Source organism: Stenotrophomonas sepilia (assembly GCF_003244875.1).
Taxonomy (GTDB): Bacteria; Pseudomonadota; Gammaproteobacteria; order Xanthomonadales; family Xanthomonadaceae; genus Stenotrophomonas; species Stenotrophomonas sepilia.
The window spans coordinates 56,911-111,746 of record NZ_LXXZ01000063.1; the positions used below are offsets into that span (position 1 = coordinate 56,911).

Annotated in this window: 53 protein-coding genes and 4 pseudogenes (3 of these 57 cut by a window edge); 34 read left to right on the top strand and 23 right to left on the bottom strand. The window is 66.3% G+C overall.

All coding sequences use genetic code 11. The features are described from left to right. On the bottom strand, positions 1-4 hold the beginning of the coding sequence (locus A7X97_RS13015) for a thioredoxin-like domain-containing protein (protein WP_111008024.1). It extends 545 nt beyond the left edge of the window; 4 of the gene's 549 nt are visible here — the first part of the coding sequence; its start codon is at positions 2-4; its stop codon lies off the left edge, out of view. Next, positions 1-2,153, bottom strand: the 5' portion of a protein-coding gene (locus tag A7X97_RS13020; RefSeq protein ID WP_088496847.1) for a TonB-dependent receptor plug domain-containing protein. Its footprint begins 7 nt before the window's first position; 2,153 of the gene's 2,160 nt are visible here — the first part of the coding sequence; the start codon lies at positions 2,151-2,153; its stop codon lies beyond the left edge, outside the window. Before A7X97_RS13020 ends, A7X97_RS13015 begins: the two co-directional genes overlap by 11 nt. Positions 2,154-2,430: 277 nt before the next feature. Then, complete coding sequence (gene fabR / locus A7X97_RS13025; RefSeq protein ID WP_005416927.1) at positions 2,431-3,087, bottom strand: HTH-type transcriptional repressor FabR; 657 nt, start codon at positions 3,085-3,087, stop codon at positions 2,431-2,433. A gap of 92 nt (positions 3,088-3,179) precedes the next feature. On the opposite strand from fabR, the gene A7X97_RS13030 reads away from it, so the two are divergent. Together A7X97_RS13030 and A7X97_RS13035 are read left to right on the top strand one after the other, a co-directional pair. Then, on the top strand, positions 3,180-4,250 hold the full coding sequence (locus A7X97_RS13030; RefSeq protein ID WP_172412121.1) for a ferredoxin reductase: 1,071 nt from the start codon (positions 3,180-3,182) through the stop codon (positions 4,248-4,250). 11 nt (positions 4,251-4,261) lie between these two features. Beyond that, positions 4,262-5,410 carry a fatty acid desaturase family protein gene (locus tag A7X97_RS13035; protein WP_072167525.1) on the top strand — a complete coding sequence of 383 codons (1,149 nt, stop codon included), beginning with the start codon at positions 4,262-4,264 and terminating at the stop codon, positions 5,408-5,410. A gap of 5 nt (positions 5,411-5,415) precedes the next feature. Here A7X97_RS13035 and A7X97_RS13040 read toward each other — a convergent pair whose 3' ends face one another. From A7X97_RS13040 to A7X97_RS13060, 5 genes are all read right to left on the bottom strand, one after another. Next, positions 5,416-5,751: a tetratricopeptide repeat protein gene (locus A7X97_RS13040; protein ID WP_072167526.1), complete on the bottom strand. Its 336-nt coding sequence runs from the start codon at positions 5,749-5,751 to the stop codon at positions 5,416-5,418. Then, on the bottom strand, positions 5,748-6,326 hold the full coding sequence (locus tag A7X97_RS13045) for a flavin reductase family protein (RefSeq protein ID WP_088496845.1): 579 nt from the start codon (positions 6,324-6,326) through the stop codon (positions 5,748-5,750). The genes A7X97_RS13040 and A7X97_RS13045 overlap by 4 nt, the downstream gene beginning before the upstream one ends. Then, a complete protein-coding gene (locus A7X97_RS13050; protein ID WP_088496844.1) occupies positions 6,323-6,952 on the bottom strand; it encodes a superoxide dismutase in 630 nt (209 codons plus the stop codon). The genes A7X97_RS13045 and A7X97_RS13050 overlap by 4 nt, the downstream gene beginning before the upstream one ends. A gap of 182 nt (positions 6,953-7,134) precedes the next feature. Next, positions 7,135-8,655 carry a thioredoxin family protein gene (locus tag A7X97_RS13055; RefSeq protein WP_088496090.1) on the bottom strand — a complete coding sequence of 507 codons (1,521 nt, stop codon included), beginning with the start codon at positions 8,653-8,655 and terminating at the stop codon, positions 7,135-7,137. 101 nt (positions 8,656-8,756) lie between these two features. Further along, positions 8,757-9,206, bottom strand: a complete 450-nt coding sequence (locus A7X97_RS13060) for a GNAT family N-acetyltransferase (RefSeq protein WP_088496089.1) — start codon at positions 9,204-9,206, stop codon at positions 8,757-8,759. Positions 9,207-9,272: 66 nt separating this feature from the next. Between A7X97_RS13060 and A7X97_RS13065 the strand changes: the two genes are divergently transcribed. The 10 genes from A7X97_RS13065 to A7X97_RS13110 all read left to right on the top strand — a co-directional run bounded on the left by A7X97_RS13065 (position 9,273) and on the right by A7X97_RS13110 (position 20,972). After that, positions 9,273-10,208: a TIGR03571 family LLM class oxidoreductase gene (locus A7X97_RS13065; protein ID WP_088496088.1), complete on the top strand. Its 936-nt coding sequence runs from the start codon at positions 9,273-9,275 to the stop codon at positions 10,206-10,208. A 177-nt stretch (positions 10,209-10,385) separates the two neighbouring features. Continuing rightward, the gene (locus A7X97_RS13070; protein ID WP_032129991.1) at positions 10,386-10,697 is read left to right on the top strand and encodes a DUF3817 domain-containing protein; all 312 of its coding nucleotides are present in this window, start codon (positions 10,386-10,388) and stop codon (positions 10,695-10,697) included. Between the two features lie 154 nt (positions 10,698-10,851). After that, positions 10,852-12,048 carry an MFS transporter gene (locus A7X97_RS13075; protein WP_072167531.1) on the top strand — a complete coding sequence of 399 codons (1,197 nt, stop codon included), beginning with the start codon at positions 10,852-10,854 and terminating at the stop codon, positions 12,046-12,048. Next, positions 12,045-13,238, top strand: a complete 1,194-nt coding sequence (locus tag A7X97_RS13080; RefSeq protein WP_072167532.1) for an isochorismate synthase — start codon at positions 12,045-12,047, stop codon at positions 13,236-13,238. Before A7X97_RS13075 ends, A7X97_RS13080 begins: the two co-directional genes overlap by 4 nt. Further along, the gene (locus tag A7X97_RS13085; RefSeq protein ID WP_072167533.1) at positions 13,235-14,887 is read left to right on the top strand and encodes a (2,3-dihydroxybenzoyl)adenylate synthase; all 1,653 of its coding nucleotides are present in this window, start codon (positions 13,235-13,237) and stop codon (positions 14,885-14,887) included. The genes A7X97_RS13080 and A7X97_RS13085 overlap by 4 nt, the downstream gene beginning before the upstream one ends. After that, a complete protein-coding gene (locus A7X97_RS13090) occupies positions 14,887-15,519 on the top strand; it encodes an isochorismatase family protein (RefSeq protein ID WP_049465418.1) in 633 nt (210 codons plus the stop codon). The genes A7X97_RS13085 and A7X97_RS13090 overlap by 1 nt, the downstream gene beginning before the upstream one ends. Next, positions 15,519-15,776 carry a phosphopantetheine-binding protein gene (locus tag A7X97_RS13095; RefSeq protein ID WP_019659922.1) on the top strand — a complete coding sequence of 86 codons (258 nt, stop codon included), beginning with the start codon at positions 15,519-15,521 and terminating at the stop codon, positions 15,774-15,776. Before A7X97_RS13090 ends, A7X97_RS13095 begins: the two co-directional genes overlap by 1 nt. Further along, positions 15,773-19,663, top strand: a complete 3,891-nt coding sequence (locus tag A7X97_RS13100; RefSeq protein ID WP_088496087.1) for an enterobactin synthase subunit F — start codon at positions 15,773-15,775, stop codon at positions 19,661-19,663. Before A7X97_RS13095 ends, A7X97_RS13100 begins: the two co-directional genes overlap by 4 nt. After that, complete coding sequence (locus tag A7X97_RS13105) at positions 19,654-20,412, top strand: 2,3-dihydro-2,3-dihydroxybenzoate dehydrogenase (RefSeq protein WP_088496086.1); 759 nt, start codon at positions 19,654-19,656, stop codon at positions 20,410-20,412. The genes A7X97_RS13100 and A7X97_RS13105 overlap by 10 nt, the downstream gene beginning before the upstream one ends. 113 nt (positions 20,413-20,525) lie before the next feature. Then, positions 20,526-20,972, top strand: coding sequence for an REP-associated tyrosine transposase (locus A7X97_RS13110; RefSeq protein ID WP_088496085.1), 447 nt, complete (start codon positions 20,526-20,528; stop codon positions 20,970-20,972). Positions 20,973-21,370: 398 nt separating this feature from the next. On the opposite strand, the gene A7X97_RS13115 is transcribed toward A7X97_RS13110, so the two are convergent. The 4 genes from A7X97_RS13115 to A7X97_RS13130 are packed head-to-tail and all read right to left on the bottom strand — an operon-like array spanning position 21,371 to position 25,292. Next, positions 21,371-21,739: a DUF2894 domain-containing protein gene (locus A7X97_RS13115; protein WP_088496084.1), complete on the bottom strand. Its 369-nt coding sequence runs from the start codon at positions 21,737-21,739 to the stop codon at positions 21,371-21,373. Then, the gene (locus A7X97_RS13120; protein WP_072167539.1) at positions 21,729-22,367 is read right to left on the bottom strand and encodes an OmpA family protein; all 639 of its coding nucleotides are present in this window, start codon (positions 22,365-22,367) and stop codon (positions 21,729-21,731) included. The genes A7X97_RS13115 and A7X97_RS13120 overlap by 11 nt, the downstream gene beginning before the upstream one ends. After that, positions 22,364-24,628 (bottom strand): DUF802 domain-containing protein, encoded by a 2,265-nt coding sequence (locus A7X97_RS13125; protein WP_088496083.1) that lies wholly within the window; start codon positions 24,626-24,628, stop codon positions 22,364-22,366. Before A7X97_RS13125 ends, A7X97_RS13120 begins: the two co-directional genes overlap by 4 nt. A gap of 10 nt (positions 24,629-24,638) precedes the next feature. Beyond that, complete coding sequence (locus A7X97_RS13130) at positions 24,639-25,292, bottom strand: DUF3348 family protein (RefSeq protein ID WP_005416902.1); 654 nt, start codon at positions 25,290-25,292, stop codon at positions 24,639-24,641. Positions 25,293-25,438: 146 nt separating this feature from the next. On the opposite strand from A7X97_RS13130, the gene A7X97_RS13135 reads away from it, so the two are divergent. After that, the gene (locus A7X97_RS13135) at positions 25,439-26,362 is read left to right on the top strand and encodes a M14 family metallopeptidase (protein WP_072167542.1); all 924 of its coding nucleotides are present in this window, start codon (positions 25,439-25,441) and stop codon (positions 26,360-26,362) included. 50 nt (positions 26,363-26,412) lie between these two features. On the opposite strand, the gene A7X97_RS13140 is transcribed toward A7X97_RS13135, so the two are convergent. From A7X97_RS13140 to A7X97_RS22125, 4 genes are all read right to left on the bottom strand, one after another. Next, positions 26,413-26,805, bottom strand: coding sequence for a diacylglycerol kinase (locus A7X97_RS13140; RefSeq protein ID WP_088496082.1), 393 nt, complete (start codon positions 26,803-26,805; stop codon positions 26,413-26,415). A gap of 82 nt (positions 26,806-26,887) precedes the next feature. Further along, entirely contained in the window at positions 26,888-27,514 is a 627-nt protein-coding gene (locus A7X97_RS13145) for a hypothetical protein (protein ID WP_061479990.1), read from the bottom strand. Positions 27,515-27,643: 129 nt separating this feature from the next. Beyond that, positions 27,644-27,937 carry a YbbD-related protein gene (locus tag A7X97_RS13150; RefSeq protein ID WP_227837688.1) on the bottom strand — a complete coding sequence of 98 codons (294 nt, stop codon included), beginning with the start codon at positions 27,935-27,937 and terminating at the stop codon, positions 27,644-27,646. Further along, entirely contained in the window at positions 27,938-28,276 is a 339-nt protein-coding gene (locus tag A7X97_RS22125) for a hypothetical protein (RefSeq protein WP_227837685.1), read from the bottom strand. It lies immediately after the preceding gene. Between the two features lie 348 nt (positions 28,277-28,624). Between A7X97_RS22125 and A7X97_RS13160 the strand changes: the two genes are divergently transcribed. Continuing rightward, positions 28,625-28,942 carry a hypothetical protein gene (locus A7X97_RS13160; RefSeq protein ID WP_088496080.1) on the top strand — a complete coding sequence of 106 codons (318 nt, stop codon included), beginning with the start codon at positions 28,625-28,627 and terminating at the stop codon, positions 28,940-28,942. A 50-nt stretch (positions 28,943-28,992) separates the two neighbouring features. Here the strand turns inward: A7X97_RS13160 and A7X97_RS13165 are convergent, their stop codons facing one another. From A7X97_RS13165 to A7X97_RS13185, 5 genes are all read right to left on the bottom strand, one after another. Then, on the bottom strand, positions 28,993-29,340 hold the full coding sequence (locus A7X97_RS13165; protein ID WP_021204235.1) for an RcnB family protein: 348 nt from the start codon (positions 29,338-29,340) through the stop codon (positions 28,993-28,995). 134 nt (positions 29,341-29,474) lie between these two features. Then, positions 29,475-30,911, bottom strand: a complete 1,437-nt coding sequence (locus A7X97_RS13170) for an efflux transporter outer membrane subunit (protein WP_111008025.1) — start codon at positions 30,909-30,911, stop codon at positions 29,475-29,477. Next, complete coding sequence (locus A7X97_RS13175; RefSeq protein WP_111008026.1) at positions 30,908-31,792, bottom strand: HlyD family secretion protein; 885 nt, start codon at positions 31,790-31,792, stop codon at positions 30,908-30,910. The genes A7X97_RS13170 and A7X97_RS13175 overlap by 4 nt, the downstream gene beginning before the upstream one ends. A 1-nt stretch (position 31,793) precedes the next feature. Beyond that, the gene (locus tag A7X97_RS13180; protein WP_005416886.1) at positions 31,794-32,003 is read right to left on the bottom strand and encodes a DUF1656 domain-containing protein; all 210 of its coding nucleotides are present in this window, start codon (positions 32,001-32,003) and stop codon (positions 31,794-31,796) included. Positions 32,004-32,007: 4 nt separating this feature from the next. Beyond that, complete coding sequence (locus A7X97_RS13185; RefSeq protein ID WP_245885012.1) at positions 32,008-33,978, bottom strand: FUSC family protein; 1,971 nt, start codon at positions 33,976-33,978, stop codon at positions 32,008-32,010. Positions 33,979-34,048: 70 nt separating this feature from the next. Here A7X97_RS13185 and A7X97_RS13190 point away from each other — a divergent pair, with 70 nt between their 5' ends. After that, positions 34,049-34,843 carry an AraC family transcriptional regulator gene (locus A7X97_RS13190; RefSeq protein WP_111008028.1) on the top strand — a complete coding sequence of 265 codons (795 nt, stop codon included), beginning with the start codon at positions 34,049-34,051 and terminating at the stop codon, positions 34,841-34,843. A gap of 35 nt (positions 34,844-34,878) precedes the next feature. Here A7X97_RS13190 and A7X97_RS22130 read toward each other — a convergent pair. Then, positions 34,879-35,007: pseudogene (locus A7X97_RS22130) on the bottom strand (alpha/beta fold hydrolase); the annotation flags it as partial. Positions 35,008-35,285: 278 nt separating this feature from the next. On the opposite strand from A7X97_RS22130, the gene A7X97_RS13200 reads away from it, so the two are divergent. The 9 genes and pseudogenes from A7X97_RS13200 to A7X97_RS13240 all read left to right on the top strand — a co-directional run bounded on the left by A7X97_RS13200 (position 35,286) and on the right by A7X97_RS13240 (position 46,657). Continuing rightward, positions 35,286-40,001 (top strand): RHS repeat-associated core domain-containing protein, encoded by a 4,716-nt coding sequence (locus A7X97_RS13200; RefSeq protein ID WP_111008029.1) that lies wholly within the window; start codon positions 35,286-35,288, stop codon positions 39,999-40,001. 402 nt (positions 40,002-40,403) lie between these two features. Continuing rightward, a pseudogene (locus A7X97_RS13210) lies at positions 40,404-41,126 on the top strand (RHS repeat-associated core domain-containing protein); the annotation flags it as partial. Between the two features lie 480 nt (positions 41,127-41,606). Beyond that, positions 41,607-42,343, top strand: a pseudogene (locus A7X97_RS13215) (RHS repeat-associated core domain-containing protein); the annotation flags it as partial. 452 nt (positions 42,344-42,795) lie between these two features. Beyond that, complete coding sequence (locus tag A7X97_RS13220; protein ID WP_245885013.1) at positions 42,796-43,215, top strand: hypothetical protein; 420 nt, start codon at positions 42,796-42,798, stop codon at positions 43,213-43,215. A gap of 1 nt (position 43,216) precedes the next feature. Next, a complete protein-coding gene (locus A7X97_RS21705) occupies positions 43,217-43,789 on the top strand; it encodes a hypothetical protein (RefSeq protein WP_143592480.1) in 573 nt (190 codons plus the stop codon). 14 nt (positions 43,790-43,803) lie between these two features. After that, a pseudogene (locus A7X97_RS13225) lies at positions 43,804-44,320 on the top strand (RHS repeat-associated core domain-containing protein); the annotation flags it as partial. Positions 44,321-44,507: 187 nt separating this feature from the next. Then, entirely contained in the window at positions 44,508-44,948 is a 441-nt protein-coding gene (locus tag A7X97_RS21710) for a YbbD-related protein (RefSeq protein ID WP_143592479.1), read from the top strand. Positions 44,949-45,260: 312 nt separating this feature from the next. Beyond that, positions 45,261-45,590 (top strand): hypothetical protein, encoded by a 330-nt coding sequence (locus A7X97_RS13230; protein ID WP_111008031.1) that lies wholly within the window; start codon positions 45,261-45,263, stop codon positions 45,588-45,590. A gap of 587 nt (positions 45,591-46,177) precedes the next feature. Further along, positions 46,178-46,657 (top strand): hypothetical protein, encoded by a 480-nt coding sequence (locus A7X97_RS13240; protein WP_227837675.1) that lies wholly within the window; start codon positions 46,178-46,180, stop codon positions 46,655-46,657. A 19-nt stretch (positions 46,658-46,676) separates the two neighbouring features. Here A7X97_RS13240 and A7X97_RS13245 read toward each other — a convergent pair whose 3' ends face one another. Next, positions 46,677-47,051 (bottom strand): hypothetical protein, encoded by a 375-nt coding sequence (locus A7X97_RS13245; protein WP_111008033.1) that lies wholly within the window; start codon positions 47,049-47,051, stop codon positions 46,677-46,679. Between the two features lie 566 nt (positions 47,052-47,617). Between A7X97_RS13245 and moaA the strand changes: the two genes are divergently transcribed. From moaA to modB, 10 genes are all read left to right on the top strand, one after another. Then, the gene (gene moaA, locus A7X97_RS13250) at positions 47,618-48,598 is read left to right on the top strand and encodes a GTP 3',8-cyclase MoaA (RefSeq protein WP_111008034.1); all 981 of its coding nucleotides are present in this window, start codon (positions 47,618-47,620) and stop codon (positions 48,596-48,598) included. Positions 48,599-48,606: 8 nt separating this feature from the next. Next, the gene (moaCB, locus tag A7X97_RS13255) at positions 48,607-49,605 is read left to right on the top strand and encodes a bifunctional molybdenum cofactor biosynthesis protein MoaC/MoaB (RefSeq protein ID WP_111008035.1); all 999 of its coding nucleotides are present in this window, start codon (positions 48,607-48,609) and stop codon (positions 49,603-49,605) included. After that, the gene (locus A7X97_RS13260; RefSeq protein WP_111008036.1) at positions 49,602-50,855 is read left to right on the top strand and encodes a molybdopterin molybdotransferase MoeA; all 1,254 of its coding nucleotides are present in this window, start codon (positions 49,602-49,604) and stop codon (positions 50,853-50,855) included. The genes moaCB and A7X97_RS13260 overlap by 4 nt, the downstream gene beginning before the upstream one ends. Continuing rightward, a complete protein-coding gene (locus A7X97_RS13265; RefSeq protein WP_111008037.1) occupies positions 50,855-51,115 on the top strand; it encodes a MoaD/ThiS family protein in 261 nt (86 codons plus the stop codon). The genes A7X97_RS13260 and A7X97_RS13265 overlap by 1 nt, the downstream gene beginning before the upstream one ends. 3 nt (positions 51,116-51,118) lie before the next feature. Beyond that, positions 51,119-51,619 carry a molybdenum cofactor biosynthesis protein MoaE gene (locus tag A7X97_RS13270; RefSeq protein WP_111008038.1) on the top strand — a complete coding sequence of 167 codons (501 nt, stop codon included), beginning with the start codon at positions 51,119-51,121 and terminating at the stop codon, positions 51,617-51,619. 107 nt (positions 51,620-51,726) lie between these two features. After that, entirely contained in the window at positions 51,727-52,269 is a 543-nt protein-coding gene (mobA, locus tag A7X97_RS13275; RefSeq protein WP_111008039.1) for a molybdenum cofactor guanylyltransferase, read from the top strand. Beyond that, complete coding sequence (locus tag A7X97_RS13280; RefSeq protein ID WP_111008040.1) at positions 52,266-52,631, top strand: hypothetical protein; 366 nt, start codon at positions 52,266-52,268, stop codon at positions 52,629-52,631. Before mobA ends, A7X97_RS13280 begins: the two co-directional genes overlap by 4 nt. Before the next feature lie 68 nt (positions 52,632-52,699). Beyond that, positions 52,700-53,476: a helix-turn-helix domain-containing protein gene (locus tag A7X97_RS13285; RefSeq protein WP_111008041.1), complete on the top strand. Its 777-nt coding sequence runs from the start codon at positions 52,700-52,702 to the stop codon at positions 53,474-53,476. 23 nt (positions 53,477-53,499) lie between these two features. Beyond that, complete coding sequence (modA, locus tag A7X97_RS13290) at positions 53,500-54,243, top strand: molybdate ABC transporter substrate-binding protein (RefSeq protein WP_111008042.1); 744 nt, start codon at positions 53,500-53,502, stop codon at positions 54,241-54,243. A gap of 3 nt (positions 54,244-54,246) precedes the next feature. After that, positions 54,247-54,836, top strand: the 5' portion of a protein-coding gene (gene modB, locus A7X97_RS13295) for a molybdate ABC transporter permease subunit (protein ID WP_065177657.1). 94 nt of this gene lie beyond the right edge of the window; 590 of the gene's 684 nt are visible here — the first part of the coding sequence; the start codon lies at positions 54,247-54,249; its stop codon lies off the right edge, out of view.

Below are 54,836 nucleotides of genomic sequence, written 5' to 3' on the forward strand. Positions count from 1 at the left end.
GCATAGCGCAGGTTGACGTACCACGAACGTGCAAAGCGCGGCCCGTAGACATAGTCGCTGTCACGCAGCGCGCCCACTTCCAGATCTTTCTGGCGCTGATCGAACACGTTCTTGACGCCCGCGGCCACCGACACTTCCTGCTGCGCCTGCGTGCCCAGATGGCGGTGCCAGCGCGCTCCGAGGTCGGTGACCAGGAATGACCGCGTGCGGTGCAGCTCGCCCAGCCGGTTGTTCAGCACCGACATCGGCCCGGTATGGCGCAGCGCGACGAAGGTTTCCCACGGTTCGGCAGGCATCCAGCTGAGCTGCGCCAGGCCGGTCCAGCGTGGTGTCTTCAGGTAGTCGCGGCTTTCGATGATGGTATCGCCACCGTCGCCAGTGTCGTCGAAGATGCGCTGCGGTTCGCGGAAGCGCGAGCGGTACCACGAGGCACCGGCGGTCAGGCGCCATTGCGGCGACGGCTGCCAGCCGAGGTTGGTTTCCGCACCCAGCACGTTCGAGCCGGAGGCGTTGTAGCGCAGCTGGCTCAGCTGGCCGTCATCGCCGCGCTGGATCTCGCCCAGCGCGAAGGTGTCGCGGATGCGTGCATGGGAGGCGGTGGCATCCCAGCTCCACACCGGATTGGCCGGGTCCGAACGCCAGTCGAAGCCGAACAGGGTGGTCAACGCGCGTTCCTCTTTCAGGCCATCGGTGTTGCGCACGCGCACCTGCTCGCCACCGAGGGTATCGACATGTACGTCCTCGACGAAAATCTCCGGTGCACGGAAACCGGTGGCGACGCCCGCCCGCCATTTCAGGTTCGGAGTGGCCTGCCAGGCCAGCGCGATGCGCGGCGAGAACACCGCGCTGTCCAGCTCCGAGCTCTTGTCCACGCGTGCGCCCAGTACCAGGTCGACGTTGTCGCGCAGGCTCCACTCGTCCTGGATGAAGGCGCCCAGGTTGTGGAAGGTCGCATCCTCCAGCACCGCGAGACGCTGCCCGTCACCGGTGCGGTTGTCGTCGCGCAGCGCCTCGTGCTTGTACTGCACACCGAAGGCCAGCGCATGCGCGCCGCGGCGCCAGTTCAACTGGCTGTCGATGTAGTGCAGCGGGTTGTGGGTGCGGCCGTACTGGCGCCACGAACGCGAGGCCGCGCTGCCGGCCACGTTGCGGTCCAGCTGCAACGGGTCATAGCCGGGCGCCGAGGGATCGGTGACCACGTCGCCCAGGCCACCATAGAAGCTGTCGCGGTCGATGTCGGCGAAGGCATAGGCCAGGCGGAAATCGACGTCGGCAGTGATCTCCTGGTCCCACGACACGCTGCCGCGGCGGTATTTCGTATCCAGCGATTCGGCGATGTTGGCCAGGTACTCTGGCTGGTCCAGGCGGTTGCCGCCGCGGCGGGTTTCATCGGTCACCTGCAGGTCCAGGCGCAGCCGCGTGCCCGGCGTGGGCGCGTACCAGGCCTGCAGCCCGCCGACCTTGAGGTTCTTGCGGGTGATCTCGGTGTAGCCGTCACCGTTGTAGTCGATGCCGCTGTTCCAGTTGCGCTGGGCAATCACCGACAGGCCGGCGTCTGCGTTCTTGGCGACCAGGTCCAGTCGAACGTCGGCGTTCTTCTGCGGCGTACCCTTCAGCACATCCACGCCGGCCTGCACGTGGCCACCGCTGCGCGCCGGCAGCGGCGGAATCAGGTTGATCACACCGGCAACCGCGCCCGGTCCGTAAAGCGCCGAGCCGCCGCCCTTGACCACTTCGATGCGGTCGACGAACCCGGCCGGGATCTGCTCCAGACCGTACACGCTGCCCAGCGTGGACAGCAGCGGAATGCCATCGAACAGGAGCTGGTTGTAGGCGCCGGGCAGGCCCAGCAGCTGTACTTCGCTGGTGTTGCAGTTCTGGCAGTTGCTCTCCACGCGCAGGCCGTTGATCAACTCGGCGGCGCGCGAGAAGTCGGCGGCCGCGCGCAGCGCAATGTCTTCCTTGCGCAGCACTTCGGTGCGGATCGGCACGTCCGACAGCAGGCGTTCGCTGCGTGTGGCGGTGCTGACCTTGACCTGCACACGGTCCAGTTCGGTCGGTTTCGGAGTGTCGGCCAGTGCAGGCAGCGGCAGGGTCAGTGCAATGGCGGCGGCCAGCGGCAACCGTCGGAAGCGGTGGGGGATAGAGCGCATGAGGGCGTCGTCCTTGTGGGAAGAAAGGCGGCGAGGGCGACCTGGCTGACGCATATGAAAGCAATGACTTATGAATATAGCAAGTGCTATATAACGAAGCCGCAGCAATTTCGGGTGGAGCGCCGGTCGAGTCAGATCATGCAGGTGTTATAACATTACAACTGGCAGCGACCACCCTGCCGCTGGTCATAGGCGGAGGATGGAATAGTCGTGGGGGCAGTGGGGACGGGGTCAGAGCCCTTTCCTTTGGAAAGGGATCCGCCCCGGGAGCGGATCGTCAGCCGCGGCGGAATGCGGCGGGCGTGCGGGCGCCGACGATGATCATGCGGATCATCGTGGAGATCTGTTCGACCAGCTCCGGATCCTTCTCCGGAGGCAGGTCCATGGCGGTGGCACCCATCGCGAACACCAGCCGGGTGATGGCCTTGGCCACCAGTTCGGGGGCATGCAGTACGGCGCCATCCAGTGCGGCCAGGCGCACCAGGTCGTGCTGCAGCTCTTCCTCGAAATAATGCAGCTCGCGTTCGACTGCGTGCTTGAAGTCGTCCGAGCCGACCGCGCCTTCGCGCAACAGCACGTGCAGCAGCTTGTCGTCGGCGCGCAGCTGTTCCATGAAGGTCTCCACCGAGACCCGCACCACGCTGGTGGCGGTGGAGGTGGCACGCTGGCGCGCCTCGCCGATGATGGTGCGCAGCGAGCGGCCGGCCGCGTCGATCAGCGCTACGGCCAGTTCGTCCATGTCGCGGAACTGCCGGTAGAAGCTGTTCGGCGCGATGCCGGCCTCACGTGCCACTTCGCGCAGGCTGAGCGTGGACAGGCTGCGGTGCGGCCCGATCAGTTTCAGGGCGGCGGCCAGCAGATCCTCGCGGCTCACCGTACGGCGGGCCGGGCTGTTGGCATCTTCAGGCGTCGACAAGACGGTGGCGGCGGCCATGGCGGTTCCGGTGGGGCGAGGCTGAATCATACCCAATCCGGTTCAATATACACATGTATACACAGATGTATGTGCGCCCGTATAGTGCGCGTATGAGCGCTGTCGTCCGTCCATCCCTGTTCTCTCCGTACCGCTGGGTCTCGCCGTCGCTGTTCGATTTCTGGGCGGGCCAGCTCAATCCCCTGTGGACCCTGCGTGAGCCGGTGGCCCGCCTGGTCCGGCGCGAGCCGGCCGGCGAGGGCGCGGCGACCCTGGTCCTGCGCACCAACCGGCACTGGGCCGGCATGCGCGCGGGCCAGCACGTCACCCTGGGCGTGGAGATTGAAGGACGCCTGTGGCAGCGCAGCTACAGCCCCACTGCGCTGGGACCGCGCGAACTGGCGATCACCGTCAAGGCGGTCGAGGGCGGCCGGGTCAGCCAGCATCTGGTCAACCATGCGCAGCCGGGCGAGCTGTTCCGCCTGGAGGCTGCGTTCGGAGAATTCCAGCTGCCGGCCGCGGCTCCGGTATTGCTGCTGGCGGCCGGTAGTGGCATCACGCCGATGCGCAGCCTGCTGCGCGAAGCCTGCCAGCGCCCGCTGGCCGCGCCGGTGGACCTGTTCTACTGGGAGCGCAGTGCCGCCCAGCTGCAGTTCCGCGATGAGCTGCAGGCACTGGCCGCGCGCCAGCCGAACCTGCGTGTGCACCTGCTGACCACCCGCGAAGGTGATGTGCCTGCCGCACGCATCGATACCCACGATCTGCAGGTGGCCGGCGATGACACCCCGTTGGCGCAGCGCCACGTACTGGCCTGTGGCCCGGATGGATTCGTTGCCGCTGCGCGCGAACGCCTGGCGCACCAGGTTGCGGGTTTCCAGGCGGAAGCATTCACTCCGCCGGCGCCGTTGCGTGACGCCAGCAGCGAAGGCGAAGTGTCGCTGACCCTTGCCCGCAGTGGCCGCCAGCTGAGCGTGCCGCGCGGCCGCTCGTTGCTGGAAAGCCTCGAAGCCCATGGCATCAAGCCCAAGCATGGCTGCCGCATGGGCATCTGCAACACCTGCAGCTGTGACCGCGTCAGTGGCGCCACCCGCCACCTGCGCACCGGCGACCTGCAGTCCGAATCGGCACAACCGGTACGGATCTGCGTGAGCGCACCGACCACCGACCTGACCCTGGATCTCTGAGGACGCCTGCCATGACCCGCGCCACCGACCGTGCCCTGAGTACTGCCGAGATGCATGCCTTCGGTGAGGAACTCGACGCGATCCGCGACCGTGTGATCGGCAGCCTCGGCGCGTCCGATACCCGCTACATCCGCCGCGTGGCCGCCGCCGTGCGCTGGTTCGGCGTGGGTGGCCGTGGCCTGCTGTTCCTGGCGGCATTTTCGCCGCTGTTCTGGATGCCGCTGCTGTGGCCGGCCGCGATCACCGGCACGCTGCTGCTGGCGCTGTCGAAGATCCTGGAGAACATGGAGCTGGGCCACAACGTGATGCACGGCCAGTTCGACTGGACCGGTGATCCCAAGCTCAATGGCAACACCTACGAGTGGGACATCGTTGCCACCGCCGACAACTGGCGCAAGACCCACAATTTCCGCCACCACACCTACACCAACGTGCGAGGCATGGACGATGACATCGGCTATGGCCTGCTGCGGATCTTCCCGGAACAGCGCTGGAAGCCGTTCTACCTGCTGCAGCCGATCATCGCGCCGATCTTCGCACTGCTGTTCCAGTGGGGCGTGGCCGCGCAGGACCTGCGCCTGGGCCGGTGGCTGAAGGGCCGCATCAGCGGCCGTGCGATGTGGATGCAGACCCGCCCGGTGGCGCGGAAAATGGCCCGCCAGGTGCTGAAGGACTACGTGTTCTTCCCGCTGCTGGCGGGTCCGTTCTTCCTCACCGTGATGCTGGGCAACCTGGTTGCCAACGGCCTGCGCAACATCTGGACCTACGTGATCATCTTCTGCGGGCACTTCACCGCCGAATCGGAAACCTTCCCCAAGGAGTGCCTGCGCAATGAGTCGCGCGGCCACTGGTACCTGCGCCAGCTGCGCGGTTCGTCCAACATCAGCGGCGGCTTCCTGATCAACGTGCTGTCGGGCAACCTCAGCCACCAGATCGAGCACCATTTCTACCCGGATCTGCCGGCCAACCGCTATGCGGCCATCGCCAAGGAAGTGAAGGACATCTGCCGCCGCTACGGCCAGCACTACAACAACGGCTCGCTGCCGCGCCAGTTCGGCCAGGTGGTCTGGCGCATCCTGCGCCACGCATTCCCGAGCAAGCCGCGCCGCCTGCCGATGCCGGACATCATGTCCGCACCGGCATCGGCCAACGCGGGCTGATCGACTCAGCCCGCCTTCGCCAGGGCGGCCTGCTCGCGGTCCAGGCGTCGCAGGAACACCTGCATTTCCTTGCGCGCCTGCTGGTCGCCCTTGCTGCCGGCCACGCTCAAGCCGCGCTGCCATGCCTCACGGGCCGCCTGTGGCTGGCCACTGGCCAGCCAGGCTTTGCCCAGCAGCTTCCAGGCTGCCGAGTAATGCGGATCAAGCACCACGCAGCGGCCCAGGTGGGTTGCCGCGCGTACCGGGTTGCCGGCATCCAGCCAGCCCTTGCCCAGGCCGAAGCGCAGCAGCGCGCCGTCCTTGCCTGCGGCAAGCATGCATTCCAGAGCTTCGATGTTCATCCGCGCACCTCCACCAGCAGTTCGGCCGGGCCGGGCTGGAAGCGGCCGCGATGGAACAGCAGCGGCGCGCCGCCATTCTCCTGCACTTCGATGATGCGGCCGGCCAGCAGCAGGTGATCGCCTACCGGCCACTGCGCGTGGCGGGTACAGGTGAGATGGGCGACCGCACCGGCGATGCGCGGTGGGGCGTCCTCGTCGTCATCCAGCAATGCCAGGCCGTCGAAGCGGTTGCGCACCTGCGGATCGGCAAAGCGCCGGGCCAGTGCCTCCTGGTCGGCCGCCAGCACGCTGAGCGCAAAGCGTGTGGCACGCTGGAAGGTGGACAGGCTCTGAGCGTGCAACGCCAGGTTCCACAGCACCAAAGGGGGCTGCAGTGAGACCGGTACGAACGAGTTGATGGTCAGGCCGACCGGCTTGCCCTGTGCATCGCGCGCGCAGACGATGACCACGCCGGTCGGGAAATGGCCGAGCAGCCGCCGCAGGGCACGCGGCGGCATCTCGACCGATGGCACCGGGGCCGGGGCGGGGAACACCCCCGCCCACGGCCCGGCGTAGGGCAGTGTCTCGCCGCTCATGAGGCCCGGGCCTGGCGGTAGCGCCGGCCGACCTCGGCCCAGTTGATGATGTTGAAGAACGCGCCAATGTAGTCCGGGCGACGGTTCTGGTAGTGCAGGTAGTAGGCGTGTTCCCAGACATCCAGTGCCAGGATCGGGGTGTTGCCGGACAGGCCGACGGCTGCACCCATCAGCGGGCTGTCCTGGTTGGCGCTGCTTTCCACCTGCAGGCGGCCATCGCGATCGCTGGTCAGCCAGGCCCAGCCACTGCCGAAGCGGGTCTGCGCGGCCTTGCTGAAGGCATCCTTGAACGCATCGAAGCCGCCAAGGTCACGGTCGATGGCGGCGGCCAGTTCATCATCGGGTGCACCACCGCTGGGGCTGAGCACGGTCCAGAACAGGCTGTGGTTGGCGTGGCCACCGCCGTTGTTGCGCACCGCGCCACGCTGCGCCTCGGGCACGGCATCGAGGTTGGCGATCAGCGCCTCGACCGGTTGCTCGGCGATGCCGGCCTGCTCGATGGCGGCATTGAGGTTGTTGACGTAGGTCTGGTGGTGCTTGCTGTGGTGGATCTCCATCGTGCGCGCATCGAAGTGCGGCTCGAGGGCGTCGTAGGCGTAGGGGAGCGGGGGAAGCGAGTACGACATCGAAGCAATCTCCGTGGGGAAGGCCAGAGGGGCTGGCCGTGGGGAGATCGTTATCGCACCTCAACATTGGTTGAGGTCAAGGGAAGAAGCGATGGACATCGAGGCATGGTAGTGCCGGCCGCTGGCCGGCAACCCGACCCGCCCTGATTGCCGGCCAGCGGCCGGCACTACCTTTCACTACCTCAACTCAACCAATCCTTGCACGCGCCATCCACCTGATCCCCGCACGCCTGCTGCATCCGCTGCTGCAGCCGCGCCAGTGTCTCGGCACCCTGGTGCTTCCCGCTCCACGTCTTCAACCGCCCGGCCAGGCGTTCGAAGCGCTGGCGGGTGCGCTGGTGGTAGCCCGACGGCTGCGCCTCCAGTTCGGCGATCAGCGAGGCGGTGGCCTGCTCGATGCGCGGCGCGTCGTTCGGCGCCAGCTTCAGCAACCCTTCCACGTACAGCACGCCCCATTGCACGCGGGTGGCCGGGCCCTGCGCACCGTCGTAGGCACGCTTCAACCACTCCAGCGCACCGGCAGTGTCGCCGCGCTGCTCGGCCAGTTCGGCCAGCTCGGGCATGTAGTAGTAGGGCTGCTCGCTGCGCTTCAGCTCCGCCAGCAACAACGCCTCGGCACCGGCGTCGTCACCGACCTGGCGCAGTGCGTAGACCGCGCTGCTGATCGTGGCCTGGCGTGCATGCGCATCAGTGGCGGTGGCGTCGGCCGCGGCCACGCGCTGCTTGACCCGATCAACCAGCGGCGCGGGCAGTGCGCCCTTCGGCTGCTGCTGGCGGGCCAGCGATACTTCCGTCAGTGCGCGCGACAATGCGTCGTCGGCGCGGTCGCCGCGCTCGGCATCTGCGCGCTCCAGCGCGACCAGCAGCTGCTGCCCCAGCGTGTTGCGGGTGGCTGGGCCGGCGCTGGCCTGCTGGACCAACTGTGCGCCTGCATAGCCCAGCAACTCACGGTTGCGGCGGACTTCGGCCGGCTGCGCCAGCACGGCCTGCAGCAGCTCGCGTACTTCGGTAGGCGAGCTGGCGGGCGTGTCGGCGGTGGCCAGGGCCAGCAGGGCGAAGCGGCGTTGCAGCGCCGCGTCGGGTGCGGCCTTGGACAGCTGGCGCAGTACATCCTGGCCCCTGCGCCCGCCAGCCAGACGGTTGGCGTCGACTTCCCAGCCGTAGTCGCCCAGTACCTGCCAGTCTTCGGCGGCCAATTTTTCCGGCGTGGCCAGTGCCGTCGCCAGGGTGGCGGCGATGGCGCTGCGGCGCCCGGCCGCGACGGTCAATGCCCGGGTCAGTTCGGCGGCGTCGTTGCCACCGGCCACGCGGGTAAGTTCATTGCGCTGTGGGTCCAGCACGATCAGGGTCGGGTAGCCGCGCACCCCGAAGCGTTCGCCCCAGGCCTGCGCACCTTCCTCGTCGCCATCCAGGTAGACCGGCACGAACTTGCCGGTCAAGGCGATGAAGGCCGGGTCCTTGAACAGGCCGGCCTTGAGCTGGTTGCACGGCGGGCACCAGACCGCGCCCCAGTACAGCAGCACCGGCTTGCCGCTGTCGGCGGCTTCGGCGAAGGCATCATCGACGTCACCCTGGCGCCACGCGATTCCCTTGGCCGGCGCAGGTGCCTCGGCGGAGTTGGCGGTGGAAACCGGGGCCGGGGTGCAGGCGCTCAGCGCCGAAGCCAGCAGCAACACGGAAAGCGCGACGCGCATCGGCAGCATCTCGAAGGGCAGGGTGACAGGGCATTGTAGGAACGCGCAGGGAAGCCGCTGATTCAGTTTGCTTATATCGGCTGGGCAGCTGGGCATGACACCCGCTGCCTTCAGGCGGCCGCCCGCACCATCTGCTGGTAGACCAGGCCGTTGAACTCGCCGGCCTCACCGTCAACCACGAAGCCATAGCGCAGATAGGTCGGCACAGCATTGAGCGATGCGCGTACGGTCAGGACCGGCTCGCGTACCTGCGGCAGCACCGCCTCGAACAGTGCATGGCCGATGCCCTTTCCCTGGCAGGCGGGATCAACGAACAGCATCGCCAGGTGGCGACCTTCCTTCAACTCGACCACGCCGACGATACGGCCGTCCTGCTCGGCCACCAGGATATGGTTGTCGCCGTCCAGGCGTTCACCGAACGCATCGGCGGCGGCGACATTGCCGAACGTGGCGATGCCGGCTGCGCTGAGCGAGGGCGCCACCGCCGCAGTGAACGCGGCCAGGCACACCGCGCTGATCGCAGGCAGGTCATCGACGCGGGCAGGGCGGATCGTCGGCATGCAGTGTTCTTCCCGTGGCGGGCTGCGCGCCCTCGCTGCCCCGTGCCTGCACGCTAAGCTGCAGGCATGAGTGATTTCAATCCCGCGCACGCTGCGTTGTTTCCACGGCAGGGCTTGAGCCTGGGCCTGATGACGCCGGTGGCGTCGCAGGGGCTGGCCGATCCGCATGAGGCGCGGCGCATCGCGCGGTTGGCCGACGATCTTGGTTTCGCCGCGCTATGGGCGCGCGATGTGCCGCTGATGGTGCCGCAGGGGCCGGACGCGACAGCAAGTGCGCTGGACGATCCGTTCCTGTGGCTGGGCATGCTGGCCGCTGCGACCGAGCGCATCGTGGTCGGCAGCGCGGCCATCGTGCTGCCATTGCGGCAGCCGCTGCAGGTGGCGAAGTCGGCGTTGAGCCTGGACCGGATCAGCGGCGGGCGGTTCGTGCTGGGGCTGGGTTCGGGTGATCGCCCGGAAGAATTCGCTGCGTTCGGCGAGGATCTGGAGGGCAGGGCGGCGACCTTCCGTGAGCGCTGGACGTTGCTGCGCGCGGCGCTGTCACCGGAGACCGATGAGCGGACCGCCGTACTGCAGGCGACCGGTGGCTTCGACGTACTTCCGGCGCCGGCAACCCGCGTTCCGATGCTGGTGGTGGGTACCGCACGGCAGAGCCTGCAGTGGATCGCGCGCGAGGCCGAAGGCTGGGTCACCTATCATCGTGAGGAGGCCGCGCAGGAGGGGCGCATCGGCCTGTGGCAGCAGGCGCTGGCGCAGCGCGGCGGACCAGGCAAGCCATTCGTGCAGTCGATGCTGCTGGATCTGCAGGCGGATCCGCAGGCGCCCCCCGAGCCGCTGCCGCTGGGCCTGAAGGTCGGCCGCGATGGCCTGCGTGACTATCTGCTGCGCGTGCATGGGCAGGGCGTGGCGCACGTGATGTTCAATCTGGTCGACAACGGGCGGCCGATGGACGCGGTGCTGCGTGAGATCGGGGAGCAGGTTCTGCCGCATATGCTCGGGTAGGTGTACACCTTGGTGGACACGCTCTCACCGCTGCGCCCGCTGAACTGCTGAGTGTTTCCTTCAGTGGCCGAGGCAGAAGCAGTCGAGCACTGCTCGACTCTACATGCAGCAGGCATCTGCGTATCATTCGCATTTGATACCCCGCTGCCGGAGCCCCGTGTGACCCAACGTTCCCCCATGCACCCGACCGGACGCCTGTTCGCCGCGGTCGCCTTCATCGAGGCCGTGACCTGGGCCGGCCTGCTCATCGGCATGTGGATGAAATACGGCCCGATGGCCAACGTGGCGCTGGTGAAGCTGTTCGGGCCGCTGCACGGCGTGGCCTTCCTGGTCTATGTGGCGGTGACGCTGTTTGCGGCGGTGCGCCTGCGCTGGCCGTGGTGGGCCAGTGCCCTGGCCCTGCTGGCAGCGATCCCGCCGCTGGTGACGCTGCCGTTGGAGTGGTGGTTCAAGCGCCGTGGCCTGCTCGGCTTGCGTGCAATGCGCTGAACCCACTGTTGCGGGCCCATTCAAGAGAATGGGTATCAAATGCAAATACGAGCCGTTATCATTTAAGGGTGGCATCTGGCCCTTAGCAGGGTCGGTGCCGGGTGGGGCGCGCAGGCGCGTCCGGCCAATCCTTCCCTGTTACGGCTGGTGTTTCATGCACGCACGTCCCGTCGTTCCCGGCTTGCCGGCGCTGGTGTTGGCTGCCCTGATCGGCACCATGGCGATGATGTCCTTCGTCGCCGTGATCGGCCCGGTGGTCCGCATGCTCGGTTTGTCCGAGTGGCATGCCGGGCTGTCAGTCACCGCCGCAGGCGTGTTGTGGATGCTGGCCGCGCGCCCCTGGGGCAAGCTCAGCGACCGCATCGGCCGCAAGCGTGTGCTGATGCTGGCGATGAGTGCCTACACCGTGGTCTACATCGCGCTGGCGGTGTTCATCGACGTGGCCCTGCAGGCAGTGCCGCCGGTGCTGGTGTCAGTGCTGGTGCTGGTTGCTGCGCGCGGCCTGATCGGCCTTTTCTACGCAGCGGTGCCTCCTACCGCAGCTGCGCTGATCGCCGACAAGGCGCCGACTGGGCAACGTGCGAAGTTCCTCGCCCGCCTGGGCAGCGCCAACGCACTGGGCATGGTGCTGGGCCCGGCTGCCGCGGGTTGGCTGGCCTATACGAACCTGTCGCTGGCGCTGTATGTAGCCGCACTGTTGCCACTGCTGGCGTTGGCGCTGCTGGCCTGGCGACTGCCGGCCACACCGCCTGTGATGGGCGTTTCCGCCCAGCGCCGCGCGCCGATGAGGTGCCTCGACCCGCGCCTGCGCCTGCCGCAGCTGGCGGCGTTCACCGCCATGGTCTCGGTGACCATCGCGCAGGTGACGGTGGGCTTTTTCGCGATTGATCGGCTGGGACTGGATGCGGCGGCCGGTGCGCGCATGGCCGGCATCGCGCTGACGGCGGTCGGCGTTGGCCTGATCCTGGCGCAGGCGCTGGTGATGAAGCTGGAGGTTCATCCGCGGCGCTGGATCGTCCTCGGCGCCGTGATCTCAGGCATCGGCTTTGCTTCGGTGGCGGGCGTGCAGCAGGCCTGGCAACTGCCTGCGGCCTACGCACTGGCTGCATTCGGCATGGGCTTCGTATTCCCTTCGTTCCAGGCGTTGGCCGCCGACGCGGTGGAGGCGCACGAGCAGGGCGCCGCCGCCGGTACTGTCGCTGCCGCGCAGGGACTGGGCATGGTGGCCGGGCCGATGCTCGGCACGCTGGTGTATCGCGGCGGGCCCAGCCTGCCATACCTCCTGGTCGGCGCGTTGCTGCTGTTGCTGTGCGCGCTGGCTGCAGCGCATCGGATGAAGGAGACCCCATGAACGATTCCCTGATGCAGGGCGCGTGGCCGGAGGCCGCGCCCGCGCCGCAGGAGAGCAGCGACGACGCGTCGCTGTTCCTCCTGCGGCACGCTGGCCAGCACGTGCACGCACGCGGTTGCCGCGCCACGCTGCCGGCCGGTGCGCTGGCGACGTTGGCAGAGCGCGTTGCGTCCTTCTTCGAGCAGCAGCGCGGTGGGCCGGGCCTGCTGGTCGGCGCAGTCCCTTTCGAACCCCGTGCGGACGACGCGTTGTACCAGCCCGAGCGCCTGCTGCCGGCCCTGCCGTTGCAGCCACAGGCCGCGCCAGCGCTGGAGGGTGCCCTGCAGGCCGAGCCTTCGGCGCAGGCGTACGCGGCGTCGGTGGCTGCGGCGGTGCAGGCATTGCGCGCGCCCGAACTGGACCTCCAGAAGGTGGTGCTGGCGCGCAGCCTGCTGGCACGCACGCGGCAGTCACTTTCCCCGGAGGTTCTGCTGGCCCGCCTGGGCGCGGATCCTTCGGTGGCGACCTACGCGGTGCCGTTACCGGTGGCGCCGGGTCAGGCGCCAGCCTGGCTGGTGGGGGCAACCCCGGAATTGCTGCTGCGCAAGCGCGGCGCCGAGCTGTTGTCGCACCCGCTGGCGGGCTCCGCGCGGCGCAGCACCAATGCTGCCGAGGACGAGCAGGCCGCGCAGGCGCTGCTGGCCTCGACCAAGGACCACGACGAGCACCGCCATGTGGTCGAGGCCATCGTCGACGGCCTGGCGCCGTACTGCAGCCACATCGATGCACAGCCGCGGCCGGCGCTGCATGCCACCGCCAGCATGTGGCATCTGGGTACCCGCATCCATGCCACCCTGAAGGATCCGCAGACATCGGCGGCCGAGCTGCTGGCGCAGCTGCATCCCACGCCGGCCGTCTGCGGTACGCCGCGGTTGGCGGCGCTGCAGCGCATACGCGAACTGGAACCGGTACCGCGCGGCTTCTATGCCGGCGCCGTGGGCTGGTTGGACGCGCAGGGTGACGGCGACTGGTATGTGGCAATCCGCTGCGCACGCCTGCAGGGAATGCAGCTGCGCCTGTTCGCCGGCGCCGGCATCGTTGCCGACTCGCAGCCCGAGGCCGAGGTGGCCGAGACCGCTGCGAAGTTCGCTGCCCTGCTGAATGCGTTGGGTGTCCATGAATCCGCGCCTGCGATCGAGCCTGCCGCATGACTACCTCCACTGACGCTTCCCGCCTGGCACTGCAGCAGGTGTGGCCGGATGACCTGATCGCGCGCTATCGCGAGGCCGGTCATTGGCGTGGCGAGACCTTTCCGGCGTTCCTGCGCGAACGTGCAGAACGCTATGCCGATGACATCGCGGTGGTGGCCGGCGACGTGCGCCTGAGCTATGCGCAGCTGTGGCACGAGGCCGGGCGGATCGGTGCAGGCCTGCTGGCGCTGGGCCTGCAGCCTGGCGAACGGGTGCTGGTGCAGCTGGGCAACACCGCAGGCTTCATCACCACGGTCTGCGGCCTGTTCCGGGCCGGCCTGGTGCCGGTGTACGCGCTGCCGGCGCACCGCATCACCGAGCTGGCGCACTTCGCCAACAAGGCCGAAGCCAGTGCCTACATCACCACGGCACTGCACGATGGCTTCGATCATCGCGGGCTGGCGCGGGCACTACAGGCCGAGGCCCCGGCAGTGCGCCATGTGGTGATCGACGGCGATGCGGCGGAGTTCATCGCGCTGGAGGCGCTGCAGGGTGACCGCAGCCAGCTGCCGCCCGATCCGGACCCGCAGTCGGTGGCGTTCCTGCAGATTTCCGGTGGGAGCACCGGGCTGTCCAAGCTGATTCCACGCACGCATGACGACTACATCTATTCGTTCCGTGCCAGCAATGAAATCTGCGGCATCGACCGCGACAGCGTCTACCTGGTCGCGCTGCCGGCCGCGCACAATTTCCCGATGAGCTCGCCCGGCTTCTTCGGCGCGTTGTATGCCGGTGCCCGCGTGGTGCTCAGCCCCGGCCCCGGGCCGGACGCCGCATTCCCGCTGATCGCACGGGAGCGGGTGACCTGCTGCGGCCTGGTGCCGCCGCTGGCGCTGCTGTGGGCGCAGGCCGCCGCCACCAGCAAGTATGACCTGTCGAGCCTGCAGGTGCTGCAGGTGGGCGGTGCCAAACTGGTGCCGGAAGCCGCACGGCGAGTGATCGACGGCCTTGGCTGCACGCTGCAGCAGGTGTTTGGCATGGCCGAAGGCCTGGTCAACTACACGCGGCTGGATGATCCGGAGGACCTGATCGTGGCTTGCCAGGGTCGGCCGATCAGTCCGGACGACGAAGTGCGCGTGGTCGATGACCATGACCAGCCGGTGGCCGAAGGCGAGGTGGGGCATCTGCTCACCCGTGGCCCGTACACCATCCGTGGCTACCACAACGATGCGGTGGCCAATGCGCGCTCGTTCACCGATGACGGCTTCTACCGTACCGGTGACCGCGTGCAGCAGCTGCCCGGGGGCTACCTGGTGGTACAGGGGCGTGCGGGTGACCACATCAACCGGGCGGGCGAGAAAATCTCTGCTGAAGAGATAGAGGACCACCTGCTGGCACATCCGGGCGTGTTCGATGCGGCCGTGGTCTCGATTCCCGACGAGTACCTGGGCGAGCGCAGCTGCGCCTTTGTGATCCCGCAGGGCGAACCGTTCAAGGCGCCGGCACTGAAGGCCTGGATGCGCGGGCGCGGCCTGGCGGCGTTCAAGGTGCCCGACCAGATCGTGTTCGTCGACAGTTTCAATACCACGGCGGTCGGCAAGATCAGCCGCCGCGAATTGCGCGCGCAGCTGCGTGCGCGTCATCTGCAACAGACAGGAGGAACGCGCTGATGGCGCTGCCCCGTATCACCGACTATCCCTTGCCGACCGCCGCCGAACTACCGCAGGCGCGTGGCCCGTGGCGCCCGCAGCGCGATCGTGTGGCTTTGCTGGTGCACGACATGCAACGCTACTTCCTGGCGGCATTCGACGCCGGCAGCACGCCCTTGCGGCCGGCGGTGGACAACATCGTGCGCCTGCTGGCGCACTGCCGCGCGCAGGGCATTCCGGTGTTCTACACCGCCCAGCACGGTGACCAGGACCGTCGCGACCGCGGCCTTCAGGCCGACCTGTGGGGACCGGGCATGCGTCGCAGCGCCGATCATGAGCCGATCATCGAGGCGCTGGCGCCGCAGCCGGGCGAGCATGTGCTGGTCAAGCATCGCTATAGCGCCTTCCAGCGCAGCAACCTGGAGACGCTGATGCGGGTACGTGGGCGTGATCAGCTGCTGGTGACCGGCGTGTACGCCCATATCGGCTGTACCGCGACCGTCGTCGAGGCCTTCCAGCGTGACATCGAGGCCTTCATCGCCGCCGATGCGGTGGCGGACTTCTCGCGTGCCGATCACGATCAGGCGCTGCACTGGATCGCGCGCACCTGTGGTGTGCCGATGACCACCGATCAGCTGCTGGAGGTGCTGTGATGGCTGCCATGGGTGAGGCGCTGGATCTGGAGCGGATGCGCGCCGACGTGGCGCGCGTGCTGGAGTGCACGCCGGCCGAGATCGGGGACGACGACAACCTGATCGACCTGGATCTGGACTCGATGCGCATGCTCGGCCTGGTCCTGGCCTGGGGCAACACTGGCCTGCCGCTGGAGTTCTCGCAGTTGGCCGAGCACACCACGCTGCGCCAGTGGTGGGGTGTGGTGCAGCAACTGCAGGCCGCGCAGAACGCATGAACGCCGCAGCGCTGGCCACGCCGGTGGCGTTGACCGAGGCCCAGGCGGGGCTGTGGTTCGCACAGCGGCTGGCACCGGACAATCCGTCATTCAATACCGCGCACGCGGTATGGATCGACGGCCCGCTGGACGTGGCCGCGTTCGTCGCAGCCGCAGACCAGGCTGCGCGCGAGGCCGAGGCTTTCGCATTGCGCTTTGCCGAAGGTGCCGATGGCCAGCCACTACAGTGGCATGACCCGGCACACGTGCCGTTGCTTTCGGTGCGCGATGTTTCTACCGAGGCGGATCCCGCCGCTGCGGCACGCAACCTGATGCACGCCGACCGGCTGAGCCCGGTCGATCCCGCCCGCGACCGGATCAGCCAGCAGGTACTGTTCGATCTGGGTGGCCTGCGCTGGGTCTGGTACCTGCGCGTGCATCATCTGGCGGCCGATGGCTACGGCATGGCGCTGTTCACTGATCGGGTGTGCGCGTTGTATGCCGGTCGTACCGGTGAGTCACTGCCGGGGCTGGCGGGCGTGCTGGCCGATGATGCCGCGTTTCGTGCCGATCCGCGCCGCGTGCAGGCCGGGCAGTGGTGGCGCGAGCACATGCAGGGCGCACCGGCAGGTGCAGGCCTGGCCGGCACGCTCGCGGCCAGTGACGACGCGCTGCGCTGGGTGCAGCCGCTCGATGCGGCATTCCGTGAGCTGTTGCTGCAGGCTTCGGTGCGTTGGCTGCAGCCCTGGCCGGATGTGCTGGTCGCGCTGGCGGCCGAGTACCTGCGGCGGATGAGTGGCGCCGATGAAGTGGTGCTGGGCGTGCCCTACATGGGGCGGTTGGGCAACGCGTCGGCGCGGGTGCCGGCGATGGTGATGAATGTGTTGCCGCTGCGCGTGGCGGCCGGCGAGGGCAGCGTCGAGGCCTTTGCCCGGGGCCTGGGTCGCCAGCTCAGTCAAGGCCGCAGGCACGGCCGCTACCGGGGCGAGCAGCTGCGCCGGGACCTGGGCCTGGTCGGCACGCAGCAGCGCCTGCATGGTCCATTGGTGAACGTGCAGCCGTTCTACAGGCCGCTGGCGCTGACCGACGTGCAGGCGACGCTGGAGGTGCTGTGCACCGGGCCGGTGGATGACCTGGCGCTGGGTTTCCGTGGCGATGGCCAGCACCTGCTGGATCTGGAGATCGAGGCCAATCCCGCGCTGTACAGTCGCGAGGATGTCGAGGCGCACGCGGTGAGGCTGCTGCATTTCGTGTCGGCGGCGCTGCAGGCTGACGATATCGAAACCGTACCCTTGGCGACGCCCATGGAGGCGCAACAGGTGCTGCAGGGTTTCAACGCCACCGCGCACGCGCTTCCTGAGACCACCTTGGTTGAATTGCTGCAGCAGGGCATGGATCGGGACCCGCACACGCCTGCGCTGGTGTTCGGCGATGCGACGCTGGATTACGCGACGCTGGAAGCGCGCAGCTTCGCGCTGGCGGCACAGCTGCGGGCAATGGATGTCGGCCCGGGCAGCGTGGTGGCGGTGGCATTGCCGCGCTCGCTGGAGCTGGTGATCGCGCTGGTCGCGGTGCTGCGTGCAGGCGCGGCCTATCTTCCGTTGGACCTCGCCCATCCCGACGAGCGGCTGGCGCGCATCTTCGCCTCGGCGCAGCCGGTGTGCGTTCTGGCTGCGGCGGAGATTTCGGCGCGCACGGCCGGCGTACCGGTGCTCGCGCCGGAGCAGTGGGCCGCGCTGAGCTTCGCTGCGCCCTGGGCCGATCCGGCGCCCAGCGATGCGGCCTATGTGATCTATACCTCCGGTTCGACCGGGGAACCGAAGGGCGTGGTCATCGAACACCACGCCATCGTCAACCGCCTGCTGTGGATGCGCGAGCACTACGGCATCCGCGCCGATGACCGCGTGCTGCAGAAGACCCCGGCCACCTTCGATGTGTCGGTCTGGGAGTTCTTCCTGCCGTTGCTATGCGGGGCAACGCTGGTGATTGCCGGGCCCGATGCGCATCGCGACCCCACCGAACTGGCGCGGCTGATCCGCGGGCATGGCATCACCACGGCGCATTTCGTGCCGTCGATGCTCGATGCCTTCCTCGCTGCACCGGCCTCCGAAGGCCTGCAGCTGCGACGGGTATTCACCAGTGGCGAGGCGCTGGACGCCGCGTTGCGCGACCGCTTCCACGCGCGCATGCACGCCGAGCTGCACAACCTGTATGGTCCGACCGAAGCCGCGGTGGACGTCAGCTACTGGCCGGCGTCGGCGCAGGATCGATCGCGGCCGGTGCCGATCGGCTTCCCGGTCTGGAATACCCGACTTTACGTGCTGGACGCGCGGATGCAGCCGGTGCCGGTCGGTGTGGCCGGTGACCTTTATCTGGGCGGTGTGCAGCTGGCGCGCGGCTATCTCGGTCGCGAGGACCTGACTGCCGAACGCTTCCTTGCCGATCCTTTCCTGGCGGGCGAGCGCATCTACCGCACCGGCGACATAGCGCGCTGGCGCAGCGATGGCGCGGTGGAGTACCTGGGCCGCAGCGACCATCAGGTGAAACTGCGCGGCCTGCGCATCGAGTTGGGCGAGATCGAGGCGGCTTTGCGCGAACTGCCGGGCATGGAGCGGGTGGAAGTGCTGCTGCGCCAGGATGCGCCCGGCGACGCGCGTCTGGTGGCGTATGTGCCGACTGCGCTTGCCGATGCCGTGATGCTGCGCAGCCATTTGGCCACGCGTGTGCCGGACTACATGGTGCCCTCGGCGTTTGTCGGCGTGGACCACTGGCCGGTGACCGCCAACGGCAAGCTCGACCGCAACGCGTTGCCGAAACCATCACAACATGAGGTCGCCGGATTGGCGCCGCGCACGCCGTTGGAACAGGAGCTGGCGTCGCTGTTTGCCCAGGCACTCGGGCGAGAAGCGCCGGTGGCGGTGGATGCGGATTTCTTCAGTCTCGGCGGTGACTCGCTGTCGGCGGTGCACCTGCTGCTGGCGATCGAACAGCGCTGGCGCTGCGATCTCGGTCTGGGGGCGTTGTTTGCCCAGCCCACCGTGGCCGCGCTGGCGGTTCGCATTGCCGAGCCACCCGCGCTGGCCGATCACGCACTGGGGCCGGTGATCGCGCTGGCCGCGACCGACGCTGCCGGGCCTACGCCGCTGTTCGTGCTGCACCCGGCCGGCGGCATCGCCTGGAACTACCGCACCCTGGCCCGGGCACTGCAGCCGGCACGCCCGGTATATGGCCTGCAGTCGCCGGCACTGGACGCGCGGCAGCCGCTGCCGAGCAGCATCGAGGCGATGGCCAGCGACTACGTACAGCGCGTGGTTGCATTGCAGCCAAAGGGGCCGGTACACCTGCTGGGCTGGTCGGTGGGTGGCATCCTCGCGCAGGCAATGGCGGTGCGACTGCATGAGATCGGGCGCGAGGTCGGCGAACTGGTACTGCTGGACGCCTATCCCAGCGAGTGCTGGCGGGCCGAGCCGGAACCCGATGCCATCGCCGCATTGCGGGCACTGCTGGCGATTGCCGGGCATGACCCGGATGCGCATCCGGAACTGGACAGCCGGGAGCGCATTCTCGCGTTCCTGCGTCGTGGTGGCAGTGCGCTGGGTAGCCTGCCGGATGTCGTGCTGGATGGCGTGGTGCGCGCCGTGACCGGCACCAATCGACTGATCCGTGAGCATATCCACCGGTCGTTCGATGGCACGCTGGTGCATGTGCGTGCGGGCCGGGATCACCAGGCGCGGCCACAGTTGCAGTCGGCGTTGTGGCGGGCACACGCGCGTAGGGTGCAGTCGTTGGAACTGCCGTTCCTGCATGCAGAACTGACCGGCCGCGATGCGGTGGCGCAGCTGGCGCCGTGGTTGTCGGCGCGGTTGCGCCAATGGGACGAGCAACAGGAGATCGCAACATGCAGTTGACCGGCTTTGAAGGCCGCGTGGCACTGGTCACCGGCGCTGCCGGCGGCATCGGCGAGGCACTGGTACGGTTACTGGCCGAGGCCGGTTGCACCGTGGTGGCGACCGATCGCGAGGCGCCTGTTACGGCAGATGTGCGTGTGCATACCTTCGCACTCGACGTGACCGACAGTGCCGCCGTGGACGGCTTGGTGGATCAGGTCGAGTCCAGCATCGGGCCGATCATGCTGGGCGCCAGCGTGGCCGGTGTGCTGCATGTGGGCGGCGTGACCGAGACCGGCGATGACGACTGGCGCCGGGTGTTCGCGGTGAACACCGACGGGGTGTTCCATGTCGGGCGTGCCCTGGCGCGGGTGATGTCGCCGCGCGGGCAGGGCGCGATGGTTACCGTCAGCTCGAATGCGGCCGGTGTGCCGAGGCATGGCATGGCCGCCTATGCGGCATCCAAGGCCGCCGCCACGATGTTCACCCGCTGCCTCGGGCTGGAGCTGGCGCCGTTGGGCATCCGCTGCAACATCGTCGCCCCGGGCTCGACGCTGACCCCGATGCAGACCGGCATGTGGCAGGACGAGCACGGCGCCGAACGGGTGATCGCCGGCAACCTGGAGACCTACAAGGCCGGCATTCCGCTGCGCAAGCTGGCCGCCCCCGAGGACATCGCGCACTCGGTGATGTTCCTGCTCTCCGAGCAGGCCGGGCACGTAGCGATGAGCGACCTGTACGTGGACGGTGGCGCCACCCTGCGCGGCTGAGGTCTGGTAGTGCCGGCCGCTGGCCGTCAACCTCATTCAACTTCAGACATCTCCCAACCCCCATCGAGGCTTGGCCTGACAGCCAACGCCCAATGATCGACCCACCATGGCGCATGAGCAGCCATCGCCTCCGCCTGGGCCGTCACTCGATCATCGGCCAGGCCTATGTCCTGACAACCACGACCCACCAGCGCCGCCGGCTCTTTGAAAGCGAAGCTGCAGCAGCATGTGTAATCGACCAGTTCCATTACATCGAACAGCGCGGGCTCGTACGGTCACACGCATGGGTCGTCATGCCGGATCACGTCCACTGGATGTTCGAGCTGCGTGCAGCTGACCTTCCCGACATCGCGCGCCGGATGAAGTCGTCGAGCGCGCTTGCCCTGAATCGCCTGGCGGGCCGTCGAAGCACGGTGTGGCAGCCCGGCTACTTCGATCATGCATTGAGGACCGAAGAGTCGCTGGCGCGGCAGGCGTTGTACATCCTGGGGAATCCGGTACGCGCCGGTCTCGCTGGACAGATTGGCGAGTATCCCTATGCGTGGTCGGCCTGGATGTGATGCCGGCCAGCGGCCGGCACCACCACAGCAGAACCGACGCGCAGCGTAGATCGCGTTCCGGCGCACAGAGCACCCTCGATGGTAGTGCCGGCCGCTGGCCGGCAACCACATGACCCGCGCAGAGATGCGTAGCTGCCGGCCAGCGGCCGGCACCATCATTCAATGTTCAGCGCGGCCATTCGCTGTTCAGCGCCGCCTGCGCGCGCTTCGGCCGTGGTCGGCCTGGATGTGATGCCGGCCAGCGGCCGGCACTACCACAGCAGAGCCGACGCGCAGCGCAGATCGCGTTCCGGCGCACAGAGCACCCTCGATGGTAGTGCCGGCCGCTGGCCGGCAACCACATGACCTGCGCAGAGATGCGTAGCTGCCGGCCGGCGACCGGCACTACCATTCAGTGTTCAGCGCGGCTTGCGCGTACGCTTTGGCTTTGTGGTATCACCGCCGCTGGCGGCGCTGTCCTGCAGCGCCTGCAGCCAGGACAAGGTGTCCACATAGTCGATGAAGTGGCGAAGGTAGCCGGGGCTGGCGGCCTGCATCATGTCGAGCATGCGTTGCACCAGTACCGCCGAGTTCAGCGGGCCGCCATCGGCCGGGGCCTCGGCGCGTAGCGAGCGGCGCACCTGCAGTTCGCTGCGCAGCTCCGACCATTCGCGCTGCACCTGTTGCAGCATCGGCACCTGCGGGTAATGCGGCAGCGAGCGCGACCCCGCATCGAGGTCACGCACCAATGCGCGCAGGCCTTCCAGGGCGGGCGGTTTACTTGCCATCCGCCGCCTTGGGCTTGGGAATCGGCGCGATTTCCACGCGGCGATTGCGCGCGCGGCCTTCCTCATTGGCGTTGGAACTGACCGGCTGCTCGCTGCCGAACGCGGCGGCGAACACGGCGTCGGCCGGTACGCCATCGGCGATCAGGGTGCGGGTCACGGTCAGCGAGCGCTGCGCGGACAGCTCCCAGTTGTCAGCAAAGCGGCGGTTGCCTTCGCGCACGGGCGCATCGTCGGTGAAGCCGCTGACCATCAGGATCTCTTCGCGGCTGCCCAGATAGGCGGCCAGCGGTGCGGCCAGGCTGCGCAGCAGCTCCTGGCCTTCCGGCTGCAGCTGGTCGGAGTTGAGCGCGAACAGCACGCTGCCGCTGATGCCGATGCGGCCATTCACCAGCGTCACGCGGCCGGCCGCCAGCGGTCCGGCCAACGCTTGCTCCAGCGTCTGCAGGCGCTTGGCCTCGGCCTGGCGCTGCTTCACTTCCTGCTCCAGCCGCTGCGACAGCTCCAGCTGCACCGCGACCACACCCACCAGGATCAGCACGAACGCACCAAGCAGCACCGACATCAGGTCGCCGAAGGCGGCCCAGATCGGCGCGTGCGAGCCGCCATCGACCTCCAGCTCGTCGCTCATGCGCTGCCGGCCTTGCCGCGGCGTGTGGCCAGCTGCTGCAGTTCTTCCATCACCTGCTTCTGCGACAGCAGGCTGAGGTCGACCACCTCGCGCGCCTGCGCTACGTAGTAAGCCAGTTGCTCATCGCTTCGGGCCAGCGAGGCATCCAGTGCACCACCGATCTGTTCCAGGCGGCCGGAAAGCTCGGTGGCGGCACTGCCGAACTGCGCGACCGCTTCACCGAAGGCGCCGGCCAGCTGGCCGACGTCACCCGCGCTGCCGGTAAGTGCTGCCGCAATGCCATCCAGCTTGCCGGTCTCGGCGGCGATATGATCGGTAAAGCGGTTGCCGACACGCTCCAGCAGCTCGGCCGAACCGCCAACCAGTGCGTCCACCGCGGTGCGCTGTTCGTGCGATGCGTGGTTGATCGCATCGAGCAGGGTCTGCACGGTGGCCAGCAGGCGGCCGCGCTCTTCCAGCATTGCGTTGTCGCGTACCAGGCTCTCGGACAGCGTGCTGCGCAGCTCGTTGATGACATCGGCGGCAGCCTTCGGCGCGGCCGCGGCGGTCTGCAGCAGGGTGGACACTTCGGCCAGCGTGGCACTGGCCTGCGCGCGACCGTTCTCGCCGATCTGCTGTGCGGTGGCCGCCAGCGCGTCGCAGACCCGTTGCTGCTGTGCAGCCAGGCGTTCGCCATTGGCCTGCAGGCGCTCGGCCAGCTCGGTGGAAACGTGCTGCAGGGCATCGCTCCAGCGCTGCAGGCGCTGTTCGTCACCGGCCTGCAGTTGCGCCTGCAGGGCGGCGTGGGCCTGCTGCAACTCGGCGCTGACCGCGTCCCAGCGTGCCTGGCGCTGCTGCTCGCGGCTGTCCAGGCTGGCCTGCAGTTGGGCATGCGCAGTCGCGGCGGCGGCCTGGGCGGCTTGCCACTGTTGCGAGCGCTGCTGTTCGTGGTCCTGCAGCAGCGACTGGCTGGCGCTGTGGCGCTGTTCCAGTGCCTGCAGCAGTGCCTGCGCGTGCTCGTCCAGCTGCTGGCCGGCCGCCAGCAGCGCCTGCTGCTGGCGCTCGATCAGCGCGCTGTTCAGTGCCTGCTGCTGCTCGATGGCGGCGCGCCAGGCCTCGGCGTTGCCGTTGGCATCGGCCTGCAGGCGCTCGCCGATGCGCGCGATCAACGCTTCGGCATGCGTGCCCTGGCCATCGCTGAAGGCCTGCAGGTGCTGGCGCAGATCACTCACCAGCGCCTGCTGCGCCTGGGACTGTTCACTCACCACCTTGGCCCAGCTGGCTTCGGTGGCGACCCGGCTGCGTTCGAAACCGTCGCTCAGGCCCGCAAGCTGCTGTTGCACGGCCCGCTCGACACGGGCATGCAACGCTTCGCCATGGTGAGCCAGACCGGCCAGGGTGGTCTCGGCCATCGGCTGCAGCGCGCCACCGATGGCCGCGGCACTGGCTTCGGCACCTTCGCGCAGCGACTGCTGCAGCGACAGGGCCAGGCGTTCCTGCAGCGCCTGGCTCTGCGTCAGGAACTCGGCCTGGCCTGCCAGCAGGCGCTCATTGGCGGCCGCACTGTGCTGTTCAAAGGTGCTGGTCATCGCCTGCAGGCGGTCGACCAGCGCCGGCAGCGCGGCGGACTGTGCCTGCAGCAGGCGCAGGGATTCGGCGCGCTGCCAGGCCTGCGAATACGGGTGCAGGTCGCCGGCAATGGCGCGGTCCAGCTGCTGCACGGCCTGCAGGCGGTCGCGGCGCAGCAGCGCGGCCAACAGACCGAGCATCGCCGAGCTGGCCACGCCGGCGATCGAGGTACCGAAGGCCACCGCCAGGCCCTGCACCGGCGAGGCCAGCGAGCCGCGGATGGCGGCCATGTCGGTGGCGCTCTGCAGGGCCAGGCCAGTGCCGCGCAGGGTATCCATCATGCCCAGCAGGGTGCCGAGCATGCCGAGCAGCACCAGCAGGCCGACCAGGTACGGGGTCAGCACCGGCGCGGGCAGGGCAGTGCGCTCGCCTTCCACGCGCAGGCGCACGGCGTTGCGCAGGCCCACCGGCACGCGCTCCAGCCAGGGAGCGAGGCTTTCCTTTGCGCTGGACAGGTCGTTCAGTGCGGCGCGCAGGCCGTTGCTGGCCTGGCGGTAGCGGTACAGCTCCACGCCGCCGGCGATGTAGCAGGCCGCGATGATTGCCGCCACCGCTGCACCCAGCGGATGCACCGAAACGTAGCCAATGCCGATCCAGCACACGGCCAGCAGGCCGACAAGGAAAACAACGACATGGAGAGCAGTTCTGGACATGGTGTTCCGGTCAGTGGGAGCGCAGGGCGTCTTGCAGCCCTTCGATCGGGTGGAAGCGCAGCTGCAGCTCGGCGAGCAGCAGCGTGCGCATGTCATGGCGGAAGGCCGCGCGCCAGCCGGGCTGGCCATGCACGCGTTCAAAACGGGCGCCGAGCACCGCCGGCGCGGTGGCCAGCAGGCTGTGCTCGCGCGGGGTGAGGGTCTGTTCCATCACCGCATCAACCTCGGCCAGTCGCGCCAGCTCCGGCGAGACCTGTACCAGCTGGTCGCGCAGGCGGCCGCGCAGGCGCCCGGTGGCGGTCTGGATGGCCTGCTGCAGCACCCGGTAGCGCTGGCGCAGCGAAGCGAAGTTGGGTGCGGCAGCGGCCTCGGCCAGGTCCAGCAGGCGCTCGGCCTCGGCGTCTTCGCGGATCGAGGCCAGCAGGCTGGCATGGGCCTGGGCGCAGTCGGCCAGTACATCCTCGGCCCCCTCGGCAGCTTCGCCGGGCTCGGGCAGGCGTCCGCCCAACGCGCCGGACAGGGCCACGGCACGGCTCCAGTCCACCCACTGGCCGAGGCGATCGGTCAGAGCGGGACTGCTGGCCGGCATCGCGCCGTCGCTGAGACGGGCGAGCAGGCGGAGGAACTCCGGTCCACCCAGGACCGGCTGCGCTGCGTTCGCCATCAAGGGGTGAGGGGCCAAAAACCGCTGATTTTACAGCCAGATGACCCCGGCTGGATGAAGGCGGGGCGTGGGGGGCGGTACCTGCAGGCGCGACAAGGCTTAGAATGTCCGGCTGCATCCACCCGCTCGACCCTTGGAGTACCCCCATGACTGTTGCGCAGTTCTACCCGATCGGCACCCCCGGACAGCCCTGGGGCGACGTGGAACGCGCACAGTGGCGGGCCCGCCAGCAGCGCCAGCGCAGCTACCACGATGACGTGGTGGCCGCCCTCGAACGCCTGGACGACAGCGTTTTCGACGTGATCCAGTACGGCCAGCTGGACTATGCGCCGGACCATTATCCGCTGTTCGCGGTGGTCAACCACGACTGGAACCCGGCGCTGCCGACCGCGCTGATCACCGGCGGCGTACATGGCTACGAGACCAGCGGCGTGCACGGCGCCCTGCAGTTCCTGGAACAGCAGGCCGAGCGTTACCTGGGTCGGCTGAACCTGATCGTGGCGCCGTGCGTCAGCCCGTGGGGCTACGAGCGCATCCAGCGCTGGAACCCGGATGCGATCGATCCGAACCGCAGCTTCCGTGACGGTGGCCAGATCGAGGAAGCGGCCGCCCTGATGCGCTGGGTGGCCGAGCGCAAGCCGAACCTGCTGGTGCACCTGGACCTGCACGAAACCACCGACAGCGACCTGCACGAGTTCGATCCGGCGCGTTGCGCCCGCGACGGCAAGCCGTTCGAGCGCGACACGATTCCCGATGGCTTCTATGTGATCGGCAACAGCGAAGACCCGCAGGCCGAGTTCCAGAAGGCCCTGATCGCCGCAGTGGCGCCCATCACCCACATCGCTCCGGCCGATGCCGACGGCAACCTGGTCGGCCTGCCGCTGCAGTCGCCGGGCGTGGTCTGGGGCGAGTCGCGTTCGATCGGCGCCTGCGCCGGCTTCACCGACGCACGCTTTGCCACCACCACCGAGGTCTACCCGGACAGCCCGCGCACCAACCCGCAGGAATGCAACGACGCCCAGGTGGCGGCGGTGTGCGCCGGCCTGGATTTCGCCCTGGCGGCGCAGTAGCGCATCAACACGAGGTAGCGCCGGGCCCTGCCCGGCGGGTCGGGCGTGCGCTAGCCCAGCAGGATCACGCCCCACACCGTACCGACCATCAGCAGCGCGGTGGTCTGTGCGGCGCTGCCCATGTCCTTGGCGTTCTTGGATAGTGGGTGGTGGTCAAGCGAGATGCGGTCGACCACCGCTTCGATGGCCGAGTTGAGCAGTTCCACCAGCAGGCTGATGAAGCAGGCCGCCAGCACCACGGCGCGTTCGACCCTGCTGATGTCCAGCAGGAACGCGGTGGCGATCAGCAGTGCATTCAGCAGCAACAGCTGCCGGAAGGCTGCTTCGCCACGGAAGGTGGCAATGAAGCCATCGCGCGAATGGATCAGCGTATGGAAGATACGGCGAAGCCCGGTCTTGCCGTGCGGGTACTTGCCGCTGTCCCTGGGGTGAAGTGGCTGCATGCCGGTCCTGCCATGAGTTGACCTCACGACAGGATGTGCAGGCAGGCGTCGGGAAGGCGTCGGACGCCCGTTGGATTTTCCTTCAGCCGCCTTGGCGCTGCGCCTGGATGGCCTGGTCGAGGGCGTCCAGCTCATCCGTCGGCGAGGCCAACCATGCCGGGTACGCCTCGGTCTCGACGAAGGCGGAGGATCGCAGCACGTCATCGAACGCCGGATTGTCCTTCTCCGCATGGCGCAGCAGGCCGGACATCAGCCCGCAGATGCGGACTGCGGCCTGGAAGGCGCCCTGCAATGAACCGGCCGGCTCGGTGACCGTGTTGAGGAAGGCCGCATAGGCCGGCCCATCGAAGACGAAGTCCTCGCGCCGCTGGAAGGCATCACCGTTGAGGTTGGCTTCGCCAGAGACGTGCCGCGAGAATCCCCAGGACCAGATGTCGAGGAAACGCAGGTCATCCAGCATCCGGCGCGCATCGTCATTCAGTGGAACGGCGCCGGACAGGGCGTGCTCCAGCGTGGCCGCCGCGAAGGGCTCGGTGCCCTCGTGGGCCAGGAAATCGCTCAGGCAGCGCAGGGCACCGGGATGATGCGGGTCCAGCTGCAGCGCCCGGTAGATCACCCGCGCACCTTCGACGTGACGGCCCTGGGCGATGAAGATGTTGAGGGCATGGTGCGCGAGCTGGTCGGCGCTGAGGTCGGCAATGCGGGTCATCGGGTCTGGCGGGCATGGACGAAAGGTGTGCGCCAGTCTGACAGATCGCTCAATCGGCCGGGCTGCGTGAATCGCGGATCGAATAGATCACCGAGAAGTCCTGGGGAGGAGTGAGGTGCCGCTCGCGCATCAGCGCGCGTAGGTTCGCCAGAAAAGCACGTGGTCTTCGGCCGTGTTGACGGCGACGAAGACGGATTTTCCGGATTCGGGCGCGCAGCGAAAGACGCGGTACGACGACTTGAGCGTCCCGTCGCCCGGCCACCAGTATCGATCGAACGCAACAGGATCGCTGCTACTGAATGTCGTTGCCTGGCAATCCGCCGGCAGCTGCAGTGATGCCGCAGGGGGTTTGGTGAAGGCCAGCGCGCTGGTGTTCGAGTCGAGGTCATGTACCTCCCGCAGATCGGTCGCCGCTTGCGGCACCTAGCCGGGAATCCACCCCTTGTTCACCCTGTCGGAGTCAAGCGCCTCCTGCAGGGTGTCGAACGAACTGTCCATCACCATACCGCAGGCGCATAGCGCGATACAGAACGTCACGACAATGGCGCGCCTGGCCCATGCAACGGGGCTGGTCATCCTCGTCATGCTCTGCGGAAAGCAGCCTACCCACTTCTTAGGGCGGCAAGCGCTTGAGCCGCGCTTCCAGCCCCGGTCGTACGGCCGGTCGCAGGGTTCTGCATGGCGCTGCGCCTTGCGCGCGTACTGCTGCATGAACAGGCCGATCTCCTGCGCGATCCTGTCCTTCCGGCTCTTGCCTGCCATCGACGGGCGTCCCTGTGTTCATCCTGAATCATCGGTCGGCGCACGCCAGCACGGATGACGGGCGCCGCAACAGGCCGGTTTGACGTTGAGGAAGGTCTGCGCGGATGATGCGCGGGCGCGCGGCGCAGGAGGGGATCTGTCAATGGGGCAACCTGACGTGGTGGAGCATGCCGGTGTTCCCTTTACCCGCTATGCCAGCCGTGAATGCAGTGGTCTCTGTGCGCAGCGATGGTGGTATGAGAACCGGTTGGGCCTGGATACCGAAGCCTGGTCGGTGGAGCTGGATGCTTCCGATCGCGTGCTCACAACGTCGCGCTTGACGTCACCCTAGAAGACCGCGACGAACGCATGCGCATCCATCGACCTTTCGTCTTCATCGCAAGCCTGGCCCTGATGGCGTTGTGCGGGCTGATGGGCGTGCTGGTGCTCGTCCATGGCTTCAACGAGCAGGGCCTGCGCTGTGGCAGGCTGTGCTCACTGGAGGTCTCCCTCCGCCTGCTCTTCGGTGATCGGGGATTCGAACTGCTGGTGGCGATGGGACTGTTTGCCACAGCGCTGATGTGCGCGTATATCGCACTGCGGGAGGGCATGCATGCCGGGCGGCCGCGGAGGCAGGTGCAGCGTCGGGGGCGCAAGCGCCGCCGACCGTCACAGCCCCGGTCGTGAGTATCCCTCCACGTGGCGTGCTGCCGCGCGGAGGGACACCGCAGGAGGTCTCAGCGATGCAGCGCGTCGATGATCAAGCCGGTCGCGATCTCCACCAACAGATACTCGGTGTCGGACTGGCGCACCCAGCGCTGGCCGCGACCCGGATTGCGCAGGTCGTAGCGCGCGTAGTCGTCTACCCAGTAGCGGCGGTCCACTTCGGCCCAGGGCAGGCGGTCGCCACGACGCCAGGCCTTCTTCTGCCAGCCCGGCGGCGGCGCATCGCGGTTGTGCGGGCCGCCTGCATGCGGCGGCGGGCCGTTGCCGCGGGCGTGGTGCGGCGGATCGGCGAAGGCGGGGGCCGCAGCCAACGCGGTGGCGGTGGTCAAGGCGATGGCAAGCAAACGTGTGGTCTTCATGGAGATGCCTCCGTCATGGCCGCGGCATGCGGCGCTGTGGCGGGAATATAGGGCAGGCAGCGTGAATGAATACGGGTGTGCGCGGCACTTTCCTGAACACACGGCGTGACGTGCAGTCGCCGTCCCGGAACGGATCAACGGGTCCCGTCCCGGGCCGGATCCGTTGCGCCCCAACCACCGCCCAGTGACAGGAACAGATCCATCTGGCGATCGACCCGGTCCGCGCGCGATGCGGCCAACGCGGACTCCGCATCTGCCAGTGCGGCCTGGGCCGAAAGCACATCGAGAAAATCGATCCTGCCGAAACGGTAGAGCTGCTGCGCCTGCCCCGCGGCCCGCGCTGCGTCCCCACGCGCCTGTGCCAGGCTGCGCTCGCGTTCGAGCTCCTGCGTGCAGGCAGAAAGCGCAGTCTCGGTCTGGCGCAGTGCCTGCAGCACCGCGCCGTCAAAGGAAGCAAGAGCGGTATCTGCATTGGCACCGGCCGCTGCGATGCGGGCCTTGGTGGCGCGGCGGTTGGGCCAGTGCCATGACAGCAGCGGCCCGACGCTCGCCCCGAAACCGTTGGCGGAAAGCAGCTGCCCTCGCATGCCCGCCGTGCCCAGGGACGCGCCCAGGGTGACCTGCGGATAGAGTTCCGCGGTCTCTACGCCGATCATGGCCGTGGCCGCGGCAAGGCTCCGCTCGGCGGCACGTATGTCGGGGCGCCGCTGGAGCAGCTGCCAGCCCTCACCGACCGGCAGCGCCTGCCCCAGCTCCGGGGGGCGCGGGCACGCTTCCGCCTCCCTCGGATAGTCTGCCGGCACCCTGCCCATCAGCGCGGCCAGTTCGAACAGTGCGGCCTGGCGCTTCGCCAGCAGGTGCGGCACCGCCGCCGCGCTGCGGTTGACCGCCGCTTCGGCACGGCTGACATCGAAGTCCGTTCCGCGCCCGCCCGCGGCCAGGCGACGGGTTGCCTCCAGCGTGGCGCGCTGTATCGCCAGCACCTGCCGGGTCGCAGCGAGCGTGTGATTGCTTGTGCAGATCTGGAGATAGGCACGGGTGACAGCAGCAGCGACGACCACGCGGACCTGGTCGCGTGCCGCAGCGACAGCCTCCGCGTCGGCGTTGGCGGCTTCGATGCCGCGGCGGATGCCGCCTGCAAGATCCAGTGGATAGGAGAGGTGAAGGCCCAGCGCATAGGACTGCGGCGCGGCCGACGCCTGGGTGTAGCCACCGGCACGGGTGAGCGTGCCCGATGCATCCACGTCGGCCTGCACGGCACCGCGCGCGCGGTACTCCAGCACGGTAGCGCTGGCGCGCCGAAGATTGGCATCAGCGGCGCGCAGGTCGGTGTTGGCCGCCAGTGCTTCGCGCACGTAGCCGTCAAGCTGGGGGTCGCCATACAGTTGCCACCACCGATCGGGTGGCGCGTCGTGGCTGAACGATGCCTCCTTGCCCGAGACGAACGGCTGCGCCGCGCGTGTGGAGGCAGCGGCGGCATTCGCAGGCAGGTGATAGTCGGGGCCGGAGACGCAGGCCGTCATCGGCAGCAGCAGGGCAAGCAGCCCACCGCGTAGTGTTCGCAAGCTCACTTGCAGGCTCCCTGTGCCGAGGGCGTGATGGTCACACTCGCAGTGCGACCGACGATCAGGCGGGTATCCGGCCGCGCATCATCAATGCGGATGCGTACCGGGATCCGCTGTGCCAGCCTCACCCAGGTGTACGTCGGCGCTACGGCGGGGAGCAGGTTGTGCGTGCTTGAGCGCTGATCGTCGGCAATGCCGGCGGCGATGGTATCCACCTGCCCGCGCACGTCGTGGTCGTCGCCCATCAGCCGGGCCACGGCGGCATCGCCCTCGGTGATGCAGGCCAGCTTGGTTTCCTCGAAATAGCCCTCGATGCGCAGGCTGCGGGTGTCGATCAGCGCCAGCGCCTGTGCCCCCGGCTGCAGGTAGTCGCCCGCGTGCAGGTCCAGGTTGGTGACGATGCCATCGGTGGTCGCACGCACCTCGGTGCGTTGCACATTGAGCCGGGCAACGCGCTGTTCGGCCCGCGCCTGCGCCAGGGCGGCCAGCTCGGTATCGACCTTGGCGGCATTGCGTTCGCGGGTTTCCGAAGCGACCAGGTTGCCCAGTGCGTCGTCCCGCGTCGATTCGCGGCGGGCCAGTGCCAGCGTGGCGCGTGCGCTGCTGGCCGCTGCGTCGGCCTTCTCAAGTGCGGCAGCGAAGCGCGGCTGGTCCAGCACCAGCAGCAGCTGTCCGGCGCTCACCCGCTGGTTGTCGTGCACCAGCACCTGGGTGACCAATCCCCCCATGTCCGACGCAACGCGCACCACGTCGGCGCGCACCCGCCCATCGCGCGTCCACGGGCGTGTTTCGTAGCGATGCCAGATGGCCAGTGCAGCGACGACGGCAATTGCGAACACCACCAGGGTTGCGCTCCAGCGCCCGATGACAGCAAGCGTGTGTTTCATCTCATTTCTCGAACAGGGGCGCGAGCCGGATCATCAGCTCCGCCAGGATCACGAACAGGGACAGACCCACCAGTGGCCACGCGGCGAACAACCGGTACAGACCGAGGCTGGCGAGGAAACGTGAGGTCAGTACCGACAGCGCCAGCGCGGCGACGGCCACCGCAAGCAGGCCGGGAATCAGCACGCCGTCAATCGAAAGATCAGGAAGCATGAGGTCAGCGCCGGTGGGTGAACAAAGGTACGAGAAGGTCGCGGCGCAACCCGCAGAGCAGGTGCGACAGATGCTCCCGATCAGCCCCACTGCTGGTAACCACTGCTTCGCGCATTCGGTCCAGCACTTCCAGAAGATGGGTGTCGATACGGCGCGGCGGGTGGGCACGAACCCTGAAATGCTCGGCGATGCGTTCGATCAGCAGTGCATGAAGCGCCCGGACCTGCGGATTGTCCAGGCACCTTTCCAGTGCGCGAAGTTGGCTGGATGCACGTGCCGCACGAACATCCGCAAACAATGCCCGCAGGTCGTGTCCTGCGCTGGAACGGCCCTGCAGCCTGGGAGCGAGCAGCCCGATTCGATCCAGCATGCGGCTGAGCCAGGCGCGTGTCACATCACCTTGTCCGGCGGCGTGTCGTGCGATGTCCCGGCGGATCGAACGCTCCAGCCGAGCGCGGTTGCGGCCCGCATCGGCGCTCTGGAACAGCTGCATGCTGCACAGTGCCACCGTCGTACCGATGAACAATGCAACGCTGTTGTTGAGTGCGCCGACGATGTTGACCGTATTGGTCGCGCCCAGTCCCGCGATGAGCGGAAACGTCAGCACCACGCCCAGCGCAGCCATGATGAAGGGAGGCCGGGCCAGGAACGATCCGCACAGCAGCAGCGCAGGCGCCAGCGCGGCAATCAGGCCGACGAAATCGGACAGCGCGGGGAAGATCAGCAAACCGTAGAGCAGGCCGACGGCAACGCCGATCAACGACCCCACCAGATAGCGCATGACATGCGGCGCAGGCGCTTCGATCGTGCCGAACAGCACGCACGCCGTGCCGATGATGGACACCGCCGTGGCGCCGTCCGACCAGCCGGTAGCGATCCACAGAACGCAGCTCAGCAGGATGCCGACGAACGCGCCCAGCGCGCTGCGCAGGGCAAGCCGATGATCCCGGTGAAGTACCGCACCCTGCACATGTCGCGCAAGGCGGGCAGGTACATGCCGACGCCAGTCGGGGCGGGCAATGTGCAGTTGTGCCTGCAGCACGCGGCAGTCGGCGCGGGCCAGGTCGAGCTCGGCCTGTTGCACGGCAAGGCAGGTCTGCATCAGCTCGCGCCAGCCAGGCGAATCCATCGCGCGGGCCTGGGGTGAGCGCAGCCGGTCGATGGAAACTTCCACCGCGCTGGACAGCATCAGCACGTCCAGCATCCGGTCGTGCAGGGCGCGCAGGATCTGCACCTGCGCCACGCCGTGGGCGCTGTCGTAGGGCAGGTGGATCGACAGTACATGCAACTCGAGCAGGTCGGCGGCCACTTTCGAGCGGTCCGTCGCCAGCACCGTGACCGATGCGCCGGCGCGCATGTCCCGTGTCCATCGTTCCGCGTCATCCAGCACGGCAGCAACCCGTGCGTGCACGCGCGACGAAACCCGGCGCGGCAGCACCAGCCCATGGACCAGCGTTGCGGCCAGGATGCCGATGGCGATTTCCTGCACCCGCGTGATGGCAATGGTGAACACGTCTGCCGGCACCATCACCGCAGGAAACCCGATCAGGCTGGTGGTATAGCCGGCCAGCAGGAACGCATAGGCACGTGGCGTGCGGTCGAGCATTGCCAGATACAGGCAAAGCGACATCCAGGTGGCGAGCGCGGCGCTCAGCACCAGGGGTGCATTGGCGAAGCGTGGCACCAGCGCGACGGTGGCGACGGCCCCGCCCACGGTACCGAGCAGGCGAAACAGCCCGCGGCTCAGTGTTGCCCCGGAAAGGGGCTGCGACACCAGATAGACCGTGCCGATCACCCAGAACGGGCGATTCAGGCCGATCCGCAGGGAGACATACAGCCCCAGCGACGCGGCGAGCAGGCATTTGAGCGAGAACAGCACGGCCTCCTGGTCGGTCCGGAGGGCAGGGCTTTTCAATCGGGCGAATGCCTGGAGCAGGTGGGGAAGGAAAGGTGTGGGGAGGTGCATGCGGCTCATGCTAGTGATCGGCCGCAACGACTAATTTCGCTACAATGACAATCAATCGCTAAAATCGGTCAATGTGAGAATGGCTCGCATTTCGCTCCCCGGCTTTGACCTGGACCCGGACGAGACCGACCGCCCGGCGGTTGCCAGCCGCCTGCAGGTGGCCGAGCACGACGCAGAGATTCCCGTGCATGAACACCGCAAGGGCCAGCTCATTCTTGCGCTGCATGGCGCGGTGACCTGCGAAGTGGCCAATGCGTTGTGGATCGTGCCGCCCCAGTGTGGCGTCTGGATCCCGGGCGGCATGCCGCACAGCAATCGCGCCACCGCCAACGCGCGCCTGTGCTACCTGTTCGTCGAGCCCGGCGTCGTCGACCTGCCGGCGCAGTGCGTGACGCTGGCGATCTCGCCGATGCTGCGCGAGATGATCCTGCACCTGGCCGACGCGCCGCTGGACTACCCGCATGGCAGCCACACCGACCGGTTGGCGCGGGTGTTGCTGGACGAGCTGGTACAGATGCCGGCCGAGCATCTGTCGTTGCCGGTCAGCCATCACCCGAAGGTGCGTGCGCTGGCGGCGGCGCTGTCGGCGGATCCGGCAGATCGCAGCACCATCAGCCAGTGGGCGGTGCGCCTGGCCCTGGGCGAGCGCACATTGACCCGGCTCATCGAACGGGAAATGGGCTTGTCCTTCGGGCGCTGGCGGCAGCAGCTGCACCTGCTCATCGCCATTCGGGAACTTGCCACGGGCGCACCGGTACAACGCGTTTCCGAGACGCTGGGCTATGAGTCGGTGACGGCCTTCATCACGATGTTCAAGAAGGCGCTTGGCCTTTCCCCGGCGCGGTACTTCGCGGTGCGCTTGCGTGGGCGGTAGCGGGGAACAACGGGCGAAGCCGTTGCCTGGAACGGCTACTTCGAGGTGTCGGAGACCGATTGAATCGCGGCCACCACCGCAGCGGGTTCCTCGCGCTGGAGGGTGAGGCCGGTTGCCAGGTAGCGGTGCGAGCCGCGTGTGAAGCCCGGGAAGAGCAGGGCGTGTGTGGGAGATTGTGCTGGTAGTTTTGTGAGCTATGAACACGGACTCCCTGTAGAGGAAGTCATGGGAGCCCGGCGTAGGCCGCTGAATGGCCACGGATGCTTGAATCTGTGACCGGTTACGCGACTCCACACTTGAATGTGCAAGCGTCCTCGCCGATAAAGGCGGCATGTGGCACTGCCGCATTCCGGACCAGGGACGATCCGATGCACGACGCGTGGGCTCAGCTCCGCGTTCTCGTTCCCGCCGGCGCTGTGTTCGTCCAGGAAGGAGAACAGGGATGTTGGAACGACTGAAGACCCTCTCGCGTGCCGCGCTGGCGATTGTTGCCGCTGGCTGCATTGCGCCGGCTGTTGTACAGGCGCAGGAAAGCAAGATCACCTGGCGTATTTCGCAGCCCGGTGGCGATGCGACCCAGTACAAGACCCAGCAGGCGGCGGTGGCCGGCATCAAGAATCTGCCGGCGCCCAGCCCCTTCCCGCCGGAGTTCCAGTTCGGCTGGCAGTACGTCGACAAGATCAAGTCGAAAGTCGTGGACTTGAACGGAAACACGGCGATTACCTACTGGATGGGAAAGACTCAGCCCTCCGATCCTGACTGGACTTACTACGGCGCGGGTGATGGTGGCTTCCTGTCCGAAGAGGAAGTGCTGGAAGCGCTCATTGCAGACTTGCAGGACATCAATCCCCAGTGTCCTGGGGAAACTGCTGTGCCGGAAGGAGAATGGGGCCCAACTGCTCCAGGGATGGACGGAATTTCGGAGGTCAGGGAGTACCGGGTCACCGGCATGCTGGGCAGCAATTCGGCGGAGTCTCCGTGCGTGCCCTTCGACGCAGGAACGACAGGGCTTGCTCGCATGCGACGCTTGAACTGCCCGATCCCCTTCACGCAGTGGTCCAACACACACAACGCCTGCGTCAGCGAAGAATTCGTTGCAGCCATCACCTCGAAGTCGCAGAAGTGCGACAAGGACGGCGGCAACGGTAGCTGCCCCATGTCCCGCAACGATACAGCGGCGAACATGAGTCCGATTCCCGACAAGGACCCGGCCTCCAACGGCGGTACCTGCGACGGCAATGTCGGCAACCCATGTGATGTCAAAACGGGCGAGAAGTACGAGATCGCGCCGGACTTCGATCTGGGCTGGATCGCGCTGACGCGCTTCTATCACTCCGGCATCTCCACCTCATCCGGTGGCTTCGGCTATGGCTGGACCCATTCGCTGGGCGCCCACCTGGCACTGGACGGCGTTGACAGCGTGGGCATCATTGAAAGCACCGGTTTCCAGCGTGCATTCAAGAAGATCGGCCAAGCCTATGAGGCGGACGACGACAGTGGTGACCGTCTGGTCCAGAACGGCAACTGGACACTGTACTCGGCGGATTCCATCTCTACCTTCGGCGCGGACGGGCGTCTTGCCGCCAAGCGCTTCCCGGATGGCACGTCGCTGACCTACATCTACGACGACAGCGACCGCCTTGCGGCGGTCACGCACAGCAGTGGCCGCACACTGGAGTTCGTTTACCAGTCCAACGACTATGAGGCGCTGATCAGTTCGGTGCTGGTCGAAGGCATTGCGCTCGCCACCTATACCTACACGCCGCAGAACCAGGTCGCCACGGTGACCTATGCGGGTGGTGGTGTGCGGACATATCACTACGAGAACCAGGACTTCCCCCAGCACCTGACCGGCATCACCGCCGAGGACGGTCGCCGCTACAGCACCTTTACCTACGATTCCATCGGTCGTGTGATCTCCAGTCAGCATGCCGGCGGTGCCGATGGCGTGACACTGGCCTACAGCCCCAATGGTGGTGCGGTGGTGACCGACGCGCTGGGGCGGCAGACCGACTACACCCTGACACCCGGCGGCGACACCGCGCCGTCGCGCAAGGTGACCGGCCTGACGGATTCGCAGGGAACCGTCAGCCGAACCTACTACGACCAAAGTGTCGACTTCCGCCGGCGCCTGGATACCTACACCGATCGCCGCGGCATCCAGACCAAGCACACCTATGCGCAGGGCACCGATCCGGTAAGCGGTCGTGCCGTCAGCATCCATACCGTGACCGAAGCGGTCGGCTTGCCCGAGCAGCGTGTTGTGACCACCGCGCGCGACGTCGAAACCAATGCGGTACTGACCACCCGGATCGGTAGCCGCGAAACCCGCACGGCCTTCAATTCCCGACGCCAGCCGACGGCCAACACGGTGACCGACACCGCTTCCGGTCAGACGCGCATCACCAGCTACACGTACTGCGAAGCCGCTGATGTGGCAGCGGCAGGCAGCTGCCCGGTGGAGGGGCTGCTGAAGAGTGTGGATGGCCCGCGCACGGATGTGGCCGATGTCGTTACCTATGCCTATTACTCGGCGGATGATGCAGGGTGCGCGATCGGAGGTGCCTGCACCTATCGCAAGGGCGACCTGCGCAGCGTGACCAATGCGCTGGGCCAGACGGTCGAGACTCTGGCCTACGACGCGTTCGGGCGGCCGTTGTCGGTCAAGGATGCCAACGGCGTGGTCACCGACTACACCTACCATGCTCGCGGTTGGCCAACCTCGGTCACCGCGCGTGGCGCGACCACTGCCGAGAATCGGGTCACCCAGATCAGCTACTGGCCGACCGGCCAGGTGCAACAGATCACCGAGCCCGACGGCAGCAGCGTTTCCTATGTCTACGATGCGGCGCTGCGCTTGACCGATATCGAGGACAACGCGGGCAACACGATTCACTACACGCTGGACAATGCCGGCAATCGCCTCAAGGAAGACACGCTCGATGCAGGCGGTACCCTGCGCCGTACCCTGGCGCGGACGTTCAACACACTCGGCCAGCTGACCGCACTGAAGGACGCAGGCAATCACGCCACCGGCTTTGCCTACGATGCCAACGGTAACCGGCAGACCGTGACCGACGCTCTGCAGCGCGTGACCAGCCAGCAGTACGACCCGTTGAACCGCCTGGCGCAGACCCTGCAGGATGTGGGCGGCGTCGCGGCGGAGATCCGCAGCCAGTACAACGCGCTGGACCAGGTCACCCAGGTCACCGACCCGAAAGGCCTGCACACCACTTATGCCTATAACGGTTTCGGTGATCTGACCGGGCAAGTCAGCCCGGACAGTGGCGCCAGCAGCTTCACCGTGGACGCGGCCGGCAATCGCAAGACGGCTACCGATGCGCGTGGCGTCACCGCCACCTATCAGTACGACGCACTCAACCGCCTGATCGGCATCGCCTATCCGGACCCCAATCTCGACGTGGGCTACAGCTATGACGTGGCGCCGGCCGCCTGTGCCGCCGACGAGCGCTTCGCCAAGGGGCGCCTGGGGCAGGTGCTGCACGCCAATGGCAGTACCCAGTACTGCTATGACCGTTTCGGCCAGGTCACCCGCAAGGTACAGACCGTCAACGGCGTTGCCAGCACGCTGCGCTACGCCTATAGCAAGTCGGGCCGCCTGACCGCGTTGACCTACCCCGACGGAAGCGTGGCCGACTACGTGCGCGATACCCAAGGGCGCATCAGCCAGATCGGTCTGACCCGCCCCGGCCAGGCGCGCCAGATCGTGGTGAACAACGTGACCTATGCGGCCTTCGGCCCGGCGACCGGCTGGACCTACGGCAACGGCCGCCAGCTGCAGCGTCCGCTGGATCTGGATTACCGCCCGCAGGCGGTGCATGACCCGGCCGCGGGCGGCCTGTCGCTGGGCTATGGCTACGATCCCGTCGGTTCGATCACCGAGCTGAAGAACGGCACAGGCTCAACGGTGCTGGCCAAGTATGCCTATGACGCGCTGGGTCGCCTGACCCAGACCCAGGACGGCACGACCGGCACCCCGATCGAAACCTATGCCTATGACGCCACCGGCAATCGCACCGCGCTGACCACCTCGGCAGGCACCGCCAGCTACACCTATCCCGCAACCAGCCACCGGCTGACCGCAGTGGATGGCGAAGCGCGCAACCATGACGCTGTGGGCAACACCACCCGAATCGGCAGCAAGACCTTCACCTACAACGATGCCAACCGCATGAACGCGGTGAAGCAGGGTAACGCCACACTGGAGAGCTACGCGTACAACCATCGTGGCGAGCGCGTGCTGCGTACTCCGGCTGGTGGCGCTGCTCAGATCACCCTGTATGACGAGACGGGGCAATGGCTGGGCAACTACTCGGCCACGGGCCAGGCGCAGCAGCAGGCCATCTGGCTGGACAATTATCCGGTGGCGCTGATCAACGTGCCGAGTACCGGCGTGCCAGAACTGGCCTACGTCCAACCAGATCACCTGGGCACCCCGCGCGTGGTGATCGACCCGGCGCGCGATGTCGCGATCTGGGAGTGGAGCAACAAGAGCGAGGTATTCGGCAACCAGATCCCAAGTGCCGATCCAGATGGCGATGGTGTGGCGTTCGAACTGGCACTGCGCTTCCCGGGCCAGCAGGCGACGGATGCGAGTGGGCTGTTCTACAACTACCAGCGCGAATACGACGCTGCGACCGGACGCTATACGCAAGCGGATCCCATAGGCTTGTCCGGCGGCATTTCCGCGTACGGGTATTCGAATGCCTCTCCGCTTCTCGCGGCTGACCCACTTGGGCTTGAGCCCGTGTTCGATACAAGTACGTGCGGCGGACAGCTGGGAATGGTGACTTGTGATGGCAATGGAGGATTTCTGGTCAGTGTCTGCAATTCAGGCTGCGACAAGATATGCACCGTTATGCATGAGCGAAACCATAAGGCGTTATTGGAAAAGAGGGTTCCTAATGCCTGCGTGGGTAGGCCTAAAGGTGCAAGCCCATTCCCAAAGGACTGGGAATATGGTGGGATCGAGCATCGGCAGCTGGCCAATGAGCTTGAGTGTCGTGCATATCAAGAGCAGATGATCTGTGCAACTCGGCTGCGCGATGGAGGACTCGGAGGCGCCGCAGTAGACAAGGCCTACAGCAGGGCAGTAAAGGAAAGGAGCAACAGGCAATGCGATGCATTCGGATACTAGCCATCCTCTCGCTCGTTCTGGGCCAGCTGGGGTGCCGGGATGAGGTTGAGAGTTCAACGTACCCCATGGGTCAGACGGGAAAGAGTTGCACTGCCTACAAAGGCTTTGATCGCCAGCCTCCCGAAGTGGTTGTTACGGAACTGGCCAGACGGGGGTTGGACAGTCGCAGGTTGATCCATAAAACAGTTTGCGGCTCGATCACCAGCTGGGAGATCCTTCCCGCAGGGGCGTCAATCAATCGGATACCTCCCCCAGATACCTACGTGAACGTCTGGCTGAGGGAAGACGGCTCTGTTTCCGTCAGTACGGACCTCCCTTGATGTCGGCGCTCTGATGCTCACGCATCGGGCCAGCGCGCCTGCGCAATAGGTCAGCTAAGGCGAAGTCGCGCTCACTTGATGTCATCCGGGTGGACCGCGCGTGGCAATCGCTCGGTCGCCCGATGTCCCGGCTTGGGCGCGGAGCAGAAAGAGCGAAGTGTTTGGCAACCAGATTCCGAGTGCCGACCCGGACGGGGATGGTGTGGCAGTCGAGCTGGCGCTGCGCTTCCCGGGCCAGCAGGCGACGGATGCGAGTGGACTGTTCTACAACTACCAGCGCGAGTACGACCCGGCTGTGGGGCGCTATTCGCAGAGTGATCCGATTGGGTTGAATGCTGGCGTCAGTACGTATGGCTACGTGATCTCGAATCCCACCCGATTTATTGATCCGCTCGGGCTGACGACTACGCTGATAACGACATATAATTTCGGTATTGCAAACCACTCGGCGATTCATGTTTCGAGGCCTGGAAAGCCTGATTTCCTGTACGACCCTTCCGGCACTTACGCACCTGGTGGCCGTCGAGGAACAGGCGGGCTATTTGAGGGGCGCGACGCCAGCTTGGCCAGCTACAAGAAGTATCAGGTAGGAACTGGTAGTCGAGTTGTTTTTACAGTAATTCCTTTGACTCCCGAGCAAGAGTTGACTCTCATTGCGAACGCGGAGGAGTGGGGGGATGCGCGTGGATTCTGGTGTGCGAGCCATGTGTCCGGGGCGTTGGGCGGAATGTGTGGAATCAAGCAAACCCTCTTCCCAGGTGTTCTTCAAAAGAGTGCAAAGGCAGCGGAATGTCCAGTCAAGTGAAGGATAGAATTTTCTCATCGTTGATTTGCTTCACTCTATCTGCTTCTGTGAATTTTGCGGGATGGGTATGGATATCCGCTTTCATGAAGATAGGGGCGATGCGAGTTCCCTACGTACTGCTTCTCTCATTACTCCCTTCGGTTACATTCTTTGCGCTCTCTCGAGGCGAAAGTATGCGCCGCATCCCGCGAAGTTTAGTGGTGGGGTTGATCGCTGGTCTTGTACTCGGGGTCGTGGCTGTAACTTCTTCCAATCTGGCAATTGATGGGGGGCGCTTGCTTCTAAAGAGCCTTGAGAGATTCGGAGCAACGGCATTGGTAGCAGACCTTTGGCCATCGCTGTTACTTGGAAGCTGGCTTGTGGGAGCGATCTCATTTTGCGGGGCATCGGCTTATTTAAGGCGAGCGTCCCTAGGGATGCCCTGAATAATTGCCACTGAGCCCTGGATTTCCATCATGCCGAATTAACCTATGCCCCGGCGCCACCGGTAATCGCACCTCGCTGCCACTTCAGCAGGCACTGCCAGCCACACCTATTCCGCAGCCAGCCACCGACTGGCCGCCGTGGATGGCGAAGCGCGCAACCATGACACAGTGGGCAATACCACCAGCATCGGCAGCAAGACGTTCACCTACAGCGATGCCAACCGCATGAACGCGGTGAAGCAGGGCAATGCCGTGCTGGAAAGCTACGGTTACAACCATCGCGGTGAACGCGTACTGCGTACCCCGGGTAGTGGCGCAGCGCAGATCACCCTGTACGACGCAGCAGGGCAGTGGCTGGGCAACTACTCGGCTACGGGCCAGGCGCAGCAGCAGGCCATCTGGCTGGACAACTACCCGGTGGCGCTGATCAACGTGCCGAGTACCGGCGTGCCGGAACTGGCCTACCTGCAGCCGGATCACCTGGGTACGCCGCGCGTGGTGATCGATCCGGTACGGAATGTCTCGATCTGGGAGTGGAGCAACAAGAGCGAGGTGTTCGGCAACCAGATTCCGAGTGCAGACCCGGACGGGGATGGTGTGGCGTTCGAGCTGGCACTGCGCTTCTCGGGTCAGCAGGCGACGAGTGCAAGTGGGTTGTTCTACAACTACCAGCGCGAGTAAGGCCCGGCGGTGGGCCGGTACTCGCAGAGTGATCCCATCGGGCTGGATGGCGGCATCTCCACATTCTCTTACGCTGAAAGCAATCCTCTGTCCTATGTTGATCCTCTAGGGGAAATGTCGCGACGCAAAGGTGAGCGCAATTTGACTCGCTCGCCAGATGGCACAGGCAACCCAGATAAGCATTGGAAGGATGATCCCAAGCGGCCAGGATGGGGTTGGCAGCTGGATGGCCATTCAGGTAAGCCGAAGTACAAAAAGAGACCGCACTACCTGCTTCCCCCAAAGGCAATCGGGCCGGGTCTGGTCCTCCGGGTTGCCCTTCAGGTAGCCTGTGAGAATGGCGACCTTGCCTCCTGCAAGACGCGCTGTACTCTGTTGCCTGAGGTCTGTGGCAATGTTGACTTCGCCGAACCCGACGTAGCGATGTGTCCAACTGAGGGGCCGTCGTTGAATTTGCAGTGATAGGCAGTGATCCGTCGATCTTCATGGTTCCAGGCACAATGTGGCCTGGATTCCGTGATGGTTCGCAGCATGCCTGTAGATGACAGGACGTGGAGTTGATAGTGAAGTCATTGCATTCGCGAGCGAAGATTGACTTGGCGCCCTTGACCGCAAGGGCTCTAAGAAAAATAGTGGGGAGTCTGTTCCATCGCCGGCACGACTATGGTGATTTCGAGCCCGAAGAACTGCTGGATGAGCTTGCGCGGCTCGGTGTTACAACGGCCAAGAGACTGCTTATGAAAAAACATCGTCGCGCAATTCTTCGGGACGAGAGGGCGAAGATGTCTAGAAGAGAGATGCTCTACCTCTTAGACGAGTTCGGCCCTGAAGGTCTTGACATGCATGCCAATATCTCTTGGTTCGCGACTTCGGGATTGGTGCGGCAAGCCATTGAGAAGGAATTCGGCTGGGAGGCATTTATTGCTTTGTACGATCGCCAGCCAGGCGCCGCCTCTGGTTCTTCTGAAAAGTCGGCGCCCTAGCATGAAGTCCATTGCGCTTTGGAGAATGAAGCGCGAGGCCAAGAGGAGCGGTCTGCGAGTCGTTGGCAATTTTTTGATTGCGTTACATACGCGCGATGTTATCTCAGGCTTCACGTTGGATCCTGCGCCATCCTCTACCTATATATGGACCTTCGTAATTCCGACATATGATGATTTGCCCTGTCTGCACATGTCTCTAGGTCAGAGGATTGCAAGCGCGGAAGTGGATAAAGGTTTTTTCTGTGGAATGCATGAGGCGCATGCCAAAAAGCTTGAGACAGTGAGAACGGCGGCAGACTTGTTGCTCTATGTCGACAGTCTTGATTTCACAAGCGACTATTCGGAATGGGTAAAATACATATCCGCCATCCGGCTGGGCGATTTCGTGGCGGCGGACGCGACGCTGAAGACGCTTTTGAAGTTGCCAATGTCCAATGCTATTAAAAGTAGATTAGATGCGATTCTTTCTGTGCTGAAGAATGGTGGTGAATCGGGCGCGCAGCATCTTTTGGAGGCGTGGTCTGTTCAGACGGATCGATTAGTGGGCTGCAGCTCCTGGGGCAGCCGGCGGTAGCGAATCGTCGCGCTGCACGCAGCCCTAATGCAGCAGGGAATACCACGCTCTGGCAGCAGATCGTTTACCTGCAGCGATACCAACCGCATGAACGCGGTGAAGCAGGGTAATGCCGTGCAGGAAAGCCACGCCTACAACCATCGCGGCGAGCGCGTGCTGCGTACCCCTGCCGGTGGAACTGCCCAGATCACGCTGTATGACGAAGCAGGGCAGTGGCTGGGCAACTACTCGGCCACGGGCCAGGCGCAACAGCAGGCCATCTGGCTGGACAACTACCCGGTGGGGCTGATCAATGTGCCGAGTACCGGCGTTCCGGAACTGGCCTACGTCCAGCCAGATCATCTGGGCACACCGCACGTGGTGATCGATCCGGTGCGCGATGTGGCGATCTGGGAGTGGAGCAACAAGAGCGAGGTATTCGGCAACCAGATTCCGAGTGCCGATCCGGATGGCTGTGGTGTGGCGTTCGAACTGGCGTTGCGCTTCCCGGGCCAGCAGGCCACGGATGCGAGCGGGTTGCTTTACAACTATAGTGGTTCGATCAAAACATCAAGGGTGACTCCACCGCTGACTCCACCGCTGACTCCGCTGCGGATCAGCTGGCAAACCGCCTCGGACGATCATCTGGACAAATGAGCCGTACGCGGAGGTGCTCGCAGATGTGCGGGAGCTATCGACCCGGTGGAAACTTCCCTTGCTGATGTCTCGGATGCCTCAGATGTACGCTCCCAAGCTGCTCCCAATCGTGACGCTGTCAATCGCACTTTCTGGTTGCATGGAAGTTGCCAGCACAGAGTATGCAGACCGCAATCAAGCCGTCTCAAGGCAAGCAATCGGTGAATCGAAATGGTTGCCTTCATGGTTGCCTGAGGACGCAGTCAACATACGCGAGTCGCACGACATGGACACAAATGAGTCGTGGTTGGTTTTCCGCCTGACCAGCGGGGCTCTTGCTTTGCCCGAAGAATGTAGGCTGGTGAGCAGGCCGGAGATGTCCGACGCGCGAGTCATGCGGAGATTTCCTCAGTTTGCCCGCAACGCGTGGTCGCGAGCGTCAAGCTATGGCGGCAAGTTCTATCTGTGTCCGGAGGGAAATGTTGGCCGCTGGGTCATGCGCGATGAAGAGCTGGGCCTTGTTTACAGCGGAATAAAATTATAGTTGGCTGGGCGGTCTCACCCAGTAAGCGAGATGCGTGAGTGGCACGTGGCGGTCTCCTTTCCCGGTGCCTGATTCGGCACTTTCCGGCCGAGCGTCGTGTGGGTTCGGGTATGTGTCAAATCGACCTTGCCACTGGTCCGTGTTCACGAATGGGAGGGCCGTGTAAGAAGATCGGATGGTCCGGCAAGCTTTAAGCACCCTGGCGTTCGGCAGGAAGATTGCTGGGCCGCGGTGACGACTGTGCGGGAGGACCTATGCGATATCGGCTCCATGCTCTATTGTGGCTGCAGCGCAGGCGGTGGATAGAGGCGAATGGAAATGAAGGAAAGCCTGAGAGAAAGAGAGGCGCTGTCGCCAACTGGCTTCTATGACCGATACTATGCGGAGAGTGGCCTGGAACAGGAAACCGTAGTGGAGCTGCTGGAGCATGTTGCAGACGAGCTTCGTTTGCCCTCCGGGAAGCTCCGTCCTGGAGATCGATTTTCGAAGGAACTGTCGCCTGGTGAAGCTCATGGTTGGGACTCGGGGTATGGGGTGTTGATATTCGAGCTTCAATCGCTCGCAAAAGAACGTGGTATTGCAGTCGATCGGCGGGTGGATTCGCTCGACGACTATATTCGTATCATGGCGGGTATCTATTGATGAGATTGATGCGTCCCTGAATGGCTATCGGCGTGAGACGTCGCAGTGCGTACTGAGGATTCGGGGATGCCAATGGTGAGGTGTGCCGCCGCTGTCGTTGCCGGTCTGATTCTGGCCGGCTGTGCAACATTGGGTGGCGATATGATCGTGCGCGTCTCGGGAAGCGTGCCGCCAGGTCAGGGTGACGTTCGCGCTCTCGATTGTGAGCTGAGCATGCTCGGGGAGGGCGAAGGTGTAGTTTCGTCGAAACCGGTTGGAAGCACATTCTCGGTCCCCATGATGGTCGTTGCAGGGCCGGAACCCCAGAGCTACCAATTCGCCGTTGAATGCAGGGACGGCCGGAGGTTCGCATCCAAGCCGGTGCAGATCAGTAGTCGGCGGTCCTATGCCCGGGATCTCAATCTTGGGGAGCTTCAGGAGCGGTGAGAGAGAGGAAGGGGGGCATTCCGTGCCCAGATTCCTCACCCCGACAAGGCTCCCTCATCCGGGGGAAGGCGCCTGAGAAGACCGAGCGGAGACGTGCTTGGTTTCACGATTTTTGGCCCTGCGGCGACGTTGGCCGCCACACTCTGCAAATTGAGGCCTTGATGATGGTGAGGATCCTGACAGCACTACTTCTGATTGGAGTCGGACTTGGATTCTCTGGCGGCGCATGGGCTGTAGGAAAGCGGCCCTTCAAGATGATTCAGTTCTGCGTGCATGACCAAGAGGGCGTGAATCGGTTCAAGCAGACCCTCAGCTCTATCGCCAAGGACGAAGGAATGCAGTACTTCGATGGCAGCGCTGAATTGGATCGCCAGCTTGCCAGGGCAAAGGTGGACGTGAAGCGCCCTGTCGTCTACGTCGGAGTGAAGCGGGAAGATGGCTCGGGACTGGAGGCGGGGAACCTCGGATTGGATCGTTTCGAGATAGCTATCGGCTTCTCTGAAGGGAAGATGCCCGCCGAGGCACGGTCATTTTCTGTCCGCGTCGAACGCACCTTGGCCGAGCGCTGGAATGCACTCGCGATTCCCTCGGCGAAGGGCGCTACGCCGCTGGCATGTCGGGTGGAAGGCGGTTCTCGTTGAAGTCCGTTGCACATGACATTCACCCTTCGGGCTGTAACCGCCCCACCGCGTGGGCGCACAACGACTGGCAGGCCATGACCAACCCCTCCATCACCCGGTCGCCCACGTACTGCCCGGGTTCGCCGTTCTGACGGGTGCGTTCGGCCGCCAGCAGCATTTCCAGCACCACCCGCAACCCGCTCAACGCGCAATCGGCGTCGGCCAGGGCCAGGCAGCGCCCGGGCAGCTGGTGACGCTCCGGCCAGGGTTGCCCGTCGGCCGCAGCACCGGAGCCGATGCGGCGGAGGTTGGCAATGAAGGTGTTCCTGTCCACTGTTGGCGCAGCCTGTGGCGCACCGTCGTCGCCGGCGGTGTTGCGGTAGGCGTGCAGATGCGGGAAGTCCGATTCGTTCATGGCAAGGCTTCGTGCAGGGCAATCGGTAGCCGCCACCCATAAAAGTGGCGGGCGGTACGTGGTTCGAACACCGGGTTGATGTCAGTCCGGCGGGCCCGAAGGCCCCCACGCACCGCCCGCCATAGCCGGCAGACGGATTGCCAGCCGGCGCCACGCTAAGGTGGCGCCGGCTGGCAAGCGCATACATCAACATCAACTCGGGTGTTCGAAGCCCGGCCACCTATTTCCGGTGGCACGCCATCTGAGCCCTTGGCGCTGTGCAATGCCAATCAGAAGAGTTGTAAACATCACTCGATTGGAGACGCTTTTGACATTGTCCTACGCTGTTAAGCCCCGCCGGTGCTGGCTGGCGTAGTGATCCGCCTGCAACGTGCAATCTGCGACAGGTGTCGAGGTTGTCACGGCGAACGGGACGGGCGAGGAGGGCCTATCACGACAGGCGGTGCCAATTCAGGCTGCGTGGCTCACGGGTTGACGCTTTCAACGCCCCAGCGCACTCTGCGGGCTGGGGTCGACAACCCGTTCAGGGGCAGGGCTGCAGGGTGGTACCAGGAGGCGGAACAGCCATGAGCCAACTCACCGACAGCTTCGGACGCAGCTTTCCGTACCTGCGCTTGTCGCTCACCGAAGCCTGCAACTTCCGTTGCAGCTACTGCCTGCCCGACGGGTACCAGGCCGACGGCCGCCCGCGTTTCCTGCAGGTGGAGGAGATCGGCCGCCTGGTGCGGGCCTTTGCGGCGCTGGGCATGAGCAAGATCCGCCTGACCGGCGGCGAGCCCAGCCTGCGCAGGGATCTGGACGAGATCATCGCCACCGTGGCGGCGGTGCCGGGAATCCGCAAGGTGGCCATCACCACCAATGGCACGCTGCTGCCGCGGCGCCTGCCGGGCTGGCACCGGGCCGGCCTGACCGCGCTGAACGTGAGCATGGACAGCCTGCAACGCGAGCGTTTCCACACCATCACCGGGCACGACCGCCTGCCGGAGATCCAGCAGGGCCTGGCGCTGGCGCAGGCGTTGGGCCTGCCGGCGATCAAGCTCAACGCGGTGCTGCTGCGTGGCCTGAACGACGACGAGCTGCCGCAGTGGATGGACTACCTGCGTGACCGCCCCTTCAGCGTGCGCTTCATCGAACTGATGCGCACCGGCGACAACGAAGCCTATTTCCAGCGCCACCACCTGCGCGCCGATCGGGTGATCGAGCAGCTGCTGGCCGCTGGCTGGCACGAGCGCCCGCGCGCCGCCGATGCTGGCCCGGCCCGTGAGTTCAGCCACCCTGACCATCGCGGCAGCATCGGCATCATCGCCCCGTATTCGCGTGACTTCTGCAAGGGCTGCAACCGCCTGCGGGTGACCGCCAAGGGCGACCTGCGGCTGTGCCTGTTCGGCGAGTTCGGCGTGCCGCTGCGACCGCTGCTGCAGCGCGATGAGGACCACGACGCGCTGCTGGCACGCATCACCACCCAGCTTGGCCTGAAAGCGGCCGGGCATGGACTGCACCAGGGCCAGACCGGGCTGACCCCGCACCTGGCCTCCATCGGAGGATGAGCAACACGATGAGTGGGGAATTGAATGCGGCCTTCCATATGGCCGATGTCCGCGACAAGCGCATCACCCGCCGCCGTGCGGTGGCAGTGGGCGAGCTGCATGCCGGTCCGGTGGCGTATCCACTGATCGTCGAGCGCCGCCTGCCCAAGGGCGATGCGCTGGTGATGGCCGAGATTGCCGGCCTGCAGGGCGCCAAGATGGCGTCGATGCTGATGCCGCTGTGCCATCCGCTGCCGCTGGAACTGGTGCAGGTGTTCTGCGCGGCGGTGCCGGAGCGGCAGGCGATCCGCGTGTGGTGCGAGTGCGCCAGCGAGGCCCGCACCGGCGTGGAGATGGAGGCACTGGCCGGCGTCAACGCGGCGCTGCTGACCCTGTACGACCTGAGCAAGCCGGTGGAGCCGGCACTTAGCATCGAGGGCATCCGCCTGCTGTTCAAGGAAGGCGGCAAGCGCGGGGTCTGGCTGCACCCGGATGGCATGGACGAGGCCGAGCGCGCGCGTTTCAAGCCGCGTGCACCTAAGGGGTTGGAGGATGCGGCCTGCGCGGTGATCACGCTGAGTGATCGCGCCAGCGAAGGCACCTATGGGGATGTCTCCGGCCCGACCCTGGTGGCCGGGCTGAAGAAGCTGGGGGGCGAGGTGGTAGCCGCCGAGGTACTGCCCGATGGCATCGAGCCGTTGGCGGGCCGCCTGCAGGCCTTGGCCGCCGAGGGCGTGCGCCTGTGCCTGTGTACCGGTGGTACCGGGCTGGGCCCGCGTGACCTGACCCCGGAGGCGCTGCGTTCGTTGAATGCGCGGCCGGTGCATGGCCTGGCGCAGATGGTGCGGGCACTCAGCGCACAGCACACGCCGATGGCCTGGCTGAGCCGCGCCGAGGTGGTGCAGCTGGGCAATATGCTGGTGTTTGCATTGCCGGGCAGCCCAAAGGCGGCGGCGCAGTGCCTGGACATCCTGGCGCCGGTACTGGGCCACGCCTTGGCCATGGCCGATGGCGGTGGCCACGGATGATTGCCTACAGCGAGGCCTTGCAGCACCTGCTGGAGGCGGCCACGCCGCTGCCGGCCGAACGCCTGCCGCTGCACGAGGCCGCGGGCCGCACGCTGGCCCGTGACATCCACAGCGCACAGTCGCTGCCGCCGTTCGACAATTCGGCGATGGACGGCTTCGCGCTGCGCGCCGACGGCGCGACGTTCGAGGCCGGTACCGAATTCGGGGTGCAGGGCTGGCAGGCGGCCGGCGATGCTGGCGCCGAAGGCGGCGAGGGTGCCTGGGAAATCATGACCGGGGCACGCATGCCGGTTGGGCTGGACACGGTGGTGCCGGTCGAGAATGTGGAGATCCTCGCCAGCGAGGACGGCCGCCCGACCCGCATTGCCCTGAAGGGATTGGTGAAGCCGGGCCAGAACGTGCGCCTGCGCGGCGAGGATGTAAGCGACGGCGAGCGCGTGCTGCAGGCCGGCCAAGTGCTGGATATCAACGCGCGCACTCTACTGCATGCGATCGGCGTGGGCGAGGTGTCGGTGGTGGCGCAGCCAAAGGCGGCAGTGATCGCCACCGGCGAGGAGCTGGTGACCGAGGCGGCGCAGGCGCTGGAATCCGGGCAGATCCGTGACAGCAACCGGCCGTATCTGGTCGGCCGCCTGCAGGCCGCCGGTGCCGAGGTGGTGTGGCAGGGCACGGTGGGCGACGACGTGGCCGCGTTCAATGCGGTGCTGGATGCAGCGCTGGATGCGGGTGCGCAGCTGTTGATCAGCACCGGCGCGGTGTCGGCCGGCCGGTACGATTTCGTTCCCGACGCGCTGCGTGGACGGGGTGCGCGCATCGTTTTCCACAAGGTAGCGATCCGCCCCGGCAAGCCGTTGCTGTTTGCGGTGCTGCCCAATGGCGCGCTGTATTTCGGCCTGCCGGGCAACCCGGTCTCCGCTGCCGTGGGCCAGCGCTTCTTCGTCGAGCCGGTGCTGCGCCGCCTGCTGGGGCTGTCACCGGAGCCGGTGCTGACGCTGCCGCTGCAGGCCGACGTGCGCACGCCGCCGGGCCTGCGCTTCCACGCGCGGGCGCGGGTGGAAGTGGACGCGCAGGGTCGCCTGAGTGCGCGCGTGCTGGCCGGGCAGGAGTCGTTCCGTTTGATGTCCATGCTGCAGGCCAATGCCTGGGTGGTGCTGGAAGGCGAGGGCGGCGTGGCCGCTGCCGGCACGCCAGTGCGCGTGCAGGGCTGGGGTCATCAGGACCCGGTGCAGCTGGCGAGCCAGGAGCCGTGATGAAACAGGTGAATCTGCAGTTGTTCGGTGCGTTTTCCGATCTGGATGCCAGCCGCGAGATCGCGGTGGAGGTGGCTGGCAGCACCGTGGCCGATCTGCGCCAGGCGCTGCGCGAGCTGCTGCCGGTGCGTTGGCCGGGATTCCGTGCCGGCCTGCTGGATTATTCGGCATTCGCCGACCAGCAACAGGTGCTGCGCGACCACGACGCGCTGCCGGACGATGGCCGGGTGGCGATCCTGCCACCGGTAAGTGGAGGCTGACCGATGAGCGAGAAGATCATCGCCAAGGTCGTGGACCGCGCGCAGGCGGCGATCGATCCGGCCGAGGGCATCGCCGCGGTCTCCGATCCGGGCTTCGGCGGCATCGATGTGTTCATCGGCAAGGTGCGCGACGTCAATGTGGGCCGGCGGGTGACCGGGATCACCTACGATCTGTTCGAACCGCTGGTGCTGAACGAGTTCAAGCGCCTGGCCGCCGAGGTCGAAGCGACGTTCGGGCCGAAGCTGAAGCTGTATGTGGCCCATGCCAAGGGCCGGCTCGGCATCGGCGATGTGGCGGTGGTGGTGGCCGTCGGCAGCCCGCACCGTGACGAGGCGTTCCGCGCCTGCCGGCAGTTGATCGAGGTGGTGAAGCACCAGTGCCCGATCTGGAAGCAGGAGCATTACGAGGACGGCGACAGCCAGTGGAGCGAAGGTTGCAGCCTGTGCCATGCGGACAGCTCATCCGCACATGCCGATGACCACACCCATGACCACGGGCATTGACCGCGCCCTTCGGGGGGCGTCGGGTCCAGTAGATCCACGCCGTGCGTGGATGAGGCTCTCCCGATGAATCCGGCCGACGCAGCCACGCATGGCGTGGCTCTACTGCGATGAGGATCAACGGCATCGTGCTGGCCGGTGGCCTGTCCGCCCGCATGGGCCGCGACAAGGCACTGCTGCCCTGGCAGGGCCGCACATTGCTGGAACACATGCGCGGCCTGTTGAAGCAGGCGGGCGCGCGCGAGGTATGGGTCAGCGGCAACTACCCGGCGTTTGGCGGAATCCCGGATCAGGTCGCACGCTGCGGCCCGCTGGGCGGCCTCTACAGCGTGGCGTTGCAGAGGCCCGACGGGCCGGTCTGGGTGGTGCCGGTCGATACGCCGCGGATGACGCCCGCGCTGTTGCAACGTCTGCAGGCCGATCAAGGGCGCGCCTGCACGGTATTCGACGATGAACCGTTGCCGATGCGGTTGCAGATCGATGATCATTGCCGCCGCGTGCTGGGGGACTTGATTGATGATCCGATGGCGCGACGTTCACTGCGCGCCCTGCAGGAATGCCTGGGAGTGACCCGGTTGCCATTGGCACCCGAGGATCAGGCGTTGCTGCTCAACTGCAATACGCCATCAGAGTGGGAGTCCATCACAGCATGAAGGTCCAGCTGCAACAGCAATCGATGCGCCTGCGCGTGGATGAGGAAGAGCTGGCACGCTTGCTGGCCGGCGAGTCACTCGAGAACCTGACCCGCTTCGGCGGCAGCGGCGGCTGGGGCGTAGCGCTGTCGCTGCATGCCGGCGATCAGGCAGTGCTGCTCGATGGCGGGACATTCTGCCGGTTGGTACTGCCGCGCCAGGCCGTTGAGTCGCTGGCGGGCAGGCTGCCCTGCCGGGATGGCTTGGGCTTCGGTATCGCGCTGGATGACGACAGCATGTTGCAGCTGCAGTTCGATGTGGACGTGCGCGACAGCATGCGGCAGCGTGGCCCGCAGCGACGCGCTGAACCTGCGCCGGAGTAGGCGCATGATGCGCAGGGCCGGCTGGCACGCTGTCGTATGATGGGCGCCTTCGTTCCTGCGTTGCTGCAATGCCCCTGAACCCCTCCGCACCCTCTGCGTCCCGACCGGCCACGCCCAATCCGGCAGCGGCCGATGACGGCGACGCGCTGCACTTCTGCAGTACCTGTGCGTTCTCCGACGCCTGCATGTCGCAGGGCTACGACAAGGCTGCGTTGGGCGAGTTGCATGTGCTGGTCGACCACGTCGGTCCGTTCCAGGCTGGCGACTATCTCTTCCGTGCAGGCGATCCGTTCGACTCGATCGCAGCGGTCCGCGCGGGCATGGTCAAGACCTTCGTCGATGACAGCCAGGGCAACGAGCAGGTACTGGGGTTCAGCCTGCCCGGCGAGGTGATCGGGCTCAACGCCATCCATGGCGCGCGCTTCCCCTGCAATGCGGTGGCACTGGATACGGTCTACCTGTGCCGGATCTCGTTTCCGCGATTGAGCCTGCTGGCCACGCGCATGCCGGGGTTGCAGGCGCGGCTGTTCAGCCTGCTCAGTGCCGAGATCGGCAAGGTGGCCACGCTGGCGGCCAACCATCGCACCGAGGAGCGCATGGCGGCGTTCCTGCTGGATCTTTCCGGACGCTATGCCCGGCGCGGTTTCTCGGCCACCCGCTTCAACCTGAGCATGGCCCGCACCGAGATCGCCAACTACCTGCGGATGGCACCGGAGACGGTGAGTCGGGTGCTGCGCCGGTTGAGCGACGAGGGTGTGATTGCGGTGAACCAACGTGAGATGCTGTTGCTGCAACCCGAACGGCTGGCGGCGTTGGCCGTGGCCCGGGAATCCGGACTGGACTGATCAGGCAAGCGAGGGGCCGACCCATGATGCGAGCGGGGCTGTTGTTGCTGGGACTGCTGGCCACGGTGCCGGCCTGGGCGGCCACGCTGACCGTTTCGGCGGCATCGAGCCTGACCGAGAGCTTCCGCGAACTGGGCAATGCCTATGAGAAGGCGCACCCGGGCACCAAGGTCGATTTCAACTTCGCCGCGTCCGGCGTATTGCTGCAACAGATCAGCCGCGGTGCGCCGGTGGATGTGTTCGCCTCGGCCGACGAAACCACGATGGACCAGGCCCAGCAGCAGGATCTGCTGGCGGCCGGCACCCGCGAGGTGTTCGCAGTGAGCGCACTGTGGGTGGTGGTGCCGCCGCAGGCCAAGGCGGCGCCGCGTACCTTGAAGGACCTGGCCGGTGCCGGTGTGCAGCGCATCGCACTGGGCAACCCGGACAGCGTGCCGGTCGGCCGCTACGCCAAGGGCGCGCTGGAAGCGGCCGGGCTGTGGCCGTTGGTACAGGGCAGGATCATCACGACGCAGAACGTGCGTCAGTCGCTGGATTACGTGGCGCGCGGTGAAGTGGATGCCGGCTTCGTCTATGCCACCGACGCGCAGGCGATGCCCGAACGGGTGCGCCGTGCGTTCGCGGTGCCGGTGTCCGGGCGCATTGCGTATCCGCTGGCGGTGACCAGGGCCAGTACGCAGCCGGCAGAGGCACGGCGCTTCGCTGCCTTCGTGCGTTCGCCGCAGGGCCAGGCGATTCTGGCCAAGCACGGGTTCGGCAAGCCCTGAGGCATGGATCTGGACTGGACCGCGCTGGGGTTGTCGCTGAAGGTGGCCGGCTGGGCCACCGCGATCAATCTGGTGCTGGGCGTGGCGCTGGGCGCGTTGCTGGCCCGCCGTCGCTTCCCCGGGCGCGAGCTGCTGGATTCGCTGCTGACCCTGCCGATGGTGCTGCCACCGACGGTGCTGGGGTACTACCTGCTGGTGTTGATCGGTCGCAATGGTCCGATCGGTGCGTGGCTGCAGTCGTGGTTCGGCATCAACCTGGTGTTCACCTGGCAGGCGGCCGTGATTGCTGCGGCGGTGGCCTCGCTGCCGCTGGTGTTCAAGCCGGCACGCGCGGCGTTCGAGGAAGTGGACGGGCAGCTGGAGCAGGCCGCACGCACGCTGGGTGTGTCCGAAGTGGCGGTGTTTTTCCGCATCACGCTGCCACTGGCGTGGCGCGGCATCCTCGCCGGCCTGCTGCTGGCGTTTGCGCGCGCGATGGGCGAGTTCGGCGCGACGCTGATGGTGGCCGGAAGCATTCCGGGCCGGACGCAGACGTTGTCGATCGCCATCTACGAGGCGGTACAGGCCGGCCAGGACGGCAAGGCCAATGCGCT

Excerpts from the sequence above, each read along its gene's own strand:
- A7X97_RS13130 (WP_005416902.1), bottom strand. The coding sequence starts at position 25,292 with ATGGCGAACGCAGCGCAGCCGGTCCTGGGTGGACCGGAGTTCCTCCGC.
- A7X97_RS13180 (WP_005416886.1), bottom strand. The coding sequence starts at position 32,003 with ATGCTTCCTGATCTTTCGATTGACGGCGTGCTGATTCCCGGCCTGCTT.
- A7X97_RS13260 (WP_111008036.1), top strand. The coding sequence starts at position 49,602 with ATGATTGCCTACAGCGAGGCCTTGCAGCACCTGCTGGAGGCGGCCACG.
- A7X97_RS13085 (WP_072167533.1), top strand. The coding sequence starts at position 13,235 with ATGACTACCTCCACTGACGCTTCCCGCCTGGCACTGCAGCAGGTGTGG.
- A7X97_RS13125 (WP_088496083.1), bottom strand. The coding sequence starts at position 24,628 with ATGTCCAGAACTGCTCTCCATGTCGTTGTTTTCCTTGTCGGCCTGCTG.
- A7X97_RS13065 (WP_088496088.1), top strand. The coding sequence starts at position 9,273 with ATGAGTGATTTCAATCCCGCGCACGCTGCGTTGTTTCCACGGCAGGGC.
- modA (WP_111008042.1), top strand. The coding sequence starts at position 53,500 with ATGATGCGAGCGGGGCTGTTGTTGCTGGGACTGCTGGCCACGGTGCCG.
- A7X97_RS13160 (WP_088496080.1), top strand. The coding sequence starts at position 28,625 with ATGCGCATCCATCGACCTTTCGTCTTCATCGCAAGCCTGGCCCTGATG.
- A7X97_RS13230 (WP_111008031.1), top strand. The coding sequence starts at position 45,261 with ATGGAAATGAAGGAAAGCCTGAGAGAAAGAGAGGCGCTGTCGCCAACT.
- A7X97_RS13035 (WP_072167525.1), top strand. The coding sequence starts at position 4,262 with ATGACCCGCGCCACCGACCGTGCCCTGAGTACTGCCGAGATGCATGCC.
- A7X97_RS13115 (WP_088496084.1), bottom strand. The coding sequence starts at position 21,739 with ATGGCAAGTAAACCGCCCGCCCTGGAAGGCCTGCGCGCATTGGTGCGT.
- A7X97_RS13175 (WP_111008026.1), bottom strand. The coding sequence starts at position 31,792 with ATGAAACACACGCTTGCTGTCATCGGGCGCTGGAGCGCAACCCTGGTG.
- A7X97_RS13105 (WP_088496086.1), top strand. The coding sequence starts at position 19,654 with ATGCAGTTGACCGGCTTTGAAGGCCGCGTGGCACTGGTCACCGGCGCT.
- A7X97_RS13140 (WP_088496082.1), bottom strand. The coding sequence starts at position 26,805 with ATGCAGCCACTTCACCCCAGGGACAGCGGCAAGTACCCGCACGGCAAG.
- A7X97_RS13190 (WP_111008028.1), top strand. The coding sequence starts at position 34,049 with ATGGCTCGCATTTCGCTCCCCGGCTTTGACCTGGACCCGGACGAGACC.
- A7X97_RS13270 (WP_111008038.1), top strand. The coding sequence starts at position 51,119 with ATGAGCGAGAAGATCATCGCCAAGGTCGTGGACCGCGCGCAGGCGGCG.
- mobA (WP_111008039.1), top strand. The coding sequence starts at position 51,727 with ATGAGGATCAACGGCATCGTGCTGGCCGGTGGCCTGTCCGCCCGCATG.
- A7X97_RS13245 (WP_111008033.1), bottom strand. The coding sequence starts at position 47,051 with ATGAACGAATCGGACTTCCCGCATCTGCACGCCTACCGCAACACCGCC.
- A7X97_RS13040 (WP_072167526.1), bottom strand. The coding sequence starts at position 5,751 with ATGAACATCGAAGCTCTGGAATGCATGCTTGCCGCAGGCAAGGACGGC.
- A7X97_RS13050 (WP_088496844.1), bottom strand. The coding sequence starts at position 6,952 with ATGTCGTACTCGCTTCCCCCGCTCCCCTACGCCTACGACGCCCTCGAG.
- A7X97_RS13080 (WP_072167532.1), top strand. The coding sequence starts at position 12,045 with ATGAACGATTCCCTGATGCAGGGCGCGTGGCCGGAGGCCGCGCCCGCG.
- A7X97_RS13095 (WP_019659922.1), top strand. The coding sequence starts at position 15,519 with ATGGCTGCCATGGGTGAGGCGCTGGATCTGGAGCGGATGCGCGCCGAC.
- A7X97_RS13240 (WP_227837675.1), top strand. The coding sequence starts at position 46,178 with ATGATGGTGAGGATCCTGACAGCACTACTTCTGATTGGAGTCGGACTT.
- moaCB (WP_111008035.1), top strand. The coding sequence starts at position 48,607 with ATGAGTGGGGAATTGAATGCGGCCTTCCATATGGCCGATGTCCGCGAC.
- A7X97_RS13145 (WP_061479990.1), bottom strand. The coding sequence starts at position 27,514 with ATGACCCGCATTGCCGACCTCAGCGCCGACCAGCTCGCGCACCATGCC.
- A7X97_RS13100 (WP_088496087.1), top strand. The coding sequence starts at position 15,773 with ATGAACGCCGCAGCGCTGGCCACGCCGGTGGCGTTGACCGAGGCCCAG.
- A7X97_RS22125 (WP_227837685.1), bottom strand. The coding sequence starts at position 28,276 with ATGGCAGGCAAGAGCCGGAAGGACAGGATCGCGCAGGAGATCGGCCTG.
- A7X97_RS13075 (WP_072167531.1), top strand. The coding sequence starts at position 10,852 with ATGCACGCACGTCCCGTCGTTCCCGGCTTGCCGGCGCTGGTGTTGGCT.
- A7X97_RS21710 (WP_143592479.1), top strand. The coding sequence starts at position 44,508 with ATGTACGCTCCCAAGCTGCTCCCAATCGTGACGCTGTCAATCGCACTT.
- fabR (WP_005416927.1), bottom strand. The coding sequence starts at position 3,087 with ATGGCCGCCGCCACCGTCTTGTCGACGCCTGAAGATGCCAACAGCCCG.
- moaA (WP_111008034.1), top strand. The coding sequence starts at position 47,618 with ATGAGCCAACTCACCGACAGCTTCGGACGCAGCTTTCCGTACCTGCGC.
- A7X97_RS21705 (WP_143592480.1), top strand. The coding sequence starts at position 43,217 with ATGAAGTCCATTGCGCTTTGGAGAATGAAGCGCGAGGCCAAGAGGAGC.
- A7X97_RS13070 (WP_032129991.1), top strand. The coding sequence starts at position 10,386 with ATGCACCCGACCGGACGCCTGTTCGCCGCGGTCGCCTTCATCGAGGCC.
- A7X97_RS13120 (WP_072167539.1), bottom strand. The coding sequence starts at position 22,367 with ATGAGCGACGAGCTGGAGGTCGATGGCGGCTCGCACGCGCCGATCTGG.
- A7X97_RS13110 (WP_088496085.1), top strand. The coding sequence starts at position 20,526 with ATGAGCAGCCATCGCCTCCGCCTGGGCCGTCACTCGATCATCGGCCAG.
- A7X97_RS13280 (WP_111008040.1), top strand. The coding sequence starts at position 52,266 with ATGAAGGTCCAGCTGCAACAGCAATCGATGCGCCTGCGCGTGGATGAG.
- A7X97_RS13135 (WP_072167542.1), top strand. The coding sequence starts at position 25,439 with ATGACTGTTGCGCAGTTCTACCCGATCGGCACCCCCGGACAGCCCTGG.
- A7X97_RS13185 (WP_245885012.1), bottom strand. The coding sequence starts at position 33,978 with ATGAGCCGCATGCACCTCCCCACACCTTTCCTTCCCCACCTGCTCCAG.
- A7X97_RS13090 (WP_049465418.1), top strand. The coding sequence starts at position 14,887 with ATGGCGCTGCCCCGTATCACCGACTATCCCTTGCCGACCGCCGCCGAA.
- A7X97_RS13265 (WP_111008037.1), top strand. The coding sequence starts at position 50,855 with ATGAAACAGGTGAATCTGCAGTTGTTCGGTGCGTTTTCCGATCTGGAT.
- A7X97_RS13045 (WP_088496845.1), bottom strand. The coding sequence starts at position 6,326 with ATGAGCGGCGAGACACTGCCCTACGCCGGGCCGTGGGCGGGGGTGTTC.
- A7X97_RS13285 (WP_111008041.1), top strand. The coding sequence starts at position 52,700 with ATGCCCCTGAACCCCTCCGCACCCTCTGCGTCCCGACCGGCCACGCCC.
- A7X97_RS13200 (WP_111008029.1), top strand. The coding sequence starts at position 35,286 with ATGTTGGAACGACTGAAGACCCTCTCGCGTGCCGCGCTGGCGATTGTT.
- A7X97_RS13060 (WP_088496089.1), bottom strand. The coding sequence starts at position 9,206 with ATGCCGACGATCCGCCCTGCCCGCGTCGATGACCTGCCTGCGATCAGC.
- A7X97_RS13055 (WP_088496090.1), bottom strand. The coding sequence starts at position 8,655 with ATGCTGCCGATGCGCGTCGCGCTTTCCGTGTTGCTGCTGGCTTCGGCG.
- A7X97_RS13030 (WP_172412121.1), top strand. The coding sequence starts at position 3,180 with ATGAGCGCTGTCGTCCGTCCATCCCTGTTCTCTCCGTACCGCTGGGTC.
- A7X97_RS13165 (WP_021204235.1), bottom strand. The coding sequence starts at position 29,340 with ATGAAGACCACACGTTTGCTTGCCATCGCCTTGACCACCGCCACCGCG.